Annotated in this window: 47 protein-coding genes, 2 tRNA genes and 1 pseudogene (2 of these 50 cut by a window edge); 14 read left to right on the forward strand and 36 right to left on the reverse strand. The window is 66.3% G+C overall.

Annotated elements, in window-relative coordinates; genetic code table 11:
• The 3 genes from CNE_RS25730 to ribA all read right to left on the reverse strand — a co-directional run.
• Positions 1-1,034: the 5' portion of a serine hydrolase domain-containing protein gene (locus CNE_RS25730; protein ID WP_013953222.1), read on the reverse strand. The gene continues 337 nt to the left of window position 1, outside the view; the window shows 1,034 of its 1,371 coding nt (coding positions 1-1,034); its start codon is at positions 1,032-1,034; its stop codon lies off the left edge, out of view.
• Between the two features lie 46 nt (positions 1,035-1,080).
• Positions 1,081-1,560, reverse strand: a complete 480-nt coding sequence (locus tag CNE_RS25735) for a MarR family winged helix-turn-helix transcriptional regulator (protein WP_013953223.1) — start codon at positions 1,558-1,560, stop codon at positions 1,081-1,083.
• Between the two features lie 178 nt (positions 1,561-1,738).
• Positions 1,739-2,335 carry a GTP cyclohydrolase II gene (gene ribA, locus CNE_RS25740; RefSeq protein WP_013953224.1) on the reverse strand — a complete coding sequence of 199 codons (597 nt, stop codon included), beginning with the start codon at positions 2,333-2,335 and terminating at the stop codon, positions 1,739-1,741.
• A gap of 267 nt (positions 2,336-2,602) precedes the next feature.
• On the opposite strand from ribA, the gene CNE_RS25745 reads away from it, so the two are divergent.
• On the forward strand, positions 2,603-3,133 hold the full coding sequence (locus CNE_RS25745; protein ID WP_013953225.1) for a hypothetical protein: 531 nt from the start codon (positions 2,603-2,605) through the stop codon (positions 3,131-3,133).
• Here the strand turns inward: CNE_RS25745 and CNE_RS25750 are convergent, their stop codons facing one another.
• Positions 3,134-3,604, reverse strand: a complete 471-nt coding sequence (locus CNE_RS25750; protein WP_010814564.1) for an Lrp/AsnC family transcriptional regulator — start codon at positions 3,602-3,604, stop codon at positions 3,134-3,136.
• A 152-nt stretch (positions 3,605-3,756) separates the two neighbouring features.
• Between CNE_RS25750 and CNE_RS25755 the strand changes: the two genes are divergently transcribed.
• Positions 3,757-4,098: a hypothetical protein gene (locus CNE_RS25755; RefSeq protein ID WP_041228660.1), complete on the forward strand. Its 342-nt coding sequence runs from the start codon at positions 3,757-3,759 to the stop codon at positions 4,096-4,098.
• A 7-nt stretch (positions 4,099-4,105) separates the two neighbouring features.
• Here CNE_RS25755 and CNE_RS25760 read toward each other — a convergent pair whose 3' ends face one another.
• A complete protein-coding gene (locus tag CNE_RS25760; RefSeq protein WP_013953227.1) occupies positions 4,106-5,029 on the reverse strand; it encodes a LysR family transcriptional regulator in 924 nt (307 codons plus the stop codon).
• Positions 5,030-5,159: 130 nt separating this feature from the next.
• On the opposite strand from CNE_RS25760, the gene metE reads away from it, so the two are divergent.
• A complete protein-coding gene (gene metE / locus CNE_RS25765; RefSeq protein ID WP_013953228.1) occupies positions 5,160-7,538 on the forward strand; it encodes a 5-methyltetrahydropteroyltriglutamate--homocysteine S-methyltransferase in 2,379 nt (792 codons plus the stop codon).
• Between the two features lie 157 nt (positions 7,539-7,695).
• On the opposite strand, the gene CNE_RS25770 is transcribed toward metE, so the two are convergent.
• The 6 genes from CNE_RS25770 to CNE_RS25795 form a co-directional block, all read right to left on the reverse strand.
• Entirely contained in the window at positions 7,696-9,111 is a 1,416-nt protein-coding gene (locus CNE_RS25770; RefSeq protein ID WP_041228661.1) for a DUF1254 domain-containing protein, read from the reverse strand.
• A 258-nt stretch (positions 9,112-9,369) separates the two neighbouring features.
• Positions 9,370-10,149 (reverse strand): 3-oxoadipate enol-lactonase, encoded by a 780-nt coding sequence (gene pcaD, locus CNE_RS25775; RefSeq protein WP_013953230.1) that lies wholly within the window; start codon positions 10,147-10,149, stop codon positions 9,370-9,372.
• Positions 10,150-10,188: 39 nt separating this feature from the next.
• Positions 10,189-10,473, reverse strand: coding sequence for a muconolactone Delta-isomerase (gene catC, locus CNE_RS25780; RefSeq protein WP_013953231.1), 285 nt, complete (start codon positions 10,471-10,473; stop codon positions 10,189-10,191).
• Positions 10,474-10,526: 53 nt separating this feature from the next.
• Complete coding sequence (locus CNE_RS25785; protein ID WP_013953232.1) at positions 10,527-10,823, reverse strand: YciI family protein; 297 nt, start codon at positions 10,821-10,823, stop codon at positions 10,527-10,529.
• Positions 10,824-10,864: 41 nt separating this feature from the next.
• On the reverse strand, positions 10,865-12,205 hold the full coding sequence (locus CNE_RS25790; RefSeq protein ID WP_013953233.1) for a short-chain fatty acid transporter: 1,341 nt from the start codon (positions 12,203-12,205) through the stop codon (positions 10,865-10,867).
• 215 nt (positions 12,206-12,420) lie between these two features.
• Positions 12,421-12,798: a hypothetical protein gene (locus CNE_RS25795; RefSeq protein ID WP_013953234.1), complete on the reverse strand. Its 378-nt coding sequence runs from the start codon at positions 12,796-12,798 to the stop codon at positions 12,421-12,423.
• A 225-nt stretch (positions 12,799-13,023) separates the two neighbouring features.
• Between CNE_RS25795 and CNE_RS25800 the strand changes: the two genes are divergently transcribed.
• The gene (locus CNE_RS25800; RefSeq protein ID WP_041228662.1) at positions 13,024-14,721 is read left to right on the forward strand and encodes an MBL fold metallo-hydrolase; all 1,698 of its coding nucleotides are present in this window, start codon (positions 13,024-13,026) and stop codon (positions 14,719-14,721) included.
• Positions 14,722-14,809: 88 nt separating this feature from the next.
• Positions 14,810-14,886: transfer RNA gene (locus CNE_RS25805), tRNA-Arg, on the forward strand.
• A gap of 90 nt (positions 14,887-14,976) precedes the next feature.
• On the opposite strand, the gene CNE_RS25810 is transcribed toward CNE_RS25805, so the two are convergent.
• Positions 14,977-15,870 (reverse strand): hydrolase, encoded by an 894-nt coding sequence (locus CNE_RS25810; RefSeq protein WP_013953236.1) that lies wholly within the window; start codon positions 15,868-15,870, stop codon positions 14,977-14,979.
• A gap of 217 nt (positions 15,871-16,087) precedes the next feature.
• On the opposite strand from CNE_RS25810, the gene CNE_RS25815 reads away from it, so the two are divergent.
• Entirely contained in the window at positions 16,088-17,893 is a 1,806-nt protein-coding gene (locus CNE_RS25815) for a GGDEF domain-containing protein (RefSeq protein ID WP_013953237.1), read from the forward strand.
• A gap of 160 nt (positions 17,894-18,053) precedes the next feature.
• On the opposite strand, the gene CNE_RS25820 is transcribed toward CNE_RS25815, so the two are convergent.
• From CNE_RS25820 to CNE_RS25855, 8 genes are all read right to left on the reverse strand, one after another.
• Positions 18,054-18,140, reverse strand: a tRNA-Leu gene (locus CNE_RS25820).
• A gap of 95 nt (positions 18,141-18,235) precedes the next feature.
• Positions 18,236-19,522 carry an amidohydrolase family protein gene (locus CNE_RS25825; protein ID WP_013953238.1) on the reverse strand — a complete coding sequence of 429 codons (1,287 nt, stop codon included), beginning with the start codon at positions 19,520-19,522 and terminating at the stop codon, positions 18,236-18,238.
• Between the two features lie 76 nt (positions 19,523-19,598).
• Complete coding sequence (locus CNE_RS25830) at positions 19,599-20,291, reverse strand: TetR/AcrR family transcriptional regulator (protein ID WP_013953239.1); 693 nt, start codon at positions 20,289-20,291, stop codon at positions 19,599-19,601.
• Positions 20,291-20,977, reverse strand: a complete 687-nt coding sequence (upp, locus tag CNE_RS25835) for a uracil phosphoribosyltransferase (protein ID WP_013953240.1) — start codon at positions 20,975-20,977, stop codon at positions 20,291-20,293. The genes CNE_RS25830 and upp overlap by 1 nt, the downstream gene beginning before the upstream one ends.
• Positions 20,978-21,049: 72 nt before the next feature.
• Complete coding sequence (locus CNE_RS25840; RefSeq protein ID WP_013953241.1) at positions 21,050-22,372, reverse strand: URC4/urg3 family protein; 1,323 nt, start codon at positions 22,370-22,372, stop codon at positions 21,050-21,052.
• Positions 22,369-23,607, reverse strand: a complete 1,239-nt coding sequence (locus tag CNE_RS25845; RefSeq protein WP_013953242.1) for a GTP cyclohydrolase II — start codon at positions 23,605-23,607, stop codon at positions 22,369-22,371. Before CNE_RS25845 ends, CNE_RS25840 begins: the two co-directional genes overlap by 4 nt.
• A 277-nt stretch (positions 23,608-23,884) precedes the next feature.
• Positions 23,885-24,985 carry an acyltransferase family protein gene (locus CNE_RS25850; protein WP_013953243.1) on the reverse strand — a complete coding sequence of 367 codons (1,101 nt, stop codon included), beginning with the start codon at positions 24,983-24,985 and terminating at the stop codon, positions 23,885-23,887.
• Positions 24,986-25,505: 520 nt separating this feature from the next.
• Positions 25,506-26,240 carry a GntR family transcriptional regulator gene (locus tag CNE_RS25855; protein ID WP_041228907.1) on the reverse strand — a complete coding sequence of 245 codons (735 nt, stop codon included), beginning with the start codon at positions 26,238-26,240 and terminating at the stop codon, positions 25,506-25,508.
• Positions 26,241-26,367: 127 nt separating this feature from the next.
• Between CNE_RS25855 and CNE_RS25860 the strand changes: the two genes are divergently transcribed.
• The 3 genes from CNE_RS25860 (at position 26,368) to CNE_RS25870 (ending at position 30,232) form a co-directional block, all read left to right on the forward strand.
• Positions 26,368-27,756: a class-II fumarase/aspartase family protein gene (locus CNE_RS25860; protein WP_013953245.1), complete on the forward strand. Its 1,389-nt coding sequence runs from the start codon at positions 26,368-26,370 to the stop codon at positions 27,754-27,756.
• 86 nt (positions 27,757-27,842) lie between these two features.
• Entirely contained in the window at positions 27,843-28,832 is a 990-nt protein-coding gene (locus tag CNE_RS25865; protein ID WP_013953246.1) for a tripartite tricarboxylate transporter substrate binding protein BugD, read from the forward strand.
• 5 nt (positions 28,833-28,837) lie between these two features.
• Positions 28,838-30,232, forward strand: coding sequence for a class II fumarate hydratase (locus tag CNE_RS25870; RefSeq protein ID WP_013953247.1), 1,395 nt, complete (start codon positions 28,838-28,840; stop codon positions 30,230-30,232).
• Positions 30,233-30,587: 355 nt separating this feature from the next.
• On the opposite strand, the gene CNE_RS25875 is transcribed toward CNE_RS25870, so the two are convergent.
• The 10 genes and pseudogenes from CNE_RS25875 to CNE_RS25920 all read right to left on the reverse strand — a co-directional run bounded on the left by CNE_RS25875 (position 30,588) and on the right by CNE_RS25920 (position 44,713).
• Positions 30,588-31,055: a hypothetical protein gene (locus tag CNE_RS25875; RefSeq protein ID WP_013953248.1), complete on the reverse strand. Its 468-nt coding sequence runs from the start codon at positions 31,053-31,055 to the stop codon at positions 30,588-30,590.
• 383 nt (positions 31,056-31,438) lie between these two features.
• A complete protein-coding gene (locus CNE_RS25880) occupies positions 31,439-31,792 on the reverse strand; it encodes a hypothetical protein (protein WP_013953249.1) in 354 nt (117 codons plus the stop codon).
• A gap of 210 nt (positions 31,793-32,002) precedes the next feature.
• The gene (locus CNE_RS25885; protein WP_013953250.1) at positions 32,003-33,388 is read right to left on the reverse strand and encodes an FAD-binding oxidoreductase; all 1,386 of its coding nucleotides are present in this window, start codon (positions 33,386-33,388) and stop codon (positions 32,003-32,005) included.
• 121 nt (positions 33,389-33,509) lie between these two features.
• Positions 33,510-36,770, reverse strand: coding sequence for an ATP-binding protein (locus tag CNE_RS25890; protein ID WP_013953251.1), 3,261 nt, complete (start codon positions 36,768-36,770; stop codon positions 33,510-33,512).
• A 142-nt stretch (positions 36,771-36,912) separates the two neighbouring features.
• Positions 36,913-37,055, reverse strand: a pseudogene (locus CNE_RS43315) (IS110 family transposase); the annotation flags it as partial.
• 95 nt (positions 37,056-37,150) lie between these two features.
• Positions 37,151-37,912, reverse strand: a complete 762-nt coding sequence (locus tag CNE_RS25895; RefSeq protein ID WP_013953252.1) for a bestrophin-like domain — start codon at positions 37,910-37,912, stop codon at positions 37,151-37,153.
• 1,303 nt (positions 37,913-39,215) lie between these two features.
• Positions 39,216-40,292: a lipocalin-like domain-containing protein gene (locus CNE_RS25905; RefSeq protein WP_013953253.1), complete on the reverse strand. Its 1,077-nt coding sequence runs from the start codon at positions 40,290-40,292 to the stop codon at positions 39,216-39,218.
• Positions 40,289-42,814 (reverse strand): FtsX-like permease family protein, encoded by a 2,526-nt coding sequence (locus CNE_RS25910; RefSeq protein WP_013953254.1) that lies wholly within the window; start codon positions 42,812-42,814, stop codon positions 40,289-40,291. The genes CNE_RS25905 and CNE_RS25910 overlap by 4 nt, the downstream gene beginning before the upstream one ends.
• 3 nt (positions 42,815-42,817) lie before the next feature.
• On the reverse strand, positions 42,818-43,513 hold the full coding sequence (locus CNE_RS25915) for an ABC transporter ATP-binding protein (RefSeq protein ID WP_013953255.1): 696 nt from the start codon (positions 43,511-43,513) through the stop codon (positions 42,818-42,820).
• A 135-nt stretch (positions 43,514-43,648) separates the two neighbouring features.
• Positions 43,649-44,713 (reverse strand): VWA domain-containing protein, encoded by a 1,065-nt coding sequence (locus CNE_RS25920; RefSeq protein ID WP_013953256.1) that lies wholly within the window; start codon positions 44,711-44,713, stop codon positions 43,649-43,651.
• 75 nt (positions 44,714-44,788) lie between these two features.
• On the opposite strand from CNE_RS25920, the gene CNE_RS25925 reads away from it, so the two are divergent.
• Genes CNE_RS25925 through CNE_RS25940 form a run of 4 tightly spaced genes read left to right on the forward strand, consistent with a single transcriptional unit; the run spans position 44,789 to position 48,826 of the window.
• Entirely contained in the window at positions 44,789-45,730 is a 942-nt protein-coding gene (locus tag CNE_RS25925) for a S1C family serine protease (RefSeq protein WP_041228665.1), read from the forward strand.
• Positions 45,731-45,745: 15 nt separating this feature from the next.
• The gene (locus tag CNE_RS25930; protein WP_013953258.1) at positions 45,746-46,759 is read left to right on the forward strand and encodes an AAA family ATPase; all 1,014 of its coding nucleotides are present in this window, start codon (positions 45,746-45,748) and stop codon (positions 46,757-46,759) included.
• On the forward strand, positions 46,737-47,771 hold the full coding sequence (locus CNE_RS25935; RefSeq protein WP_013953259.1) for a DUF58 domain-containing protein: 1,035 nt from the start codon (positions 46,737-46,739) through the stop codon (positions 47,769-47,771). Before CNE_RS25930 ends, CNE_RS25935 begins: the two co-directional genes overlap by 23 nt.
• Positions 47,768-48,826, forward strand: coding sequence for a VWA domain-containing protein (locus tag CNE_RS25940; protein ID WP_013953260.1), 1,059 nt, complete (start codon positions 47,768-47,770; stop codon positions 48,824-48,826). The genes CNE_RS25935 and CNE_RS25940 overlap by 4 nt, the downstream gene beginning before the upstream one ends.
• A 90-nt stretch (positions 48,827-48,916) precedes the next feature.
• Here the strand turns inward: CNE_RS25940 and CNE_RS25945 are convergent, their stop codons facing one another.
• Positions 48,917-49,966, reverse strand: coding sequence for a porin (locus tag CNE_RS25945; RefSeq protein ID WP_085959706.1), 1,050 nt, complete (start codon positions 49,964-49,966; stop codon positions 48,917-48,919).
• 313 nt (positions 49,967-50,279) lie between these two features.
• On the opposite strand from CNE_RS25945, the gene CNE_RS25950 reads away from it, so the two are divergent.
• On the forward strand, positions 50,280-51,620 hold the full coding sequence (locus tag CNE_RS25950; RefSeq protein WP_013953262.1) for a sigma 54-interacting transcriptional regulator: 1,341 nt from the start codon (positions 50,280-50,282) through the stop codon (positions 51,618-51,620).
• 9 nt (positions 51,621-51,629) lie between these two features.
• Here CNE_RS25950 and CNE_RS25955 read toward each other — a convergent pair whose 3' ends face one another.
• The 5 genes in view from CNE_RS25955 to CNE_RS25975 are tightly spaced (at most 25 nt apart) and all read right to left on the reverse strand, a layout consistent with a single transcriptional unit that may run on beyond the window.
• Positions 51,630-52,367, reverse strand: coding sequence for an amidohydrolase family protein (locus CNE_RS25955; protein WP_013953263.1), 738 nt, complete (start codon positions 52,365-52,367; stop codon positions 51,630-51,632).
• On the reverse strand, positions 52,364-53,215 hold the full coding sequence (locus CNE_RS25960; RefSeq protein ID WP_013953264.1) for a hypothetical protein: 852 nt from the start codon (positions 53,213-53,215) through the stop codon (positions 52,364-52,366). Before CNE_RS25960 ends, CNE_RS25955 begins: the two co-directional genes overlap by 4 nt.
• Complete coding sequence (locus CNE_RS25965) at positions 53,208-54,329, reverse strand: hypothetical protein (RefSeq protein ID WP_013953265.1); 1,122 nt, start codon at positions 54,327-54,329, stop codon at positions 53,208-53,210. Before CNE_RS25965 ends, CNE_RS25960 begins: the two co-directional genes overlap by 8 nt.
• Positions 54,326-56,488 (reverse strand): hypothetical protein, encoded by a 2,163-nt coding sequence (locus tag CNE_RS25970; RefSeq protein WP_013953266.1) that lies wholly within the window; start codon positions 56,486-56,488, stop codon positions 54,326-54,328. Before CNE_RS25970 ends, CNE_RS25965 begins: the two co-directional genes overlap by 4 nt.
• Before the next feature lie 25 nt (positions 56,489-56,513).
• On the reverse strand, positions 56,514-57,671 hold the 3' portion of the coding sequence (locus CNE_RS25975) for a hypothetical protein (protein ID WP_013953267.1). The gene runs 201 nt beyond the window's last position; only the last 1,158 of its 1,359 coding nucleotides appear in the window; the start codon falls outside the window, past its right edge; it ends in the stop codon at positions 56,514-56,516.

Genomic DNA, 57,671 nt, shown 5'->3' on the forward strand with positions numbered 1-57,671 from the left:
CCAAAGCGCGCGAGGTCGCGCAGCGTGGTGTTCAGCCCGCCGCCGCCCGACTCCGTGCCGATGCTGTCCACGGTGAAGTACGCATCCTGCTCCGCACCCATCGGTTGCCAGATCCGCTCCGAGAGCAGCTTGGCCAGCGATTGGCCCGAGGCCCTGCGCACGATCCACGCGAGCACCTCGGCATTGACCGTCTTGTACGCAAACACAGCATTGTGGTCGCCTTCCTTCTGCAGGGTCTTCAGGAAGTCATAGAAACTCCCCGGGCCGCTGTAGCCCGCCGGGCGGCCCAGCATGCCGCCCGCACGCGCGTAGTCCCACACCTCTGCCTTTGGATTGGCATAGTCCTCGGAGTAGCGCACGCCGATGGTCATGTCCATGACCTGCCGCACCGTGGCGTCACCATAGGCCGTGCCAGCCAGCTCGGGCAGGTAGCGCGTCACCGGTGCTGCTGGGTCGAGCTTGCCGTCCGCTGCAAGCATCGCGGCCAGCGTGCCGACGAATGACTTCGTGACCGACATGGCGATATGGGGCGTGTGCCCGTCAAGCGCGCCGAAATAGCGCTCATAGATGACCTTGCCCTTGTGCATCACCAGGATGCCGTCGGTGTAGGTCAGCGCCAGCATCTCGTCGAAGGTGCGGCGGGTGCCATCGACATCGGTGAATGCCACCGCGCCGATGTCGCGTTCCGCACGCGGCAGCGCGCTGGCCGGGCCGGCGCCGCGCCAGACGGACGCGGTCGGCACCAGTTCACGGATATGCGAGAACAGCCAGCGATTGCGCGGGAACCTGTCGGCGCCCGGCGTATGCGTGATCAGCTTGTCCGGCGGCGGGGGGAAGCCCTGCATCCAGCCCAGGCGGTTCGGGTCGCTGTCCAGCGCGGCGACCAGCGTCGGCGCCGCGGCTGCCGGGGCGGCCGCACTCCCGGCGGTGCTGCCGGCGCTCTGGCTCCAGGCCGGCAGGCTGGCCGCGCACAGCGCCATGCATGCTAGGCGGCGCCAGGGGCGCGAGGATTCCGGAAGGGTCTTCAACGACATGCTGTCTCCTTGCTTTGTTTTGATTGAGGGATTGCCGCCCGCAGGGCTAGCCCGCCTGCGCATCCGCGCCCTGCTGATGCTCGATCAAAGCCGCGGTCAGCTTGTCAATGCAGCGATCCAGCGTCTGCACTTCCGCTTCCGTCAGCACGGAGAGAAACATCTTCTCCAGCACGTCGCCGCGCTGGTACGTCTGCGCGACCAGTGCTTCGCCCGCCGCTGTCAGGTAGAGGTTCAGCTGCCTGGCATCGGCCTCGCCGACTTCACGGCGCAGCAGGCCCCGCTTTGCCAGCGCGGTGACCAGCTTGGAAGTCACCGTTTTCTCCAGCAGCACCAGTTCGATCAGGCGCGTCAGCGTCAGGCCCGGCTCCAGCCCGGCAAAACGCAGCACACGCAACTCCCGCAGGCCGATGCCGAACTCGCGCTCGTAAAAGCCGGAGGCAGAGCTCTTGGTCATTTCACAGAGGCGGTTCAAGCGGAACGACATGAATTCCAGGATGGAATCGGTGGTGCTGGCAGTGTTGGACATGGGAACAGGTGATCAGGCGGCCAATAGATTCTATGGGCAATAGTTTCCATCAGCAACTAACCAAGGGTAAATACGGTTCGACGGGCTATCGCCTGGCAAAAGAAAAGGCCCGCCCCAGGATTCCTGGCAGCGGGCCTGTGCAGGCAGCGCGGCGGCTGCCTTCAGTACTCAACCGCGATCAGTCAAGCAGGTGCCCCATGCGCGTGCGCTTGGTGGCCAGGTACTTCTCGTTCTCGGCGTTGGACGGCACGATGTGGCGTAACTGCTCCGAGACCGTGATGCCGGCTTTCTCGAGCGCGGCGGCCTTGAGCGGATTGTTGCTCATCAGGCGCACGGACTTGACGCCCCACTGGTGCAGCAGATCGGCGGCAAAGGCGTAGTTGCGCGCGTCGATTTCCTGGCCCAGGGCCAGGTTGGCGTCGACGGTGTCGAGCCCGCCGTCCTGCAGGCGGTAGGCGCGGATCTTCTCGGCCAGGCCAATGCCGCGGCCTTCATGCCCGCGCAGGTACAGCAGGATGCCGCGGCCTTCGGCGGCGATCTTTTCCATCGCGAGCTCGAGCTGCGGGCCGCAGTCGCACCGGCAGGAACCGAAGACGTCGCCGGTCAGGCATTCGGAATGCATGCGGATCAGGACGTCATCGCCCGTCACATCGCCCACGCTGAGGGCCAGGTGTTCGATGCCTGAATCGGCGCCCTTGAAGGCGTGCGCCGTAAAGTCGCCGAATCGCGTCGGCAGGCGCGCCGAGTCGATCAGCTCAATTTCTGTGTCATTCATACCGGAATTCGTGGTCAAAAGGCGGGGGCGCGGCCCGGCACCGCCGACATTATGAGCGGAATTGCGCCTTCGCGCTCGGATTCCCCGCCGTGGCGGGACGGGGCGGCCGTCGGCGAAGTCCTACAGCAGTACGCGCGATCCACTTATGCAGCCGCTTCAGCCGGGTCGGTAGACTCGGTTTACAGGACATTCGCCAGAGCCGTCCCAGGCATCCGAAGCGCATTGTGCATCACCTGACGGCGGCCCTCGGCCCCAGCAGGAGCAGGCATGACCGGTAATCCCTTGAACGCTGAGCAAGCCAGTACCAAGATCGCAGCACTGTTCGATACCAGGTCGGCAGCCAGCGACGCCGCCGAACGGGTCTCCCATGAGGCCCACCTCAAGCGCGGGCAGGTGCGGCTAGTGCACCCATACGAAGCGCACTTCGGCCGCAAGCTGGAGCCCGAGGACGACGCCATCGCGCGCACCGCGGTGCGCTCGCACCTGATGATGGGTGCGCTGGGCGTGGTGATCGGGCTAGCCATTGTCGGCATCCTGCACCGGCAGGAGGTCGAGGCCGTCATGGACAGCCCGGGCCTCGCCGCCGGGGCGGCCATCTTCCTGGGCTTGGTGTTCGGCTTGCTGCTGGCGGGGCTGATGACCGCGCGGCCGGACCATCAACTGGTGATTACGCCGGTGCGTGAGGCCGTGCAGCATGGCCGCTGGGCGCTGCTGGTACACCCGACCACGCCGCAGCAATGCCACGAAGCCTTGCGCGCACTGCGCAATACCACGGCCGAGGTGCTCCGGACAGCCTGATCAGGGCTCGACCGAAGGCTCGCGCTTGAGGGTGCGCAGCACAAAGGTCGAGCGGCTGTGGCGCAGGCCAGGCAGCTTGTAGAGCTTGTGCCGCAGGAACTCCTCATAGCCCAGGGTCCCCGCCACGGCGACCTTGATCAGGTAGTCATATTCGCCCGTCAGCAAGTGGGCCTCCATCACCTCAGGCAATTCCGCCAGCGCCTTGCCGAAGCGGTACAGCATGTCGTCGTCGTGCCGCTCGAGCGTGACCTCGATCAGCACGGTATCGGGCAAGCCCAGCGCCTTCTGGTTCAGCAGCGCGGCGTAGCCTTCGATCACCCCGCTTTCTTCCAGCGCGCGCACGCGGTTCCAGCAAGGCGTGGCCGACAGGCCGACTTGCTCGGCCAGCCGCGCATTGGACAGGCGGCCATCACGCCGCAGTTCACGCAGGATGCGCCGGTCGGTGTCGTCGAGTTTGGGAGGCTGTGCCATCGCAATCGCTCACAAGAAAAGAAACATCCTCAAATTCTGCCATACATGGATACCTATTCTTCAATATGATCCATGTCGGAGAAAATAGAGAAGCCAATTTCGGGCAACGGCTGGTAAATTTACCCTATCGAACGACCTGCCGGAAACGACACATGCCAGCCACCACCCTCCCCACCCTACGCCTCTCGCTGCGACTCGATACCGCCGACCTGTTCGGCGCCATGGAATGGGTGCTGGCCAATGCGCGCCGTACCGGCCTGGCGCCGGCGCAACTCAGCTTCGACGCCGCCACGCAGGCCGTGCTGCATGCCACCCTGACGGCGGAGGATTCCGGCCTGCTGTGGCTGTTCCTGCGCCGCCTCGACAATGGTTTCGACGTGGAACTGCTGATTGCCGACGTGGATGACCCGGACAGCGACGCCATGGCAGAGGCTGCGCCGCGCGCCGCCACGCGCCGCACCGACCGCGAGCCGGCCCTGGCCCTGTCCGCGTGACCCGGGCCTAAGCAGCCTGCGGCAGCAGCTCGATCCCATCGAGCTGCGCCGCGCACGTATCGCGCACGATCGAGACAAAGTCCGCCACATAGGGCCGGCGCGCCATCGCCGCCGGCACCGTGGCGTAGAGCTCGCTCCACAACCCTCTGGCGCCGATGCGCTTGGCCAGCACGTAGTCGTGGTCAACGTAGTTCTTCACGCCCCAGTTGGGCAGCGCCGCCACGCCGCGGCGGCTGGCTACCAGCTGCAGCACCGCCACCGTCAGTTCCGCCGTGCGCCGTTCCAGGTGGATACCGGCAGGCTCCAGCACCTCGCGGATCAGGTCGATGCGCTGCTCCGGCACTGGATAAGTAATCAGCGTTTCGCCGGCCAGGTCCCCGGCTTCGATGCGGCGCTTGTTGCGCAGCCGGTGTTCATTGGCGATGACCGCCAGGATCTCGAAGCGGAACAGCGGCGCCACCTCCAGCCCGCGCCGGGCCGCCGGCAGCGAGCCGATCACCATGTCGGCGCGGCCGTCGCTGAGCAGCGCGATCGGGTCGGCGTGGAAGCCCGCCACCAAGTCCACCTCCACTTCCGGCCAGCGGCGGCGGAACTCATCCATCACCGGCATCAGCCAGTCAAAGCAGGTATGGCATTCCAGCACCACGCGCAGCTCGCCGCGGGTGTCGCCCTTGAGCCGTTCGATATCGCGGTCGGCCGCGCTGACCGCGGCCATCACCTCGCGCGCCAGCGCGAGCAGGCGTTCGCCCGCCGGCGTGAAGCGCAGCCCCTGGCGCGTGCGGTCGAACAGCGGCAGCCCGTAGTGCGATTCGATCGCCTTGATCTGGTGCGATAGCGCTGACTGGCTGACATGCACGCGCTCGGCCGCGGTGGCCAGCTTGCCGGACTCGGCAATCGCCACCAGCGAACGCAAATGGCGGACTTCGATCATGTCGTGCCCCCAACCTGCCGCCCGCCCATCTTGATATGAAACTGATTCATACGTTGTTTAAAACTTGTCGCTTGATTCATTTTACGGGCAAACCGACACTGTGCGCCAGACATCTTCCGGAGCAACATCCATGGCACGCACCCATATCCTCGGCTTTCCCCGCATCGGCGAACGCCGCGAACTGAAATTTGCACAAGAAGCGTTCTGGCGCGGCGACCGCACCGAAGCCGAGCTGCGCGACGTAGCCGCGCAACTGCGCCGCCGCCACTGGCAACTGCAGGCCGACCGCGGCCTGGACACCGTCGCCACCGGCGACTTTGCCTATTACGACCAGATGCTGAGCCTGACCGCGCTGCTGGGCGCGCTGCCGCGCCGCTTCGGTTTCGATCCGGCCCAGCTCACGCTGACGCAGTACTTCGAGCTGGCGCGCGGCAACCGCGAGCAGCCGGCCATGGAAATGACCAAGTGGTTCGACACAAACTACCACTACCTGGTCCCGGAACTGGACGCCGAGACCACGTTCGACGGCGGCCCGGCATGGTTCTTCGAGGAAGCCGATGAGGCGCTTGCGCTTGGCCTGCGCGCCCGCCCGGTGCTGATCGGGCCGGTCACCTACCTGTGGCTGTCCAAGAGCCATGTGGCGGGCTTTGACCGCCTGACGCTGCTGCCGCAACTGCTGCAGCGCTATCGCCGCATCCTTGGCCAGCTCAAGGCGCGCGGCATCGAATGGGTGCAGATCGACGAGCCGGCGCTGTGCCTGGACCTGGAGCCGGCCTGGCTCGACGCGTTCGACACCGCCTACGCTGCCTTGCGCGAAGCCGGCCCCAAGCTGCTGCTGGCCACCTATTTCGACACCGCCGCCGACCATGCGCAGCGCGCCGCTGCGCTGCCGGTCGATGGCTTCCATATCGACCTGGTGCGGGCGCCGGAACAGCTGGCAACGTGGCAGGCCGCGCTGCCCGCGCACGCCGTGCTGTCGCTGGGCGTGATCGACGGCCGCAATATCTGGGGCACCGACTTGCGCCGGGTGCTGGACACCCTGCGCCCGGTGCAGGCCGCGCTGGGCGAGCGCCTGTGGCTGGCACCGTCGTGCTCGCTGCTGCATGTGCCGGTGTCGCTCGCGCATGAAGTGCGCCTCGATGCCGAGCTGAAGTCGTGGCTCGCCTTCGCCACCGAAAAGCTCGACGAACTGTCCGTGCTGGCCCGCGCGTTGAACGAGGGCGACGCCGCCGTCGCCGAAGCGCTGGCAGCATCCGACGCCGCGCAGGCCTCGCGCCGCGCCTCGCGCCGGGTGGTCAACCCGCGTGTGCAGCAGCGGCTGGCAGCCGTGAGCGCCGGCATGGCCAACCGCGCCAGCCCCTTTGCCGAGCGCATCGAGCGCCAGCGCCAGGCGCTGCAGCTGCCGCTGTTGCCGACCACCACGATCGGCTCGTTCCCGCAGACCGCCGCCATCCGCCAGACCCGCGCCGCCTTCAAGCGCGGCGAGATCGGCGCGCTCGAATACCTGGAGCGCATCCGCGCCGAGATCGCCGTTGCCGTACGCAAGCAGGAAGCACTGGGGCTGGACGTGCTGGTGCACGGCGAAGCCGAGCGCAACGACATGGTCGAGTACTTCGGCGAGCAGCTGTGCGGCTACGGCTTTACCGAGAACGGCTGGGTGCAGAGCTATGGCTCGCGCTGCGTCAAGCCGCCGGTGATCTACGGCGATGTGTACAGGCCCGAGCCGATGACGGTCGATACCGCCCGCTATGCGCAATCGCTGACCGAGCGGCCGATGAAGGGCATGCTCACCGGCCCCATCACCATGCTGCAGTGGTCCTTCGTGCGTGACGACCAGCCGCGTGCCACCACCGCGCGCCAGCTGGCCCTGGCCATCCGCGATGAAGTGTGCGACCTGGAGCAGGCCGGCATTCGCGTGATCCAGATCGACGAACCCGCGCTGCGCGAAGGCCTGCCGCTGCGCCGCGCCGACTGGGATGCCTACCTGGACTGGGCCGTCACCGCCTTCCGGCTGTCGGCCAGCGGCGTGCAGGACCAGACCCAGATCCACACCCATATGTGCTATGCCGAGTTCAACGACATCCTGCCCGCCATCGCCGCCATGGACGCGGACGTGATCACCATCGAGACCTCGCGCTCGGCAATGGAACTGCTGGAAGGCTTCGGCGACTTCGACTACCCGAACGAGATCGGGCCGGGCGTCTACGACATCCACTCGCCACGGGTGCCGTCGGTGCAGGCCATGGAGCGGCTGCTGGACCGCGCCTGCGAGGTGGTGCCGCCGCAGCGGCTGTGGGTCAACCCGGACTGCGGCCTGAAGACGCGCGGCTGGGAAGAGACCGAAGCAGCGCTGGCCAATATGGTCAGCGCGGCCCGCGCGCTGCGCGCGCAGCTGTCGGCGCGGGGCGCAACGACATGGAAGCGCGTCAGCAAGCCTGCAGCCGCCACCGCCGCGGCAGCGCCCCACGCCAGCGGCGCGTGCACGGCCTGCGCTACGCACGCGCACTGAGCCGGCGCGGCGCCAATACCGCGGTGTTCTGTCCAGGCAGCGGGCGGGCCATCTACGCCGGGGTGCGCTACAACTTCTGAGCCTTGCGCCGGCAGGAAAAGGACAAAGGCCGCATGCCTGCGAGGGCATGCGGCCTTTGTCCTTGATGGCGGGATCGTCAGTTCACGCGCATCACCGCCGGCGGCATCCAGTTGCCGTCCAGCAGCACCTGCTCCGGCCAGTACGCGCGCAGCATCATGTTCAGGCCATCGGGCGGCGCCGGCAGCCAGTTCGCTGCCTTGGCGCCGGCCGGGCGCTCGTGCTGGATATAGATATCGAGCGAGCCGTCGCGGTTGTAGCGCAGGCGGTCGCGGCTGCCCACGGCGTAGCGCTGGATCGGGTTGGGAATGAAAGCCTGCCGGTCGTTGTACAGCGTCAGCGACCAGAACGCGCGTGCCGGCGGCAACTGGTCCTTGTCGAAATGCAGCACATAGCTTGCCCCGCCCTGCAGCGGCCTGCCGTTGGCATCCGTGCGGGTGGAGGCGTAGATCGCGTCTTCGGGCAGATTGGCACCCAGGCCCACCCAGGCAGTCACCGCGCGGCGGCCGTAGCTGGTGCCATAGGTGCCCAGGTCGCGATGCATGACCCAGCCGTTGCCGGCATCGGCATTGCCCTTGCGCGCGCCCTGCACGATGGCCGCCAGCGCCGCGGTGGCGCCCTCCTGCACCGCGCGCGCGGTGGAGGGCTCCATCACCGTGGTCTTGAACGGCACCCCGGGGGTGATGCCCATGCGGCGGAGCTTGTCGACCATGGCGGCATCGGCGGGCGCCGGCGGATTGGCCGGCAGCAAGGCGGCAAAGCGCGTGAAGAAGGCCTGTGCATCCATTGCCGCCACCTGCTCCACGGGCGAGCTTTCGGTGTCGATGGCCGTGGGCCGCGGCGCAGCCTTCTCGGCCACGCGCCTCCCGCCACCCCAGGCCGACAGCGGCGTCAGCCGGTACTGGTCCTGCAGCCGGTGCACCGCCGGGAAGTCCTGCTTGCCATTGGTCTGCGTGCGGCCGATCAGCCAGACCATCGACGTGGGCGAGCGGATCTCCTGCATGCCCTTGGGCAGCGTGCCGCGCCAGTCAGGCCCGGTGATGACGAAATTGCCGCGGCGGGTGCCGGTCGTGCGCTTGCCGGGCGACGCGAACACATTGGTCCACGCATCCATCAGCGGCATCAGGTAGTAGCGCCCTTGCGTATCGGGCACCGACAGGATAACCGGCTCCCTGGACAGGTCGAGCCAGGCCGACGAATACAGCGTGTCGGCGTTGGGGCTGACCACATCGGTGAAGCTTGCGTCCGGGAAGGTGCGCTTGTGGCTGAAGGTATTGACCGGCGTGCGCAGCGTCATCAGCTCGCGCGTCACGTCCATCAGCACCATCGGATAGGCGAAGGTGAAGACCTCGGCAGACAAGGCCTTCATGGCCTGGTCGGACGGCGGTTGCTCGGCGACTACCGGGCTGGCCCCGTGATCCGGCGCTGACACACAACCGGACAGCATGACGGCGAGCGTGACCGCGCTCGCCAGTTGACGAAAGGAAGGCTTCATGACCCCGTTTTCCCAATGTTTTTGCGGCTTTTCGGGCGTTGCGGCTATGACTGCCGGCATGTCTTCCCGAAGGCGCATCTATTCCGTGCGCATCTTGTCCCGCACGCCGGTGACCTGTCAATTCCCATGAAGTCGGGAAGCGAGGGCAAGCGCACCGAACGCCGGCGGCATCGGTCAGGGGTGAATCATAAGGCACTATAAGGGATGATGAAAGCCGCACGGATGGCCGCAGCCAGGAGCTTTTCCCTCTATCAGGCCTCAGCGCGTCAGGAAATCCAGCACCACCTTGCTGAATGCCTCGGCCTGCTCCAGGTTGGAGATATGTGCGGCCTCCAGCTCGACATAGTGGGCGCCCGGGATCGTCTGCGCCAGGAACACGCCATCGCGCGGCGGCGTGGGCAGGTCGCCCGAGCCGGCGATAACCAGCGTCGGCGTGGTGATCTTTACGATTTCCGCGCGCAGGTCGGCATCGCGCACGGCCAGGCAGTTGGCCGCATAGCCCGCGGCCGGGCTGGCGCCGAGCATGGCGCGCAGCGATGCCACCAGCCCCGGATGCGCGGCCGCGTACGGCGGGGTGAGCCATTTGTCGACCACCGCGGCCGCGATCGATGCCACGCCGTCGCGCTCCACCGCCGCGGCGCGGTTGGTCCAGTTCTCCGGCGGGCCGATATAGGCAGCGGTATTGCACAGCACCAGCTTTTGCAAGCGCGGGCCATGGTTCAGGGCCAGCCACATGCCAGTGATGCCACCCATCGACAAGCCGCAGAAACTGGCCTCGCCGATGCCAAGGTGATCGAGCAGCGCGATCACGTCCCCACCGAGTTGCGCGATGCTGTACGGACCCGCCGGCACCGACGACTCGCCATGGCCGCGCGTGTCATAGCGCAGCACGCGGAAGTGCTGGCTGAAGGCCGCCACCTGCGGCTCCCACATGCTGAAGCTGGTGCCCAGCGAATTGGACAGCACCAGCACCGGCAGGTGCTCGGCGCCATCGAGGCGGTAATGCAGTCGGACGTTGGCGAGGTCGGCGTATGGCATGGCGTTTGGCTCAGGATCAGTGGGCTGGGTGGCAGGCGCTCAGTTCGGTGCGATGGCCGAACCGTGTTGCGCCAGCGGCGTGACCTTGATCTCCATGTACGGGTACAGCGGCAGCGTGGTCAGCAGCGTGTGCAGTTCGTCGTTGTCGCCGACATCGAAGATGCTGACGTTAGCGTACTGGCCGACCACGCGCCACAGGTGGCGCCACTTGCCTTCGCGCTGCAGGCGCTGCGACATGGCCTTCTCGTCGGCCTTGAGCTGCTCGACCAGCTGCGGATCGAGCGATGCGGGAATCTTGACGGTCATTTCGGCCATGAACAACATGGGGTCTCCTTGTCTGGGGGTACGGTGGGATGGAGGCAGCGCGGGCCGCCTCGTCAAAGATGGCGCACGCCGTCGAGATAGGCCTTGCGCCAGCGCACGATGCGCACCTCGGCAAACAGGCCCGCCTCGGTGAACGGATCGGCGTCGATGAATTGCTTTGCCGCGTCGCGGGTGTCGACATCGACGATATAGATGCCGCCGCCGGCGTCCGAGCCATCGTCATTGAGCTTGGCGCCGCAGGCCAGCAGCAGCGCCTTGTTGGCTTCCAGGTAATCCAGGTGGCTGGCGCGGGTGGCCTGGCGCACATGCTGGTGATTGGGCTTGTCGACGGTCTCGATCAGGTACGGCATGGCGGTCCTCCTGTCAGCGGCACGCTGGCCGCGGGTCAAAGTCAGGCAATCTGCGCGCCCCACAGCAGCAGCGCGGCAATGTAGATCAGGCCCACCCAGAACATCATGATCACGGTGTAGCCCATCACGTCCTTCAGGTTCAGCTTGGACAGCGCCAGCGCCGGCAATATCCAGAACGGCTGCACCAGGTCGTTCCAGGCATTGCCGAGCATCACCGACATCGAGGTCTGGCTGACCGAGCTGTTGATGGCCTTGGCCGCATCGACCATGAACGGGCCCTGGATCATCCAGTGGCCACCGCCCGAGGGCGCGAAGAAGTTGATCACGAACGAGCTGAGCAGCCCCCAGAACGGCAGCGTCTGCGGCGTGGCGATCTCCACGAACACGCGCGAGATCGTATCCACCAGCCCCGAGCCGGCCATGATCGCCATGATGCCTGCATAGAACGGATACTGCAGGATGATGCCGGAAATGGTCTTGATGCCTTCGTTCAGCTTGGCCACGTAATTGACCGGCGTGCCCAGCAGCAGCACGCCCGCGAACAAGATCAGGAAGTTGATCAGGTTCAGGTCGAGCGAGCCGCCCTGCGTGAAGTAGATGACCGCGTAGGCCATGCCGCACAGGCCGATGGCCAGGCTCAGGATGCGGCTGTTGTTCAGGCGCGCGGCCAGCGTGTTCTCGCCGCCCATGCTGTGGGCCGAGCCGGTCTCGGCCTTGGCGGGTTCCTGGTCGCGGCGGATCTCCACCACATCGGCCGGGTTGCGCGGATGCAGCCAGGCATTGAGCAGCGGCAGCGTGACGATCACCGCCAGGCTGGTCAACAGCATCGGCGTGGAGAAGATGGTTTCAGACAGCGGGATCACGCCCATCAGCTTTTCCATCGGGTGGCCCGGGGTGGAGATCAGCACCGGGATGCTGGCCGACAGGCCCAGCCCGTATAGGGTGAAGCCGCTGTACGCGGCCGCGATGATCAGCGGGTAATGCACGCCACGGACCTTCATCGCCAGCTTCCTGGCGATGATGCCGCCGATCACCAGCCCGAAGCCCCAGTTCAGGTAGCTGCCGATGCCGCCCACCAGCGTGGCGACGATCACCGCGGTGCGCGGCGAGTGCACCGCGCTGACGATGCGGTCGAGCATGCGGTCAGTGAACGGCGCGGTGGCCAGCACATAGCCCATCGCCAGGATCACCGCCATCTGCGTGGTGAACGCCAGCAGGTTCCAGAACCCCTTGCCCCAGCTGACGATCACGGCCGGGGCTGCCTGCCCTTGCACCGTCACCGCCAGCGCCATCGTCAGCAAGGTCAGGCCGATGGCAAATACAAAGGGATCCGGCAAATACCGGCGCATGAGTTCGGTGAAGAACCCGGCGATCTTGCTCATAGTTTCCTTGTCTCCAGTGCCAGACAAAGTTACGCCATTAGAACTACAGTTCTATATGCGAACTTCGCAAATATGCGGGGCTATGCTAATGGCCGGTCGACCGGTAGGTCAAGGAAATGGGGAAGCGCGATTACATCCGTTTCGCGCAACAATTATGGGATTCGCCGCCCGGCATTTTCAGCGCAGGTGTCCCGCGATGCGGCCGATCGGCAGGATCAATACCGCATCTGCACATCGTCGACCTTGCCCGTGCGCGCGTTGTACAGGCAGGCATAGTGGAAGCTGATCGCCGACGAACTGTCGTCAGGCTCGAACACACCCTCCCCATTGACCGAGGTCTGCGCATTGGGACGCAGGTAGTACTGCTCGCGGTCGGCCATCAGCATCACGCTGCCGGGCTGCGGGTAGCGGCGCTTGAGGGCTTCCGCCACGGCCGGCTCGCAGGCCCTGGACGCGGCCCTGGATGCGGCTTGTGGATCGACGGTGATGCGGGTGGTGGCCGGGTGCACAGGGCGCGGTGCCATCTGCGGTGGCGTTTCGCAGGCGGCCAGCAGGCACACCAGCGGCAGGCACAGGCAAGAAGCTCGGATCACGCGGACCTCCTCCGAAGCAGGGCGCCGGCAACGGCATCCCAAAAAGTGAAGCGGAGCTATCAGGTTACTGCCTCCGGCCTGAAAAGCCAAAGCCGGCGCGCCCCGGCAGCCCGGGGCAACCCCCGGCGATAGCGAATCTTTGAACGCGGCTAAACTATGGCTCGCGGCAGCGCCCCCAGGTTCCGGCCAGGTGCGCGCCGCCAGCACAACCATGATGCCGACACAATGACAACCACAGAGACAAGCGGCAACCGCACTGCCAACCCTGCCCCCCTGCTGCGCACCGCCGCCAGCCTGCTCGTCGTGCGCGATGCGCCGGCCGGCATGGAAGTGCTGCTGGTACGCCGCGTCGAACGCGCCAACGACCGCAGCAGCGGCGCCTATGTTTTCCCCGGCGGCACGCTCGACGCGCAGGACAAGGCCCTGCACGCGCATGCCCACGGCCTGGACGACGCCGTTGCCAGCGAACGCCTGGGCCTGCCGGCCAGCGGCCTGGACTTCTACCTGGCCGCCTTGCGCGAATGCTATGAAGAGGCCGGCCTGCTGTTTGCCTGCGACCGCGACGGGCGCCTGCAGTCGCCGCACCAGCTCGACGCCGCCCGGCAGGCGCTGCTGCGCGAGGCGGTGCAGCGCGGCGGCCCCGGCCTGGCCCACGCTTGCGAGCAACTGGGCCTGCGCCTGGCGGCCGACCGGCTCGCCTATCACAGCTACTGGCTGACGCCGCCCGGCCTGCCCAAGCGTTTCGATACGCGCTTCTTTGTCGCCATCGCCCCCGAAGGCCAGGTGGCCGTGCCCGACGGCACCGAGATCGTGGAGCACCGCTGGATCCGCCCCGGCGAGGCCGCCGATCCGGCCAGCGGCCTGGCGCTGATGCACGTCACGCGCCGCACGCTGAGCTCGATCGCACAGTTTGAGAGCGCCGCGACCTGCTTCGCTTATTACTCGCAGTTGCGCGGCATTGCCTGCATCATGCCGAGGCTGGCCACCGGCGCGGCCGGCGTGCGCCCGGTGATGCCCAACGAGCCGTGCTACGCCGAGATCGGCCGCATCGATCCCGACGGCAACACGCACGGCCGTTATGAGCTGGCACCGGGCGTGCCGGTACGGCTGTCCGAGCGCGTCTGGCGCGTGACCGCCAACAACGGCAACGTGATGACGGGCCCGGGCACCAACACCTACCTGGTAGGCGGCGGCGCGCGCAATGAATGGGCCGTGATCGATCCGGGCCCGGACGATGCCGAGCACGTGCGCGCCATCCTTGCTGCCGCACCCGGTCCGATCCGCTGGATCCTCGCCACGCATACCCACCAGGACCACTCCCCCGCGGCCGCCGCGCTGCAGGCCGCCACCGGCGCCGCGGTGCTCGGGCGTGCTGCGCCAGCCGGCCAGTGGCAGGACGCCACCTTCGAACCACAGCGCGAACTCGACCACGGCGAGCGCCTTGCCATCACCGAGGACTGCACCCTGCGCGTGTGCCACACGCCGGGCCACGCCTCGAACCACCTCTGCTACCTGCTGGAAGAAGAAAAGACCCTCTTCACCGGCGACCACGTGATGCAGGGCTCGACCGTCGTCATCGGCCCGCCCGATGGCGACATGCGCGCCTACCTAGACTCGCTCGCCGCGCTGCAGGACGAAGACCTCGACTGGCTGGCGCCGGGGCATGGCTTCCTGATCGCGCGGCCGCAGGACGCCATCCGCGTCCTGGTCCGGCACCGGCTGCAGCGCGAGGCCAAGGTCGCTGCCGCGCTGCGCGAACTGGGTCCGGCACCGATCAGCGAGCTGGTCCTGCGCGTCTACGACGATGTGCCGCCGCGCATGCATCCGGTTGCGCAGCGCTCGCTGCTGGCGCACCTGCTCAAGCTGCGCGATGACGGCAAGGCGCAGGAAGCGGACGGCGTCTGGTCGGAAGCCACGGCGTAGCACTGGCGCGGGCATCGGGGCCAGTTGAAGTTTTTTGGCGGGGGGCTTGCGCAAACCAGAAATTGCGCTACAATGGCGCCTCTCGTGTGCGGCTGTAGCTCAGTTGGATAGAGTACTTGGCTACGAACCAAGGGGTCGTGGGTTCGAATCCTGCCAGCCGCGCCACCTATGCAGAAAGAAAAAGGGCTTCCGTTTCCGGAAGCCCTTTTTTCATTGCGGCGCTCGCATTTGGCGCCGCCCTCCCTGTTACCACCCCTACCACCGATAGCGCGCCCCGACCGTTCCGCCCGGGTTGCGCCCTGCCCTCACCTTGAACCATAGCTTCATGCCGGTCGACGTGTTGCCATGCGCGCCGATGTTGAAGGAGAACAGCCCGCGCAGCAGGTCGGCATCGATCTTGGTGCCGTTGATGTTGATGACCTGCTTGCGGCTGTCCTGCCACCAGTCTGCCTCGACGAAGGGATAGATGCCGGCCAGCCGCGTCGGCTGCGCGCCGTACAGGCGCACGCCGATACCGGCGGCGCTGGCATCGCCGGGCATGGCTTCCATCGGCATGCCGGAGACGGGAGACGTGCCAGGCTGGTAGGCCAGCTGCAAGCGCGGCTGGATGGTCAGCCCGCCTGCGCGCGGCACCACGGCATCGACCGCCAGCGCCATGGTGCGCATGCGGCTGTCGGTAAAACCGCCTGCGGTGGTGATGTCGTCCAGGTGCAGCGACACCCGGCGCGGGCGCTCCATGGCGGCGGTTTCACGGTCCACCGCGGCAAGACCGGGAGCATCGTCATCGGGCCCGGCGCCGGTGGCAAGCGTTAACGCGGATGGGGACGACGGCGACAGCGCGGCATACTCGACGGTGACGGGCTCGGCGGGCGTGGCGGACCAGGCAGGAGAAGCGGTGTCGGCAACCAGCAGATCAGGCACGTCGGCCATGACGGCCTGCCCGGGTTGCGTCTGCAGCGGCTGGTCCCAGCCGGAGACGCCATGGTTTTCCGGAACGGCGTCCTCTGCATGGGCCAGTGCACACATCAGCATGGCCAGGATGACGCTGTACTGCAGGTGATGCAGGACCATGCCGGGGTGCGCAGCACGTGCGTGCCACCCGGGGCAAGTCCCCGCCTCCCTTTCTCTCGATGACAAGACCGTAGTCATGGCAACCACCTTCGGACGTTATATGTGCCTGCCCGATGAGTTTGAGCATAGGTCAAATGCCCTGCCAGCGTTAGCCGGGAGTGTTCGGCCGCGCGCGCCCCGCGCGACGCTGTCGGCCAGCAAATTTGGCCTGGCCGCTGCGCCTTTTCGTCAATAATGGCGGTCATGACAAATCTTGCAGACATAGCCCGGCATGCTGCCGCCGGGAGCAAACCTTATGGCCTTGTGGCGACGTGCGCGCCGGCGTGAGTCCGAGCCCGGGGGCATGGCGCCGCCAGCCGGGCGCAGCCGCAGCCTGAAGCGCAAGCTGGCGATCGCCACGGCGGTCGGCGGGCTCTGCACCCTGGTGCTCGCCGCGCTGGTGATGGCCCGCTCGTATGGCGACTTCACCTCGGCCCGGCAGAACCTGTACGACATCTCGGCGTACCGCGAGTTGCTGGACGCCGCCAACGTGCTGTCCGCTGAACGCGGACCGGCCAACAGCGTGCTGGGAGAGCCACCCTCGCCCCACACCGCCGCGCGCGAACGCCTGCAAACCTTCCGCGCCCGCAGCGACGCCGCGCTGGCGCGCTTGGCCGCGCCGCCGCCGGCACCCTTCGGCCTGCACCACCACCACCTGCCGCCGCTGATGGTCGAGCGCGTGCGCGAACGCCTGGCGCGGGCGCGGGCCGAGATCGACGATCTCGCCGGGCGCCCGCGCCAGGACCGTGACATGGACGAGATCCGACACGCCATCGAAAGCATGTTCGAGGTCGTGGACGCGCTGCAGCCGGCCCTCGCCTGGCAGGTGCGCGAGCTCTCCGCCTGCGACGACGGCCTGGCGGCGCCGGCCCTGACAGGCAGGATGCTGGGCGACCTGCGCGAGTATGGCGGGCGCATCGCCTCGCAAATCATGGCGCCCGTGGCGGCGCGCCAGCCGATGCCGGTGCAGAGCCTGGTGGATGCCACGCGCTCGCGCGGCCGGCTGCTTGAGCTATGGCAGCTGGCAGGGCCGGCGTACAACATGTTCGGCGCCGTGCCCGCGCTGGAGCAGGCATACGCCGACGCCAGCCACCAGTTCTTCGGCCAGGGCCTGGCCATGATCGACAGCCTGGTTGCGCAGGGCCGCGTGTCGGGCCATTACTCGATGACGCCGACGGAGCTGACCAACCGCTATGTGCGCACGCTGGAGCCGCTGGAGCGGCTGCGCAGCGTATTCCTGGATGAGGTGGTCGCGCATTTCACCGCAACGCGCGCACAGGCGCTGCGCGAGCTGACGGCCGCGTGCGGCACGTCGGCGCTGATCCTTGCCGTGCTGGGATACGTGCTGGTGTTCACGCAGCGCTCGGTGTTCCTGCCGCTGCTGCAAGCCGGCGACGAAGTGATCGGCCTGGCCGAGGCGCGCGGCCACCCGCACTACGCTGCGCCAGCGGCGTCCACCAGGCCCGCGGCGGAGATGCGGCGCCTGTTCGATGCCATCGAGATCCTGCGCCGCAAGCTGCGCGAGCGCGCCTCGCTGACCGCGCAACTGGAACACCAGGCGCGCACCGACAGCCTGACCGGGCTGCTGAACCGGCGCGCGCTGGAGCTGGTGGCCGCGCAGTACGCGGCACACGACAGCGCCAGCCTGGTGCTGATCGACGTGGACCGCTTCAAGCAGATCAACGACCGCCACGGCCATGCCGCCGGCGACCAAGTGCTGCGCGACCTCGCTGCGATGATGCGCGCGCTGGTGCCGCCCGAAGGCGTGCTGGCACGCTTCGGCGGTGAGGAGTTCGCGCTGCTGCTGCCGCACGGCAGGCCGGGCGAGGCCGCCGCGCTGGCCGAGACCCTGCGCGCGGAAGTCGCATCCCGCCCGGTCTACCTGTCCAGCACCACCCAGCTGCGCGTCACCGCCAGCTTCGGCGTGGCCATCGGACGCGGCGGCGAGCGCCACTGGCAGCGGCTATTCGGCGCGGCCGACGCTGCCATGTACCGCGCCAAGGCCGAAGGGCGCAACTGCGTTCGCGAGGCACAGCGCGAGGAAGGGGTAGCAACCGGCTGAACCAGGCCGACCCCGGAACCAGCACGGAAACGATGGACGAAAAAAACCCGCATCGCTGCGGGTTTCTTCCAGATATCCGAGGCCGGTGCCCGGCAAGGACTCGGTCACCTACGCCGGCTGAAACGAAGAAAGGCTCGCTTGCGCGAGCCTTTCTAAATATTGGTGCCCAGAAGAGGACTCGAACCTCCACAGTGTTGCCACCGCTAGGACCTGAACCTAGTGCGTCTACCAATTCCGCCATCTGGGCTTCGTTTCGCTGCATTGCTGCCGCGATGCGAAGAAAGAAATTATGCCGAGCCCGACAGGGACTGTCAACACCTTGGCGCAAAAAATTTGTGCTCCCTATTGCCCGCCGCCGTGCCGCAGGAAGTCCACCTGCGCCGGCCGGCCAGGCAGGTCCAGCGCGGCCATCGCCGGGGGCGTGCTGGCGATGGACTTGCCGGCACGCAGTACCCGCAGGCGCGTGGCGCGCAGGCGGATCGCCTCCACCGGGTCGCGCGCCTGCAGCAGCACCAGGTCGGCGCGGCAGCCAGGCGCCACGCCGTAGGCGTCCAGCCCCAGGATCTGCGCGGGCGTGGCGGTCACCGCGGCAAAGCAGGCGCGCATGGCCTCCTGCCCGGTCATCTGCGCAACGTGCAGCCCCATGTGCGCCACTTCCAGCATGTCGCCGGAGCCGAGGCTGTACCACGGATCCATCACGCAATCGTGGCCGAACGCCACCCGCACGCCGGCCTCCAGCAACTCCGGCACGCGCGTCATGCCGCGGCGCCGCGGATAGGTATCGTGCCGCCCCTGCAGCGTGATGTTGATCAGCGGATTGGCGATCGCCGCCACGCCGGCCTCGCGCATCAGCGGGATCAGCTTGGACACGTAGTAGTTGTCCATGGAATGCATCGAAGTCAGGTGCGAGCCCGCCACCCTGCCCTGCAGGCCGAGCCGGACGGACTCGCTGGCCAGCGTCTCGATATGGCGCGACAGCGGGTCGTCGCTCTCGTCGCAATGCATGTCGACGCGCAGGCCGCGGTCCGCCGCCAGTTCGCACAGCAGCCGGACCGATTCGGCGCCCTGCGCCATGGTGCGCTCGAAATGCGGGATGCCGCCGACCACGTCGACGCCCATGTCCAGCGCGCGCTTCAGGTTGTCCAGCGCGCCGGGCGCGCGCAGCACCCCGTCCTGCGGGAACGCCACCAGCTGCAGGTCCAGGTAAGGACGCACGCGCTCGCGCACGTGCAGCAGCGCCTCCACCGCCAGCAGCCGCGGATCACACACGTCCACATGCGAGCGGATCGCCAGCAGCCCGCGCGCCACCGCCCAGTCGCAATAGGCCAGTGCGCGCTCGACCAGCGCTTCCTGCGTCAGCATCGGCTTGAGCTCGCCCCACAGCGCAATGCCTTCGAGCAGCGTGCCCGACTGGTTCACGCGCGGCAGACCGTACGACAGCGTGGCGTCCATATGGAAGTGCGCATCGACGAACGGCGGCGTCACCAACTGGCCGGCCGCATCGATCTCCTCGGCGGCGCGTGCAGCCAGTGCCGGCTCAACCGCGGCGATGCGGCCTGCGGCAATGCCGATATCGATGTCGGTGCGCCCGTCGGGCAGGTTGCAATGCCGCAGGATCAGGTCGAGCATGGGGGTCTCTCAGGCAGCAGGCACGGCGATGTTCTCACGGCGCCGGCTCGGGCGCCACGGTGGGCGGGTCCAGGCGTCATACGCGCCGGTCGGGCGCCGCAGGCTCGGGCTCGAGTCCGCAGCCGCGCAGCAGCAGCGCCACCAGGTGCTCGGTGGCCTGCGCATAGTCCTGCTGCTTCAGCTGGCTGACGCCGAGCACCGCGCATACCTGCGACTCGAAATCCGCATAGGTCTGCGTGGCCGCCCAGATCGTGAAGAACAGGTGCTGCGGGTCGACCGGCGCCATCTGGCCGCGGTCGATCCACTGCTGCACCACCGCCGCCTTGCGCGACACCAGCTCGCGCAGCACCTGCCGCAGGACCTCGCCGATCTCATGCGCGCCGTGCAGCAGTTCATTGGCAAATACGCGCGATGCATCCGGATGACTGGCCGACAGCCGCATCTTGGCGCGGATGTATTGTTCCAGCGCCACCTGAGGCGGCAGCTCGGCGCGGATGATATCGGTCTCCGACAGCCACAGCTGCAGCGTATGCGCCAGCACGGCGCGGTACAGCGCCTGCTTAGTGCGGAAGTAGTAATGCAGGTTGGACTTTGGCACGCCGGCGCGCATTGCGATCTCGGCCATGGTGGCGCCGGCAAAGCCCGCGCGCGCGAAGACATGCTCGGCCGCGTGCAGGATCATGGCCTGGTTCTCCTGCCGGATGCGCCCGCCCGGGGCATCGCACGCGGGTAGCGGGCGCCGCGCCGTGGCGCTGGCGGGCGCGTCCATCAGCGCGTGCCGTAGAGGCGGTCGCCGGCGTCGCCCAGCCCGGGCACGATATACCCGTGCTCGTTGAGCGTGTCGTCGATGGCCGCGGTGACGATGCCGACCTCAGGGTGCGCTGCACGCAGCGCGCGCAGCCCGGGGCGCGAGGCGATCAGGCACACGTACTTCATGGTGGTGACGCCGGCCTCTTTCAGGCGGTTCAGCGCGGCGATGGCCGAGTTGCCGGTGGCTAGCATCGGGTCCACCACGATCACCATGCGCTCCTGGATGTCTTCCGGCATCTTGAAGTAGTACTCGATCGGCTCCAGCGTCTCGGGGTCGCGGTACAGGCCGATATGCCCGACGCGCGCCGCCGGCAGCAGTTCCAGCATGCCGTCGATAAAGCCGTTGCCCGCGCGCAGGATCGACACCAGGCACAGCTTCTTGCCGGACAGCACCCGCGACTGCATCGGCGCGATCGGCGTGCGGATGGCGACGGTCTCCATGGCCAGGTCGCGCGTGGCTTCGTAGGTCAGCAACTGGCTGATTTCGCGCACCAGCCGGCGGAAGTTGTCGGTGGTGGTCTCCTCGCTGCGCACCAGGGTGACCTTGTGCTGCACCAGCGGGTGGTCGACGACCAGCACGCCGGGCAGGCCGGCAGCATCGGCATCGAGTGGGTCAACAGCGGGAACAGCGGACATGTCGTTCATGGTGACGCTCCTGATGCCACGTTTCACATGCAATGCCTGCCAGCAACGTCGGCCGCCTGGCGGCCGACGTGCTCAGAACACGGTGCCGTCGCTGATGATGGCGAACGGCGGCGCGCCACCCGGGCGCCGCTTGGCGGCAATGCGGCGCCCCGCCGCCCAGGTGCCGCCTTCCAGCACGCGCGCCAGCGGGAAATTTTCTTCCTGCAAGCCAAGCGCCTGGCGCACGCCGTCGGCCACCAGGTCCAGGCCGGTCACTGTCAGCGCGCGCCATTCGACGATCACGGGCTCATCCACCGCATGCGGCACGGCGGCAAAACCGGGGTCGCGCGGCACCATCAGCTCGAAGTCGTAGAGCAGGCCGCCGTTGCGGTATTCGGGCAGGCCCGTCAGCGCGTCCAGCCCGGTCACGGTCAGGCCGGCGTCTTCCAGCGGCTCCAGCAGTGAATAGGTCAGCCATTGCGTGAGCTTGTGGAACGGTACCAGCCCGCCCGGCGCGGCCGGATGCCGCCAGCAGTCGCCCAGCGAAACGCCTTCGACAATGATCCGCCCCGGCCATACCGGCCCCAGGCCGACCAGCAGCGTGCGCAGCAGGAAGCCGGCGTCGAGCTGCCCGTTGACCGCATGCGCCTTCAGGTAGTCGTAGAGGTTGCCCAGCCGCGCCGGCCGGCCGAACAGCGCCGGAGTCGCCTCCATCACCTCGCCCAGGCGGCGCAGCAGGCCGGCGCGGCCTTCCAGCCCCACCAGCGGGTTGTGCTGCGCGACCTGGAAGGCGTGGGCGATGCTGTCGGCATCGATGCGCTGCAGCCGCTCGGCGTCCGCGCGCAGCGGATCGCCCGGCGCGGCCGAGAAGCCGCCGCGCGCGAACAGGACGAAGCTGGCCACGCCCAGCCCTTCCGAGCGCGTCAGCACCAGGTCGCTGGCCGGATCGCGGTAACGCCAGTCCGGGCCGGCGCCGGCATCCAGCAGTACGCTTGGAATGACCAGGTCGATGCCGATGCGGGCGCGCTCCTCGCGGTGCTCTGGCCCGCTCAGCGCGGCACGCTCGCACAACACCTGCCAGCGGTCCGCGCGCTGGTCGACGGCGCCACTTTCAAAATGGCGCCAGCGGCTGTGGTACGGCACCTGCAGGTCCGGATAGCGCTGGCGGATGGTGCTGGCGACATAGTCGGCAATTGCATGCACGCGGTCCGGATGCCAGGTGAAAAGCTCGGACGCGCCGCTGGCCACGTGTTCGGTGACCGCCGCGCAATGCGTGCGCACCGCCTCGGCACACAGCAGCGCCGAGGCGGGATGCCCTTCCGGCACCGGGCTCAGCCAGCCGGCACCCGGCCGCATCTCGTTACCTGTGCCCTGGCGGTCCATGCCGGGCTTGCCATCCTCGGGAAACATCGTCATTCGTTCAACCCCCTGCCCTTTGCCAGGGCCAGTTCGTTCGCATCCGGCGGCGTGTAGTGCGTAAAGTAGCCGGCGGCCACCTTGGCATCGATCTCGACACGGGCATCGGCGGGGATCAGGGCCTCGGGGATGGCCACCTGCTCGACCACCTCGATGCCCTGCGCCACCAGCGCGCCATGCTTCATGTTGCTCATCGACGCCCAGCGGTCGATGCGGCGGATGCCCAGCCAATGGAACACATCCGGCATCAACTCCTGGAAACGCATGTCCTGCACGCCTGCCACGCATTCGGTGCGGGCAAAGTAAGTCTCGGCACGGTCGCCGCCCACCTGCCGCTTGCGGGCGTTGTAGACCAGGAACTTGGTCACCTCGCCCAGCGCGCGGCCCTCCTTGCGGTTGTAGACCACCAGCCCGACACCGCCCTGCTGCGCCATCTCGATGCACACCTCGATGCCATGTGCCAGATACGGCCGGCAGGTACAGATGTCTGACCCGAACACATCCGATCCGTTGCATTCATCGTGCACGCGGCACGCCACGCGGGTCTCGGGCTTGCCCAGCTGGCTGACGTCGCCGAAGAAGTACAGCGTCATGCCGCCGATGGGCGGAAGGAACACCTTCAGGTCCGGCCGCGTCACCAGTTCCGGGAACATGCCGCCGGTCTGCTCGAACAGGCTGCGGCGCAGCACGCTTTCCTTGATGCCGAAACGGGCCGCCAGCCCGGGTAGGTACCACACCGGGTCGACCGCCGCCTTGGTCACCCGCACGTCGCCATTGGCATGGAGGATGTCGCCGTCGGGCTTGAGCCGGCCGGCCGCAATGGCCGACACCAGCTCCGGCATGTTGATATGCGCACGGGTGACGGCGATGGTCGGGCGAATATCCACGCCGGCCGCGATGCGGTCGGCAAAGACGGTGGAAACCAGGTGGCCCCAGGGATCCAGCGAGACAATTTTCTCCGGGTCGCCCCATTGCGGATGCGGCCCAATGGCTTCCGCCGGCGCGGTATCGGTCAGGTCGGTGCGATGGTCGCGCTGCAAAGCGCCCGCGGCAACCGCCAGGGCCCGGTAGATGGCGTAGGCGCCAGCATGAGTGCCGATCACATTGCGCTGTGCCGGATTCGCCAGGCTGGCGATGACCGGCCCGCGCTCGGCCGCCGTGGGGGCGCCCCAGTGGATGGGCTCGGCCGGCTTGTCGCGGCGTGCGTGTGAGGTGAGGACGATATGGTCGGACATGGCACCCTCGGTTCCCGATGGAATCCTGACCAAATGGTCAGGTTTACGATTCCATACTAGGCAACCTTTGTGCCATCGCCCAATGCCCGTTTACGCGAGTGTTGCGGCAATGTGTGTGGCGCCGAACGCAAGTCCGCGCTGGCGGCATGCACGCATCGCGTGCCGGCGGCGAGACATCGCGGGTGCATACGCACCAACAAAAGGCGCGCACGGCCATGCGGGCACGGCGCCGTCCGGGGCAAACCGTGCCGCCGCTGCGCGGCAGTGCCTGCAAGCATTACACGCTTTGCCGGCCGGCGGGGTCGCGGCCGTTGCCCAGCAGCGCACGCAGCGCCGCCAGCGGCTGGGCGCTTTCGATGTAGCGATAAAACAGCACGCCGGCCACATTGCTGAGCCCCCACGCGGCAACCATGCCGAGCGCGTTCAGCACCGGCTGGCCCGGCGCCAGGTTCGACACCAGCGCGTTGACCAGCAGGCAAACCGGAAAGTGAACCAGGAACACCGAATAGGAAATGCGCCCGAAGAAGCCGACCACGCGCGCCCGCGGCCAGCGCTCCAGCCAGCCGCCGCGGCGCGCCACCGCCAGCAGCAGCGCAGTGGCAAGCGCCACCGCGATGCGCAGCCGGAAATCCACCGCCAGCGCCGCCAGCGCGACCGCGCCGATAAGCAGCAGCGGCAACACCGGGCGGCCGGGGTTGGACGCCCAGTAGGCCAGCGCCCCCATGCCATAGGCGCCGAAGAAGTACACGGCCCAGATATCCCACGCGGCATCGCGGTTGAACCAGAACAGCGACGCCACCGCCACCAGCGCCACGATGCCGATGCTGGCCCCGGCACCCGCCGGCGCTTTCCCGCCCGCCACGGCGCGCGCGGCCCACAGCGCGCCCAGCAGCAGCGCAAACAGCTGCAGGTCGATAGCCACGTACCAGACCCCGGCCGAGAGCGCATCGACATCGAGCACGTTATGCAGCAGCGTCACGTGCGCCAGGAACTGCAGCAGGCCGGGCGGCGCGGGGATCGAGTCGTGCACCATCCAATGGCGCGCCAGGGCGGCACCGGCAATGCTGAGCAGCAGCGCCGCGGCAAAGGGCACCACCAGCTTCTGGTAGCGCCGCCACAGCACCAGCAGCGGATGCTGGCGGATCTCCAGCCGGCCATGCGGCGCCAGGCTGCGCGCGGCGAGAAAGCCGCTGATCACTAGGAAGACCTGCACAGCGATGCGGGCGTAGTCGTACAGCCAGTCCACCAGCCCCGGGGCCAGCCGATACGCGGTATCGGACATCGGGCCATAGAAGGCCAGGTGATGGAGCACGATCAACTGGGAGCTGACCGCTTTCAGGGCGTCGATGCAAGGCAGGCGCGACGGACGAGGGCTCATTGTTATAGGAATGCTGCAATTGCCACGGAAGGCGCGATTCTACCTGCTTGCACCGGCTCTAATATGGCGCATACGCCACTACCTATAGATTCGTTACACACTGCCCCGGCTTGTTGCGAGTTTGCCGTCGCGGCCCAAAATTCAACTGTCGGGTGGATAGGGGGGACGTCAGGCTTGAACCACGTATTCAAGGGACGTTTCTTTGTGCGCCAGTAGGCTAAGCTACAATCACCATTGCCACTGGGGCCCGCTTATGCAGCACCGCACGCTCTTCTCCCGCGCCGGTCACGCCTTCCGTTGCGGCTTGGCTGTGTGCTCCCTCATCGCCCTTCTGGCCGCGGCCCTGGCGGGATGCGAGGGAGTCCCGCGGGATACCGCGGCGACACCGCCACCGCCCCGTCAACCGATTGCGCCCAGCGACGACGTGTACCCCGCCCCGACCACGGTGCGCGACACGAGACCTGCGGCGCGCACTCCGTAGGCGGCATTTGCCGGCCGCGCCCCAGCAACCGCGGCCTGATTAGCCGGCCGAGCGCTGCAAGCGCATCGATACCGAAAAGCTGTCCGCGGGATGCACCGTCACCGAGACTTCGAACGTCTCGCCGGCCGCATCCATATAGCGCCGCACGATCTTCAGCGCCGCGGCGCCAGGGTCCAGCCTGAGCGCGTCAGCAACGCGCCGGTCGCTGACCGCAACCGCGCGCACATCCTGGTAGATCTCTGCAATCTGCCGGTCATAGCGTGACTCGATCAGCGTGCTGACCAGCGTGTCGGGCGACTCCCGCACCATCTCGCCGATCTCCGCATAGGCAGGATCCACGTAGACATCGGTCCACGCCATCGGCGTGCCGTCCTTGCCGCCATCCATGCGCAGGCTAGAGATGCGCAGCCAACGCGCACCGGGCGCGCAGCCGATTTCCGCCGCGACGTCGGCCGGCACGGCAACCTCCTCGACCGACTGCACCACGCGCAGGTGCTCCGCGCCGAACTGCACCAGGTCATCCACCGACGCCAGCGACGGCCGGAACACCGGCCGCGGCCTGGCCGATTCCACCCGCGTGCCCACATTCTTGCGCCGCGACACCAGTCCCAGCTGCTGCAACTCCTGCAGCACCGCACGGATGGTGTAGCGGCTGGCCTGGTACTGCTCGCACAGCTCGAATTCGGTGGGCAGCAGCGACCCGACCGCGTAGCGGCCGGTGGTGATCCCCTCGATAAGTTGCCTGCTGATCTCTGCTGGATTGGATTTATTCATGACCGCCTGCCGCGTCACAACCATTGAACGCGGGTTAACCCTCATTTTCTAAATATGTTCGAACATATTTAATGTGGATATGTTCGAACATATTACCGGACTGCCCCTTTCCCCTCAAGGTAGCACCATGACCCTGTTCTCTGCCCCCACCGCCAGCACCGTCGTTGATTCCATCCTGTTCCGCGATGCCTTTGGCACCGCCAAGATGCGCCAGATCTTCTCCGATGTGGCGCTGATCCAGCGCTATATCGACGTCGAGGTCGGGCTCGCCAGGGCCGAGGCCAGGGTCGGCGTGATCCCGGCGGAAGCAGCCGAGGTCATCGCCCGCGAATCGCGCCTGGAGCGCATCGACTTCGACCACATGCGCGAGGAGACCGACATTGTCGGCTATCCGATCCTGCCGCTGGTGCACCAGCTGGTAGCGATGTGCGGCGAGGCCGGGCGCTACGTGCACTGGGGCGCCACCACGCAAGACATCATGGACACCGCGGTCGCGCTGCAGGTGCGCGACGCGCTCGACAGCATCGACGCCGATATCCGCGAACTGCGCGGCATCCTGGCCGACCTGGCGGTGAAGCACCGCGACACCCCGATGGCGGGCCGAACCCACCTGCAGCAGGCGCTACCGGTGACCTTCGGCTACAAGGTGGCGATCTGGCTGGCCATGTTCGACCGCCACCAGCAGCGCCTGGCAGAACTGCGCCCCCGCGTGGCCGTGGTCGAATTCGCCGGCGCCGCGGGCACGCTGGCGTCGCTGGGCGGACAAGGCGACAACAAAGGCTTCGCCGTGCAGGAAGCCCTGGCTGAAGAACTGGGCCTGGGCGTTCCCGCAACCACCTGGCACGTGGCGCGCGACGGCTTTGCCGAGGCAGTGAACCTGCTCGCACTGATCACCGGCTCGCTCGGCAAGATCGCGCTCGACATCATGATCATGGCGTCGACCGAGTTCGCCGAGGTTTACGAGCCCTTCGTCAAGGGCCGTGGCGCCAGCAGCACCATGCCGCAGAAGCGCAACCCGATCTCCAGCGAGCTGATGCTGGCGGCCTCCAAGGCGGTGCGCCAGCACGCCGGCCTGATGGTCGACGCGATGGTGCAGGACTTCGAACGCGCCACCGGCCCCTGGCATGCGGAATGGATCGCCATCCCCGAGAGCTTCATCCTGAGCGCCGGCGCGCTGCACCAGGCCAGGTTCGCGCTGGGCGGCCTGATCGTCGATGAAGCCCGCATGAAGCACAACCTGGGCATCTCCAAGGGCCTGATCGTGGCCGAGGCCGTGATGATGGGCATGGCCCCCCATATCGGCCGCCAGCAGGCGCACGACGTAGTCTACGACGCCTGCCGCACCGTCAACGAACACGGCGGAACGCTGGCCGACGCGCTCGCCGCGCTGCCCGAGGTCACCCAACACTTCGACCGCGCCACCATCGACCGCATGACCGATCCGGCCAACTACCTGGGCCTCGCGCCGCAGATGGTCGACCGCGCCATTGCCCTTTCCAAGCAATCCGCAGCCTGAAACCGCAGACCAGTCGCCCGGCATGCCGCTGAACAAGGCACAGGCGATCTGCCATCACAAGAACACCGACACAGGAGACAAACCCCATGAACCCCATCAGCAAGCTGGCCGCGTGCGCGGCACTGGCCATCGCCACGGCGGCGGCCGCTACCCCGGCGTTGGCCCAGGCCTGGCCGACCAAGCCGATCACCTGGATCGTCCCGTTCGCAGCGGGCGGACCGACCGACGCGCTGGCGCGCACCATTGCCGAGCGCGTCTCGCGCGAGGTCGGCCAGTCGATCATCATCGAAAACTCGCCGGGCGCCGGCGGCACTGTCGGCGCGGCCAAGGCGGCGCGCGCGCCGGCTGACGGCTACACCATGCTGGTGGGGCACATGGGCTACATGGGCGCGGCCCCCGCGCTGTACAAGAAGCTGCCCTACGACCCGGTCAAGGATTTTGCGCCGGTGTTCCGCTTCCCGGATACGCCGATGGTGCTGATGGTGCGCAAGGACCATCCCGCCAAGGACGTGCGCGCGCTGGTCGAGTACGGCAAGAAGAACCCGGGCAAGCTCAATATCAGCAACGCCGGCATGGGCTCCACCTCGCACCTGGTGGCGACGCTGTTCGCCGCGTCGGCGGGTATGCAGGTGTCGCTGGTGCCGTACAAGGGCGCCGGCCCCGCGCTGATCGACGTGATCGGCGGGCAGGTGGATGGCATGTTCGACCAGACCAATACCGCGCTGCCGCAGATCACCGAGTCCAAGGTGCGGCCACTGGCGGTGACCTCGGCCACCCGCGTGGCGCAGCTCAAGGATGTGCCGACGCTGGCGGAGTCGGGGCTGCCCGGCTTTGAAGCCAGCACGTGGTACGGCATCTACGCGCCCAGGGGCACGCCGCAGGCCGTGGTCGACAAGATGCAGCAGGCCTACCTGAAGGTGATGAGCGACAAGGCCTTCACCGGCAAGATGACCGCACAGGCAATCCAGATGCTGCCGCCTGAGCAATACACCGCCGCGGCGCTGGGCAAGCACACCCAGTCCGAGATCACCCGCTGGAAGACCGTGGCGGCCAAGGCCAACATCTCGCTGGACTGAGCACCATGTCCGGATTGCGCATAGAACACGACGCCTTCGGGCCGGTCGACATCCCCGCCGACCGCTACTGGGGCGCCCAGACGCAGCGGGCGCTGGCGATCTTCGAGGTCGGAGAAGAACGCTTCCCCGCCTGCCTGGTCCACGCCTTCGGCGCGCACAAGATGGCGGCGGCCCAGGCCAACCTGCGCTGCGGCGTGCTGGATGCCGCCATCGCCGAGGCCATCATCGCCTCCGCGGCCGAGTTGCGCAGCGGCCAGTTCGACAGCCATTTTCCGCTGACCATCTGGCAGACCGGCTCGGGCACGCAGACCAATATGAACGCCAACGAGGTCATCGCCAACCGCGCCAACGAGCGGCTAGGCCAGTCCCTGGGCACGCGCGCGCCGGTGCACCCGAACGACCACGTCAACGCGTCGCAGTCTTCCAACGACAGTTTCCCGACCGTCATGCACATGACCGCCGCGCTGGAACTGGAAGACCGCCTGCTGCCCGCGCTGGCGCTGCTGCGCGACACCCTGCTCGAGCGCGCCCACGCCTTTGCGGATGTGCTCAAGATCGCGCGCACGCACCTGATGGATGCCGTACCCATGACCATGGGCCAGGCTTTCGAAGGCTTCACCGCGCAGGTCGATCACGCCATCGAGCGCGTGCGCGACGCCCTGCCCCGCATGCTGTTGCTGCCGCAGGGCGGCACTGCGGCCGGCACCGGCCTGAACGCGCCGGCGGGCTTCGCCCAGGCGTTTTGTGCGGAAGCCAGCCAGCTGACGGGCCTCGCCTTCCGCCCCAACCCGTGCAAAGTCGAGGGCATGGCCGCGCACGATGCACTGGTCGAACTGTCCGGCGTGCTCAACGTGATCGCCGTCTCCTTCACCAAGATCGCCAACGACCTGCGCTGGCTCGGCTCGGGCCCGCGCTGCGGGCTCGGCGAGCTGCTGATTCCGGAGGACGGCCTGACCTCGTCGATCATGCCCGGCAAGCGCAACCCGACCATCGCCGAGGTGATGGTGCAGGCCGCCATGCAGGTAGCCGGGAATCATGTCACGGTGACCATGGCTGGCGCCTCCGGCAGCTTTGAACTGAACGTGGCCAAGCCGGTGCTGATCTACAACGTGCTGCAGTCGGTGCGCGTGCTGGCCGACAGTGCGCGGGTGTTCGCGCAACGGCTGGTGCAGGGGCTGGTCCCCAACCAAGATCAGCTGGCACGCAACCTGGACAGTCCGCTGCTTGCGGTGACCGCGCTCAACCCGGTGCTGGGCTACGACCGTGCAGCGCAGATCACGACGCTTGCCGTTGCGAAGGGAATTTCGCCGCGGGAAGCCGCGATTGCGCTAGGATTTCTGAGCGGTGAGGAATTTGACCGGCTGGTGAACCCGATGCGTCTGGCGAAGGGGAACCCATAGGCATCGACCGCTGCGGCGATACTCACGGTCGCGAAATTGCTGATCACTTAGTCGTCTGCTTTCGGCCAGGACGAGACTTGCTACGACCCACGCGGCGGTGACCGCGTTATGGCAAGCTACAGTCACGCCTCGATCAAATGTCCGATACCTATGACCAAGCGCAAACCATGGATCTATGGAAGTGCCATCATCGGCCGTGATTGCTTGCAGCAAGACAGCTCATTCGATGCTCTAGTGAAAGAAGGGGGGTAAAGCCGTCAGCACAAAGTTCGTCGGCTTCAGCATTTCTCAGCAGTGCCCCCATCTTGCATCAATCGGCTGGTTGGCGACATCGCGTTACCAGCCGAGGCAAGGATCACGCCGACGCTTCAGGCGACGCTACAGCCGGAACCACTTTCTTTGCCGAAGCCCGCTTCTTCGTCACAAATTTCACTGCGACCGCCTTCGGGCCTGCTTTCGCGGCAACCTTGCCCTTAGTACCGGGTGCGGCCTTTTTCGCGACTGCTTTCGTTACGGCAGCTTTACTGCTCGTCGCCTTCTTGGCGCCTGCAGCCTTGGCCTTCTTCGCCAAGAGCTTGTCCTTTGCCGCTTGCTTTTCAAAACGGGCCGCGGCCTTTGCGGCTTCCACTGCCTGGGCAACCTCGCGCTTAGCCGCTTCAATTGCCTTCTTCGTGTCGGCGCGCAGCTTCAGCAAGCGCTTCTTCGCTGCCTGTGCCTCGCGGGCAAGCACGCTGGCCTTTTTCGTTGGCACGACCACCTTCTTTGCGGCAGGCTTGCCCTTGGCAGTTGCACTTACCCGTGTCGTTTTAGTTGTTGCGACCATGTTTTGTTATTCATAGTTGTGAGTGAAGCGCGGAGTATAACCGCACGAGTGGCGTTACATAATAGAGGTCAGTTTCTTCTTTATGTTGCGTCCAAGCGCGATCAGTCGGCGACTGAGATGCTGCCCCCTCTTCCGCAGCGCTTTCTTATTGGTATGTGGTACGTTCGCCAACTCAATCAGAGAAGCTCAGAGTGCAGCGATTCCTCGCCGCTTCCCTCCACATTGCAGGTGCCGCCGAAGGTGGACTACCGGCTGGCCGATTGGGACTTGGTTGCCTGACAGCAGGGTTGCGGCATATCGGGGCATGCCCGAATCATGGCGCATACTCCCGCGCCTGGACAACGGAGCGGGCTCAGACCAACCGCCCCGTTGCCCTGCCATGCTCAGGACAGGCACTCCCCGCTGTCGCGCGCGTCGCTGCGCGCGCCGTCGGTGAAGCCATCGCGCGAGCTGATGCGGGCGCCATCGGTGTAGGGGTCAGGCTTGCGCATGCCGTCTAGGTACGGATCAAAGCCACGGACCGCACACACGGACCTGCCCTGATGCGCGACCACGGGCAGCATGGCGGCCTCGGTGGCCGGACTGTGCGCGCCATCGGTAAAGGCGTCGCGCTGGCCGTTGTGTTCCGGCGCGGCAACGATCAGCGCATCAGCATATGCACCGGCGTGGGCGGTCTGGCTGAGCCCGGCGGCAAGTGCGGCAGCGGCAAGCAGGGTCTTGGCAAGGGTCTTATGCATTGCAATCTCCAACAGGGGTGTCGGCGGCGTTGCCGCGACGGCACTCCTCGTGCAGGCGATCAGCTACGGAACGGTATCGCCCGCACGGGATCGCCTCTGCCGTGCAAGCCGTTTCCTGGCGTGGGCCGGCTGCCATCCCATCGTGGCAGCGGCGTCGCGCCGGACTCCTGGATAAGGGGTACTTGCGCCCGATGTCGCAAGCGTGTTGCGTCAGGCGGGCCTGATGTTCTGATTCACGCGGAACAGGTTGGCCGGGTCGTATTTGCGCTTGATCTCGGCCAGTCGCGCATAGTTGTCGCGATAGGACGCCTTCACGTTGTCATTGCCCTCGTCCATCATCATGTTGATGTAGCCGCCGCCAGCAGAGTGCGGATGCAGGGCCAGCCAGTAGTCCTTTGCCCACTGCACGATGCGATCGTTGTTGGCCGGGTCGGGATCCACGCCGACAATCACGCTGGCAAAACTGGCATCGCGGTAGCTGAAGGCCGTGTCGTCGCAACTGGCGCGATGCGCTGCACCATTGATCGGATACAGGTGCATGGTCGAGTGCATCGACGGCAACTGCTGCGCGTACTTGATGTGCAGATCGATGGCCTTGTCGCTCAGGTCGCTGACGAAGTCGGCTTTCCAGTACCACTGCAAGCCCGCCGGATACAGTCCGTCGAACAGGCTCTGCAGGACAGGCCAGGGGATTGGCCCGGCAAAGTCCACCGCCGGCGGCATGGCCTCGCGAATCGGACGGAAATGCGTTTCGGCCTGGTCGAGCGGTCCGGTGTAGCACCACACTACGGCGCACATCTTCCGCAGGTGGACTTCCTCCGGGAAGGGCGCTGCGGGCGGCACCGTGACGAAACCGAACCAGCCATTGATGTCCTGCGGCGCGCTCAGGATGAAGTCGCGCCACCATGTCATCAGCTCGCGTGCCTGCTCCATCGGCCACAGCATCGGGCCGCCATAGACCGTGGCTACGGGATGAGCCTTGAACTCGAACGACGTCACCACGCCGAAGTTGCCACCGCCGCCGCGCAACGCCCAGAACAGGTCGGCATTTTCGTCGTCGCTTGCGGTGACGACTCGCCCGTCGGCCAGCACGACCTCGGCGCTGAGCAGGTTGTCGATCGTCAGGCCATAGGCGCGGCTGAGGTAGCCGATGCCGCCGCCGAGCGTCAGTCCGCCCACGCCAGTGGTCGAGATGAAGCCACTCGGCGTCGCCAGCCCGTAGGCACTGGCGGCGTGATCCACATCGCCCCAGGTGCAGCCACCGCCAACCCGCAGCGTCCTGCGTCCGGCATCGACAAACACGCCCTTCATGGGCGACAGGTCGATCACCAGTCCACCATCGCATGTGCCGAGCCCGGCGCCATTGTGCGCGCCGCCACGCACCGCCAGCAGCATCCCGCTGTCGCGCGCGGCGTTCACCGCCGCGATGACGTCCGCAACATCAACGCAGCGCGCGATGATCGCAGGACGCTTGTCGATCATTCCGTTGTACACGGCACGCGCCTGGTCGTAAGCCGCGTCGCCCGGCTGAATCAGTTGTCCCCGAAAATGCGCATTGAGCGCGGTTGCAACGGGTTCGCTCAACGAAGCTTCCATGGTTGTCTCCTGTCCGGTTGGTATGCAGGAGTTTTAGCAACCTTGGCGTTTCGAAAGCGTTAGGCGAGCCGTTACATGGGCGATTCCGCCTCCCGACCGGCGCACGGTGGTCGAGCCGAAACTAACGCGCGAGTAGCGCCCGCGCCTTGACGATGTCGGGCTGATCGAAGCCCTCGGTGAATCGCGCAAGCGGCGCCTCGACCACCTCATGCGGATTGGTGCGTCCCTGCGACGTTCGCAGCGTTGTCCATGACAAAGTGGCACGCAGTTCAAGCGGGAGCGCGCGTTGGGCCGTGGCGATCTCGATCGCCTTGATCAGCGATGACTCGGCTTCGGCAAGGTTTGCCCTGCTGCGCAGCAGCAATTCACCGCGCAGACGGTACAGCTCGGCGTCCACCCAGTGCTCGCCAGTGCGCCCGGCGCATTCGAACGCCTGGTCCAAAGCCGCCAACGCAGCCTCGGTCTCTCCTACGTCGCCCAGGCACTCAGCCAGCATGCCCAGATAGAGCGGCAGACGCAGGCGCGCCCCGGTCGCGTGAAAGCCCTCGATCGCCGCCTGCATCGCCACCACGGCGTCGGCGCCGGGCGACTGCTTGGCGTTCGCCCAGGCGAGCAGGATGCCTGCCCAGGCCAGGTAATAGCCTACGTGGTACTGCTCGGCGATCTCGTGTGCCTGGCGGGCATAGTGCAGCGTGTGACCGTACTCATGCTGCAGCGCATGCTGCGTCGCAAGATAGGACAGCGCGAGTGCCTGGGAGAACGGGTGTGCTACGCGGTTCGCCACCTCCAGCGCTTCGCGTCCACGCTGAAGGGCCTGATCGGCAAACCCCCTGAACCACAATCCATGCGCCGACCACGCGGCGGCCAGCACGCCGAAGTTACCGCCCATCAGGGACGCATGCTCGGCGTGCTGGGCCTCGTCATAAGCGCCGTGCGCGCGTTGATACGCGGGCTCGGCAGCCATCCAGTCGCCTTGCTGGACCAGACTACCCATGACGCTGGTCCATGCCATCACCGAGTAAGTATCGGAGCCCGACGGCCCCCAGCCCGCAATCAGTTCCTCGCTCAGGCTGCGTGCCTGTGCGAGTTCCGCCCTCACCACCAGGAAAAATGAAAGGCTGACCTGGGCGCGTGCTTGCTGACTGGTGTCACCCGCCAGCCGGCTCAGTTCCACCGCGCGCCGCAGCGGCGCCTCCAGTTCGGGGGCTGCCCAGCCTCGGGCGATGCGAATCGGTGGCGCAAGGTCGAGTTGCAGGGCCAGCGATTGACTGGCGCGCTCCTGCGGATCGGCAATCCGGTCCGCTTGCGCCAGCCCGCGCGTCAGCAAGGCAATGGCATCGTCATAGGCGTACACACTCTGCGCAACGCCGGCCGCGCGCCGATAGAATGCCGCCGCCTGGGCTGGCAGGCCCGCCCGCTCATAGTGCGAGGCGATCTGCGCGCTTGTCGCGTCGGGCGCATCGCCTGGCGCCTGCTCGAGCGCTCGCGCCACGCGCAAATGCAGGCGGCGGCGCTGCAGCGGACTCACGTCGGCGTATGCCACGTCGCGGATCTTGTCATGGCTGAAGTCAAAGGCCAGGCCACCACCGTCGGTCTGGCGCACGATGCGCCGCTGCCACAGCTCGTCCAATGCGCCTGCCAGGGCATCCTCGCCGAGGTCGCTTGCCTGGGCGAGGATGTCGGTCGTGAACGCCCGTCCAATGATTGCAGCAACCCCGACGATATCGCGGGCGCCCGGAGGAAGCTGTGCCAGCCGGTTCGAGATGACCGTGTAAACCTTGGGCGGCAACTTCGACGCCATGCCGCCCTGTGCGTCCCCGACCGGCATGGTGTCGGAGCGAGCCCGCATCATTTCGACCGCAAACAGCGGGTTACCCTCGCTCTCTTCGAACAGCCGGGTTGCCTCCGCGTCGGCCAGCGGACGGTCCAGGATCTGGGCCGCAATCTTTGCCGTTTCGGCAGCATCGAGTGTCCCCAATGAGATCTCGATGAACTGGTCGTCGCGGCGCAGTGCGTCCAGCAGCCGGTTCGCCGCGTGCAGCGGCATGATTTCCTCGGAGCGCGCCGTCGCGACCACCATCAGCCTTGCCGCCCCGTCGAAACGCATCAGGAAGCGCAGCCATTCGAGCGTCTCGCCGTCGCACCATTGCAGGTCGTCGAGCAGCAACAGCAGTGGCCCGCCTTGTGCAAGCACCGCTCGCGCAAGCGCCTCGAAGAACCGTTGGCGTTGCCAGTACTCGGTAAGGGGCGACGGCGGCGACAGTCCGGATTGCTGCGTGAGGAGTTCGGGCAACAGGCGCGTGACCTCGGTCAGCCACAGTCTGTCGAGATTGCCGATCGCGCCACTCAGGCCAGGGCTGCGCAGCCAGCCGGTCACCGGCGCAAACGCGAGCTGTCCCTCGGCCGCATAGGCGCGCGAATGCGCCACGGTGATGCCTTGCTCGGCCAGATGGACGAGCAGCTCCTCCGCCAGGCGTGATTTGCCGATGCCGGCTTCGCCCAGGATCAGGACAAACTGCTTGTCGGCCAGTTGGGTACGCTGCCAGACTTCAAGCAACCGGCGCCATTCGCCATGCCGGCCAATCATTGGCAGCATCGCATCCCGCGGGCGTTGGCGCTGCATTGACGCGGCCTGGCCGGCCAGCCGCGCATAGGCCTCGCGCATGGGTTCGCCGGGCAGGACGCCCAGTTCGCGCGCGAGCGTTTCCACACAGCTACGATAGGCGCGCATGGCCGATGCGTGGTCGTGGTTCAGCGCGTGCAGGCGCATCAGCGCCATGCAGGTAGGTTCGCGGCACGGGTCGAGCCGCTGCAACTGCTGTGTGTGCTTCAACGCCTTTGCATAGTCGCGCCGGTCCTCACTCAGTTGACCGAGGCGCGCAAGCGCCGCGATGCACTGTTCGCGCAACCTTTCGCGCTCGGGGCGGATCCACTCGTCATAGCAGTTGGCCAGCAGGTCACCGCGATAGAGATCCGCGGCATGCGTCAGCAGCTCTTCTTCAGCGCCGGCGTCGCCGTGCCTCGAGGCCCTGGCCGCAGCCGCAAGCGCGGACTGGAACTGCGCTACATCGAGGTCGGGCGCCGAATCGGGCAGCCATTGCACCGTTTGCGCATCGGCATGGACAAACTGATCTGCCTCCGGCCAGGTCTTGCGCAGCTGAAACAGCAGTTGACGCAGGGCATTGCGCGCCTGCGCCTGCGAGGAATCAGGCCAGAACAGCACGGCGAGCTGCTGCCGCGTCTGCGGTGCGTCGCGATGCAGGACAAGGCAGGCGAGCAGTGCCTGCAAGCGGGGGGAGTTTGCGTTGAACAGGGGCGCGTCAGCGCCGTCGAGCTGGAACTCGCCAAACAAGCGTACGGAGAAGCGGGCCTGGGAAGTCATGCTGGAGCGCAATGCGGCACAAAGCGATGGGGAGCTCCTGTAGGCAGCGTACGGTGCGCACTGCGGTAGCGCTCGTGCGGGAACTCTCCAACACCCAAGCCCGCGCGAGCGCCATTCGTGACTATACTCGCGTTGGCGCGTCCAATCCGGCCAACATCGACGAGCAGGCCTTCGGGGTATTCATGATCCCCCCACGTACCGGACTTCGCTGCCTGCCTGCGCCACCGCAACGGCGATCGTTTCCTGGTGTACGACCAAGCCTACGTACTTGCTAAACTTGTCCATGACCTGCCCCCTCAATTGTGGCTCTGGGTTGTTGGTTTAACCCACCTCAAGCCTAATCCACGTCGCTTGAGGTGCGACAGGTCAATACATTCTGTCTAGTTCCCCAGCCGCGCTAGCGCCTCACGCATTGGCCCCAGCGAGACCTTGATCACGCCATCGAGCGGTGTATCCATTTCCAGGATCAGGAGGATCGCCCCTGAAGCTGACAGCGCGCACAGGAGAAAGGCGACCACAATGGTCCCGTTTCGCGGCGCGAGCAATCCGAATGCGCCAAAGATAATGGCGAGCCACGACACCATCACAACCAGCAGCGGCAGGGCCACGGAGCCTTCTCTTTGCAGCAGCGCCAGCGAGCGGGACGCGAAGACTTCATCGGAGATCCGGAGGGCGCGCGCCTGGATCTCACGTTGCGCGGGGGTGGTGGGCGAGAGTTCCGCTACCTTCTGTTGGAACGCCTCCACGCGGGCGCTGATTTCCGGGTTAGTCAGCCGTGCCGTGCGGCCTGCGTCGTCGGATGCCAGCAGATCGACCCACAACGCATAGTCGCGCCGAAGAGTGGCACGGAGCTCCTGCGCTGGAGGCCCATACTGGACCAGCAGGCGATCAAGGCGAACAATGCTTGCGGCATTGTGCACAAGGTCACCCTTAACCGTGTCGAACGTGCTTTTGGCCGATGAGATCAGCAACCCAAGCACCAAGGCGGCAATGGTCGCGATCAGCCCGGTCGCTAGCTTGATGGCGTTGCTCGATTCCTCGCTGAGGTGATGCTCCGGCAACATGCGGCGCACGTAAAGGCCAAGCAGTGCGGCGCAGAAGATGCACAGGAACGTGATCAAGGCGATGACGAGTTGGCTCACGCTTCCGTCCTCCGCTTAAAAATCCATTGCACCCAATACAGCTTGTCGACTTGGCGGCCATTCCCGCGCTCGGCCGGATGCACGCTCCCCGTATCGGGGCCCACTAGGCTAGTGGCTAAACCGGGCGACAGCTGCAAAACGGGTAACGCAGGTCACGGTGACCGCAGTCGCAGCTGGTGATAGGCAACTCGCCCCTGTTCACTCGTCTCGTTGACGCTTCATGATGCCGGATACCCGCGGCATACCTTTCGCAATGGTGATTGCCTGACTGGAAGCTGTGGATTAAACGGGTCGATGCAACGGATTAATGAAATCGTTCAGCCAGTGTATTGAAGTTTAGTGTTTTTCGCAGTTTTGTCGCAACAAGAGAGATCAGTCGACAAGAAGCCAGCGGTGATGGTTGGCTTATGCGGCCAACGAATAGAATTTGAGAGCGCACGGGCCAGTGGTTACCGGCAGGCAGTGTTCTTGTGGAACCGCTGTGCGAGCTACTTTAGCCGCCATGGCTTTCTGTTGGCTCCGGGAAGCAATCTCCCGGATGAAGTGCGAGCTTCGCGGGCGTTTCAGCGGCACGAAGGCTTGACACTGTACTGCATGAGGTGTGACTGGCCACGACACTGTAGCCCGCCTCGCATTCACTATGGGTCCTAGCCGAAGACCTCGGATGCGTCCGTCATCAGTCTAAGCCCATGGGCTCGGATTCGTTCCTGGGCACGCCGGGCAAAGACTGATGCATCCAGGTGTGACCCGAGCATCCGTACGCCGTGGGAGACTCGTCGAAAAATGAAATCAACTTCGTTTTCGGTGAAGTCGCCGTAGGCAAGGTATGCCCTCAGCATCTCGTTAAGGTAGGCATCACACTCACCTCGCTGCAATACTAGTGCGCTTGCCAGCAGAGACCGCGAGTGCCACCGCAGCCACCGGCGTCTCCAGTGCTTGTAGTCGTCCTTTACCAATTGACCCCTCCATTGCCCGGCGGGGCCTTTCTTTACGCTGCCCGCAATTGCCAAGGAGTAGGGAGCACGCGGCGCGCTATTTGAAAATCATCATAGCGTGACGGAAATAGCAGGGCAATCGGCTTTCCCCTGGAGAAGGTCCCACCAAAGAGGGGGGTGGCGAGCCCGCGAGAACAAAGCCAATCATCTGGCTGCAACACCCAGAATCGGTATGTCAGTGCGCGTGCAACTGGCATACCGTGCCTTCATCGGCCATCGACCGGATATCAAGCCGCTTCTGACTCCAGCTGCAGCTACGCGCATGGCCACACGGGCCTCGCAGAGGTCACCATCCTGGACATCCCGCCTCAAAGATTGAGGCGCTGGAAATACCCAGTTAGTTCAAGGTAACCCCGTCCGACCGCGTTGCCTCCCCGCAATGCAGTCACCGCGCCCTCCCAATAGACCGCGCCGGTGCTCGCGCGGCTATCGAGTTCCTGATCATCCATCAGCGGTACCAGTTCGAGTGTGAGATCGCCTGCGTTCAACCGCATGGCAACCGGATAGCTCGTGCCGGTACGAGGCGAGCGCCAACGGCGCGCCGGCATGAAGTTGACCTCTTCGGGAGCCAGTACCTGGACGCGCCCGTCGCTGCCGCGCAGCGTGCCGCCTCCCCAGAACTTGCGCCCCGCCTTGTCCCGGATCTGGAAGGCCATCAACGCGCCGCCGTCATCCAGGTTGATGCCGATCCAGTCCCAGCCGACGGCCTCGTCGGCCAGCAAGGTCGACGACCATTCGTGATCCAGCCAGGCAGTGCCATGCACGGTTTCCTGCTGGGTGCCCCGCTTCAAGGTGCCGCTCACCTTGAGCCCCGGCTGGCTGTAGTAATAGCTCGCCTGGGCCGCCAGAGGGCCCTTGCGGCTGAAACCCCGTTCGCCCTGTAGCAACAACCGTTGGGTTGGCTCCATTGTCAGATCGAGGGTGAAATCCCGCGCGGGAAATCTGGCTCGGTAGCGCCCCGTCGCCTCTCGGCGCAGCGACCAGTTGTCGATGTAGACATCGGTATCGGCAGTGTCGGCAAGCGCCAAGCCGAAGCCGCTGCGCGCCGCGCGCTGGTCGTGCTGGAGCTTGCCGGCCACGGGATCGCTCAGGGCGACATTGGCGAACAGCAGTTGCTGCGGCGCGAAGCGGCTTGGGTTGGCCTGGTCGAACTGCGGGCGCGAGCGGAAGAACGTAACCTGGAAGCCGAGCGGCGCTCCTGCCGGCGTCTGCAGCCAGCCGGTGGCATACCACCATTCGGTGCGATAGTCGGGGTGTGCGCCGTGGTCGCGCGGGAAAGCCAGGGTTCGGCCTGCGTCGACTGGCGGATAAGCGGGCGCTGCGCCCAGCGCCGCGCCCGCCACGCCGCAACCCGGCAACAACCGCAGGAATGAGCGCCGCTTCACCAATCCTCCTGAACCGCGCGCACGGCGCTACGCGACATCGCGTGCCGCCCGCTCGCCAGCGCAGCCAGCGAGGCCGCCGCCACCACCGCGCTCGCCACCTGGGCCAGGAATGCCCAAGGCATATGCAAACTCATGGTCCAGTGGAACGACTGCGGGTTGACAACGTGAACCAGGATCAAGGCGATGACCCATCCCAGCGCAAGACCGGCTACCACGCCAAGCAGAGCGAGTAATGCGCCCTCCAGTGCCAGCATCGCGCCGATCTGCCAACGCATGAAGCCGAGATGCCGCAGCATGCCGAATTCGCGCGCACGCGCCAGGGCCTGCGCGCTGAAGCTGGCGCCGATGCCGAACAGGCCGATCATGACCGCTATGCCCTCCAGCAGGTAGGTCACTGCAAAGCTGCGGTCGAAGATTTTCAGGGTGATGGTGCGAATCTCGCCAGGCTCGGCGAAGGTAATGTGTTCACCGCCGGCGACGCGCTGGCGCAGCCTCTCCTTGACCTGCGCCGGGCCGGTGCCCTGCTCCAGCCACAGGGCGACGTCAGTGACACGCCGCTCGTCCGTGAGCCGTCGATAGTCGTCCTGGCTGATCACCACCGTACCATGCTGGCGCGCGTAATCGCGCCACACGCCGCCCACCAGGAAGGCGACGGGCCGGCCCTGCAGCGGCAACGTGATACGTTGCCCGGGGCGGAAGCCATAGAGGTCGACCATCGCCTCGCTGACCCATACCGCCGGCGGATCACCCGGCTGCGCCGCGACGGGCGCAGCCGTCAGCGGCAACCGTGCGCCCGGATTGCGCGGATCGATCGGCCTGGCAATGACCGTTACGGGGGGACGCTCGGGATCAAGCAGGATCTGGCTCGAACGTAGAAACTCCGCACGCGCAACGCCACGGACGCTGGCAATGGCCGCCTGGTCGTCAGGCGAGAAATACGGGCTATCGCCGCTTGACGAAGCACGCAAATAGAGGTCAGCCGGCAGGACATTGTGCAGCCAATCGTCCACCGAGATGCGGAAGCTTGACACCATGATCGCCATCGCGGCCATCAGGCTGAAGCTGGCGACAATGCCGGCCAGGGCGATGGCCGCGCGGCCCGGTGCGCCGGCGAGCTGGGTCAGGGCAAGCTGCGGCACAGCCTGTCGCCAAGAGGGCAGCAAGCCGAACACAAGATGCGCCAGCCGTGGCATCAGCAGGATAGCGCCCACCAACAGAAGCGCGATCGCCGCATAACCGAAGACCGGCAGATCCGCCACCGGCCGCAGTGGCGTCAGCCCAAGCCCGGCTGCCATCGCCGCAAGCCCGGTCCACGGCGAGCGCAGCCGCTTGAGCGGTGTCTCCTCATCGCCCGCCTTGAGCGCCTGCGCCGGCCGCGCACGGGCGGCCTCCCATGCCGGCGCGAGACTGCCGAGCACCGCCGCCGACAGCCCGAGCGCGAAGAAGATCAGCGCTGCCGGCGCGTCGAAGCGGACCTTGGGCTTTACACCTTCAAAGTAGCCACCGCCCAGATCGCCCCCCGCATACCCGAGCACCGCGGCAGCGAGGACGAAGCCAAGCGCCAGGCCGAGCATCGCGCCGAGCGCGCCTTGAGCCGCGCCTTCCGCCAGCAGCAGCCGCAGCAGGCCACCGCGTGTCACCCCCAGGGCGCGCAACAGTGCAAGCTGCGAGCGCCGCCGCAGCACCGAGACAGCCTGCATCGTGAACACCAGGAAGGCGCCTGTGAACAACGCCACCAGCGCAAGCACGTTCAGGTTCACCCGATAGGCGCGCGACAGGTTGGAAGTTCGCCGCGCGTTGTCCTGCGGCGATCCCGCCACCACCCCTGGCGGCAGCAGCGCGGCCACCGCTTGCGCAAAGCTGTCGGTGTCCACTCCCGGCCTGAGCTTGACGTCGATCCGCTGCAGCAGGCCAAGCCGGTCGAGGCGCCACTGCGCCGCACCGATATCCATCACGCCCAGGCGCATGCCCTCGCCCGCCGCCGGCAGCGTGCCGGCAATACGCAGCGTAAGCGCGGTGAGCCCGACTTGCACGGTGAGCGGATCCCCGGGCTTGAGGTCGAGCCAGCTCAGCGCCGCCGGCGAAAGGAACACGGCGTCGGGATCGAGAACCTCGAGCTTGCCCGCGCGCTCCTCGGCGGGCCGCCCGATCAGATTGGGGGTCACAGGCGCCGCCCGGAACACATCGATGCCAAACAGCGTCAGCGCACCGGTGCGCCCCGGCACCAGCGCATTGACTTCCACCACGGGGCTGGCCGCCGCCACCTCCGGCAGGCCCGCGATGCGCGGATAGAGCGATTCATCGAAGCCCATGCGCGGCCCGCGGATCTCCAGATCGGCATTCCCCATCAACGAGCGCACCGCCTGGGAAAACTCTGCCAGTGCAGCGTGGTTGACCAGATGCACGCCATAGCCCATTGCCACACCGATGGCCACGGCAAGGATGCCGATGATGGCGCGTCCGGGATGGGCGCCCAATTCGCCCAGAAGTAGCGCAAGGCCGAGCGAGCGCGGCGTTCGCATGGCTCAGGCTGCCGCGCTCATCGGCGGCTGGGGCCCCAGCGGCGTCAATCCGCCTGGCGTCAACTGCAAGACGCGATCCGCCGTCGCCGCAGCCAGTGCCGAGTGCGTGACGATAATCGCGGCCGTGCCGTTTGCGTTGACCAGTTCGCGCAGCAGGCTCAGCACCCGCGCAGCCGTCTCGTGATCAAGGTTGCCAGTGGGCTCATCTGCCAGCAGCAGCATCGGCCGGTGTACCAGGGCACGTGCAATCGCCACCCGCTGCAGTTCCCCGCCGGAAAGCTCGCGCGGCATACTGTCCTCGCGCCCCTCAAGCCCAACCGCGGCAAGCATCTCGGCAACGCGGGCCGACGCCTTTTCCCACTCGAGGCCGTTCAACAGCAGAGGCAGCGCCACGTTCTGCGCCGCGCTCAAATTCGGCAGAACATGGAAGGCCTGGAACACGAACCCCAGCTTTCGCCGCCTCAGCAAGGTTGCGGCATCGTCGTCCAGCTTGCCCAGGTCCTGTCCGTCGAACTGGATGCAGCCACTGTCGGGCCGATCCAGGCCGGCGATCAGGTGGAGCAGCGTCGACTTGCCCACGCCAGATTCACCCATGACGGCGACATATTCGCCGGCGTCCAGCGCAAGACTGACTCCGCGGAGAACGGTGCGCGGTCGGGCGCCGTTGTATGTCTTGGAGACGTCTGTAAGGGTCAGCACAATGTTGTCAACCTCGCGTGGCGCGCCTCTCTGTCCGTCTCGGTTCCCGGGTGAAATCCAGGCTGGAAATACACCCGCTGCGCCTATGGATGGCTCGGGGAATGAACCCGGCCGCTACATCAAGCATGCTTCAGGTCACCGCCGGAACCACAACATCGAGAGCCCGCACGCCACCCCCAGCAGCAGGACCGCTGCTGCCGAGAACAATGCACTGATCTCGGTTTCCTTGCGCTCGAGCGCGAAGCGGGCGCTGAGCTGGCGATACACTCGGCTCAGGTCCGCAGCCGAGCCTGCCTGGAAGTACTCGCCGTCCGTTATCGCCGCTACCGCCCGCAAGGCGGGTTCATCGAGCTGCATGTAGTAAGACAGGCCCGACTCTATCGTGGCTGCGCCCTGCGGCGTACCGAAGCCCACCGTATAGACGCGCACGCCGCGCTGGGCGGCCATGCGCGCGGCGTCCAGCGGGTCGGGGCCGGTGGTGCGGCGGCCATCGCTGAGCAGGATCACCGCACCGTGCCGATACGAGCCGGGCTGCGCCGCCGGCCGTTCCTGTTCGCGCTTGCGGACGGCGTCCGCCGCGGCGGCCTCTGCCAGCGATCTGCCGCCGGGCCCGGGTGCGAGCGACTCGCCGCTGAAAAGGATTGCTTCCAGGTCGATGCCATCGTCGGGGAACAACACTGCCAGCGCCTGGATCAGCCCGCTGCCGGTCGCCGTGCCGTGCTGGAGCTGGAAGCGATCGATTGCATCGAGCATGTCCTGCCGGTTGTCGGTGGGGGGCAGTACCACGGTCGCCGTGGCGGCAAAAGAGACCATGCCCAGGCGCACGCTGGCCGGCAGCCCGACGATGAGATCCCGGGCAGCCTGCTTGGATGCGGCGATCCGGGTGGGTGCAACGTCGGTCGCCGCCATGCTGCGGGAGGTGTCCATGGCCAGTACCAGGGTGATGGCGTCGGACGGCAGCGTGATCGTCGCAGTAGGACGGGCGCAAGCCAGCAGGGCCACGCCCAGCGCGAGCAGGAAGAGCAGCGGCGGGATGTGACGCCGCAGTCGTTGGCCGGGACCCAGGGCGGCGCGCGGCAGCGCAAGGCTGGCATACAACAGGGCGATTTTCTTGCGCCGCGCAAGCAGGTACAGGTAAGCGGCTGCCAGCAGGGGCAGCACGAGCAGCAGCCAGAGCATTTGCGGCCAGAGAAACTGCATACCCGTGCTCCTTGGCGCGTGGGTAAGACGATGGTACTGTATTTTCCACGGCGGGACGGGACCTCGGGGGCGGCAATGAAACGGGTATCGATCTACGGATGGGTCTCGGCAGCGGTCGCGCTGGTTCTCGCCGCGGTCGTGGGCTCTGCCTGGCTGTTGCAACCGTCGCCGCGCGTCCTAAAGCAATCCGACATCGACGCGGCAGTGCTGCACACGTTGGAGACCAGGCGTCTGCCTTCGCGCACAGCCAGGGCCGCAGAGGCGGTTCGCGAGTCGGTGGTGGAAGTTCGCAGCTATGCGCCAGCGGAAAAGGCGGCGGACAAGCCGACGGAAGCGGCATCCGCCCGAAACGCCAAACGTGATCCCCCTGCCACACGCCCCAAAACCAAATCGCACCCGCCATCCCCGCCGCCCTCTCGCGATGAACTCGCAAAAGGCGACCCATCGGGCGGCAAGGACGAGTCCGGCGGCAAGCGCAAAGTCCGCAACATCGGTTCGGGTGTGGTCGTGACCGAAAGCGGCATCATTCTCACCAGCTACCACGTCGTCGCCGACGCCCTGCGCCTGGAGGTCATATTCCACGACGGCCACACGGCCGAGGCCTCGGTGGTGCAGGCGTTCCCGGAGAAAGACCTCGCCGTGATCCGGCCCAGTTCAATCCCCGACGACCTGCCGCCGGCGACGCTCGGTTCCAGCCGGAACCTCGCGCCCGGGACCGAAGTCGTCGCGGTCGGCTTTCCGTTCGGCATCGGTCCGTCGGTGTCTGCCGGCGTGGTGTCGGGGCTCGACCGCAGGTTCGTTTCGCCGGACGGCAAGCGGGACCTGGACAAGCTCATCCAGTTCGACGCCGCCGCCAATCCGGGCAACTCGGGCGGGCCGCTGGTGAATCTGGATGGCGAGGTGGTCGGGATCGTCACCGCCATCCTCAACCCCAACCAGAGCGGCACTTTCCTCGGCATCGGCTTTGCTGTCACGATCGAAAGCGCCGGCATTGCCATCGGATCCTCTCCTTTCTAGACGCGGGGGCCTTAAATGAACGACCAAGCCAGGGGCACTGTGGACAGCGCCGACTTGATGGAGCGCCTGCTGTATGAGGTGAAGCGCGTGGTGGTGGGGCAGGACCAGTTCCTGGAACGGGTACTGGTGGCGATCCTTGCGGGTGGCCACCTGCTGGTGGAAGGCGTGCCGGGCCTGGCCAAGACGCTGACCGTCAAGACGCTGGCCAGTACCATGAGCGGCTCCTTCAAGCGCATCCAGTTCACGCCTGACCTGCTGCCGGCCGACCTGATCGGCACGCGCATGTATAACCAGGGCACGGGCGAGTTCTCCACCGTGCGGGGCCCGGTCTTTGCCAACCTGCTGCTGGCCGACGAGATCAACCGCGCGCCGGCCAAGGTGCAGAGCGCCTTGCTGGAGGTCATGCAGGAAAAGCAGGTCACCATCGCCGGCGAGTCCCATCTGGTGCCCACGCCCTTCCTCGTCATGGCCACGCAGAACCCGATAGAAACGGAAGGCACCTACCCCTTGCCCGAAGCGCAGGTCGACCGCTTCATGATGAAGGTCCTGGTGGGCTATCCCAGCGAAGAGGAGGAGGCCGTCATCGTCAACCGTGTCACCGGCCCCCGCATCAGCGTGAGCCCCATCGCCACGCCCGAGCGCCTGGCAAGCCTGCAGGAGGAATGCGGCAGGATCTATGTAGATCCGAGCCTGGTCCAGTATGCAGTGCGCGTGGTGTCGGCCACCCGCAAGCCGGGAAGCTACGGGCTGGAAGACCTGGATCGATACATAGCGTTCGGTGCCAGCCCCCGCGCCACCATCGGCCTGATCGAAGGCGCGCGCGCCCTGGCGTTCCTGCGCCGCCGGCACTATGCGCTGCCCGAAGACGTGGTCGACCTCGTGCCGGATGTCTTGCGCCACCGCCTGGTGCTCTCATACGAGGCCATGTCCGACGGCGTGACTGCCGACCAGCTCGTCACCCGCATCCTGCAGGCGCTGCCGGTTCCGGAGCGCCCATTGGAATCCCATGTTCGGGCGCCTGCGCGCTAGGCGCCGGAGCGGCCCGGAAGCCGCACCCGATAGCGCACCCGGTAGCGCACCCGCCGGCACGGCGCTGGCCAGCGTCGACGCAAGGCAGGCCGAGGCCTTGCTGCGCCGCCTGGAATGGACCGTGGTGCGCCGCCTCGATGGCCTGTTGCAGGGCGACTACCGCACGCTGTTCCGCGGCTTTGGGCTGGATCTTGCCGACCTGCGCGAATACCGCCCCGGCGACGACGTACGGCACATCGACTGGAACGTGACGGCGCGGCTGCAGACACCGCATGTGCGTGAGTACCAGGAAGACCGGGAGGTCTCCGTCTGGTTCCTGCTGGACCTGAGCGGATCGGTCGGTTTCGGTTCTGGCAGCGTGAGCAAGCGCGACCTGCTGAGCGACTTCACCACCGTCATGGCGCTGCTGCTGACACGCTACGGCAACCGGGTCGGCGCCCTGCTCTACGGCGGGGCCACAGACGCGGGCGCGTCGGTGGTGCCGGCGCGCTCGGGGCGCCGGCATCTGCTGCACCTGCTCGACCGCATGCATGCCACACCCGCCGCGTTGCCGGGCGACACCCGCTTGCGCGACCTGCTGGAGCGCGCACGGGCGGTCGCGAAACACCGATCGGTGCTGTTCGTGGTCTCCGACTTCATCAGCGCCCCGGGCTGGCAGGCATCGCTCGGAATGCTGGCCCGGCGCCATGAGGTCGTCGCCGTGCGGCTGGTCGACCCGCTGGAGATGGCCTTGCCCGACCTGGGCCTGGTCGTGCTGCAGGATGCCGAAACCGCGGAGCAGATGTTCGTCGACACGCACGACCCGGCCTTCCGCAAACGCTTCGCCGCCGCCGCCCAGGCGCGCGAGGCCGAGTTGCGCCTGGCCTTCACCCAGGCTGGCGTGGCGTGCCTGACGCTGTCGACCTACGCCCGCCTGGACCTGGCCCTGCTGCACTTCACCCGCCGGCGCCGCCACCGTCAAGGGGCCGCTGCAGTAGCAAAGCAGGAAAACGGGCCAAAGGGGGCAGCATGACCGATGCCATAAGCCGGCTACCCGTCTTCAGCTTCCTGTGGCCAGGCATGCTGTGGTTGCTCGCGCTCGTCCTCGTGCTGTCCGCTGGCTACGTATGGCTCGATAGGCGCCAGCGCCACGCGACGGTGCACTATCCCACCCTGAAAACCGTCGGCGTTGCCATCAAGGGCGGCGCGACCTGGCGCCGCCACGTGTCGCCCATGCTGCTCCTGCTGGCCCTAGCCGCGCTGATCTTCGCCATCGCCCGACCCCAGGCGGTGATGCTGCTGCCCTCGCGCATCGAGACCGTCGTCGTGGTCATCGATCTGTCCGGCAGCATGCGCGCGCAGGATATCCAGCCCAGCCGCATCCGCGCCGCCCAGCAAGCGGCCAAGGTTCTGCTCGACGCACTGCCCGCGGGCGTCAGCGTGGGAGTCGTCGCGATGGCCGGCACCGCCGCCGTGGCACAGGCGCCCAGTCGCGGCAAGGATGCCGCGGCCACGGCAATCGACCGCCTCAAGCCGCAAGGCGGCACCGCGCTGGGCAATGGCCTGCTCATCGCGCTGACGACGCTGCTGCCGCAGACGGCTGATGACGCCGAGCGCCTCATGAACGGCGACACCACGCCGCTGCAAAAGCCGGACGCATCCCACAGTGGGGAGGCTGTGACGCCCGGCTCCTATCCCTCCGGGGCGATCGTCCTGTTTTCCGACGGTGAAAGCAACACTGGCCCGGCCGCGACGCAGGCGGCGCAGCTTGCCGCCGCGCACGGCGTGCGCGTTTATACCGTCGGGGTTGGCACGACCGAGGGTGTGGTGCTTTCGGTCAATGGCTGGTCGGCGCGCGTCAGGCTGGATGAGAAGGTGTTGAAGGAAGTCGCCGATGCGACAGGGGCGGAGTATTTCCCGCTTGCGGATGCCGCGCAACTGAAGAGGGTGTACCGGGCGCTCAATATGCGGCTGGCGTTTGGCAAGCGCGAACAGGTTGAAATTACTGCGTTCTTTGCCGCGCTGGGGGCGTTGCTGGCCACGTGTGCGGGGCTGCTGTCGTTGTGGTGGTTCGGGCGCGTGATGTAGGCAGGGACTGGCTCTGGCAGAGGAAACCCGGGTGTCCCTTTGCCAGAATATTGGGCCCCCGGTTTGGCGCGCGCTCCGTGGCAAGGCGCATCAGAACCGGTGACGAACGCCCATCACCGCACCCACCTGATCCTTGCCAGGCTGTACGTTGAAGACGGCCGACGTGCCGCTGCCACTGTTGAAGCCGTTGACGCCTAGTGCCGAGTTATCCTTGTTTAGCGCGTAGGAGACTGACGCGTAGAGGTCGGTGCGTTTGCTGAGCGAATAATCGCTAGTAAGCACGAACTGCCACGGGTCGGATCCGGTCTGCCGGAAGTCCTGGTAGTAAGCCGCGCCAGTCAGGGAGAAAGCCGGCGTCACTTTGTAAGCCAGGCCCAGCCAGTAGAGGTTCGAGCCGGCATCAGCCGCCTGCGCGCCCGGCACGATAGCACCATCATGGGCCTTCGCCAGACGGTAGCCCGCATAAACCTTGGCATCACCCACCGCATATGTGGCAGCCACCGAAACGCGCCTCAGGACCGGCGCCTGGTTTGACGGCGTGCCGACGTGCGCATCGTCATAGGCCGCGCCCAGCGCAAAGGGGCCGGAGGCATAGTTGACGAACGCGCCGAAATTACGTCCGAATACGTTGCTGCCAGCCACTTCGCTGCCATTAGCCTGGAATGAGTAGAAAGCCAGTCCAGTCAGCTTTCCGAACTTGCCGACATACTTGATGGCATTGTCCGCGCGCGCGCCAAACTCCGGCGCAATCGAGAGGATGCTGTAGCGGTCGGCAATCGCATTGGGATCATAGAGATTGCCGAATTCGCGCATGCCGGTCTGCTGCCGCCCCAACAGCAGTGAGCCGTGTAGGCTATCGAGCCCTACATAGGCATTGCGGCCGAACAGACGCCCGCTCTGGCCCGAATTGCCGGTATCGATGTCGAAGCCGCTTTCTAGCAGAAAGACTGCCTTCAGCCCGCTGCCCAACTCCTCCACGCCCCGCAGCCCCCAACGCGAGCCAGACTGGTTCCCGGAAACCAGCCGCACGAGACTGTTGCCGTTGCGCCCTGCATTATTGTTGAATTCGATACCGGCGTCGGCAATACCGAACAGCGTCACGCCTGACTGGGCGTGTGCGCTTGCACAACACCCAATCATGGCGAAGAACAAGGATATATCAACGAGACGTAGTCGTCGCATGGTGGTCCCCCCTCTTTCTTCTTGATTTTTGGCCAGCAATGCGCCCGCGGCAATCATCCAAACGGTGGGCCCCCAAAGGATGGTCCTGGTAAAACCCATTCGGGCTTGAAGTCACGCCAGAAACCAACTGCATATCAGCATAAAACACCCCTCAATTGCACTCCGACAGCGGCCACCTACGATAACTCCATTGTCAGGGCTCGCCCGCCATACCGCGCCTCGACTCCCCCGCAGTCCATCACCGAACTTCCATATTGCTCCGGGGTGCGGAATGCGTACTGTTCTCTATCAGGAAGATGCCGGGCAAGTCACGCACGCGCTGTGCAGGAAAGGGTTGCCTGACGGAGTGAGCCTATCCGCAAGCGGTGACGGGCTGCTCGTGGTCGTCGTGCGTGCTGCGCCCAGCCGCGTGGCGGAGGCCGCGGAGCAATGGCTGCGCGGGCGGCCGTTGCCGGATGCCTTTATCGTCGGCTGCACGGACGAGACCCGCTGTCATTGCCGCCCCGAATCCTGGTGGCCATCGTCGGTCTGCGATATCGTGACCGCTGTCGATGATGACTCACTGCTGAAAGAACTGGCGCTGCGGCTTGCCCGGCTGGCGGAGCTCGAGGAGATCGTCACGTCCGACTGGCTGCGCCGGCGCGCTGTCGGAGAATCGATTGCATGGCGCAGCACCTTGCGTGCGGTGGCGGAGGCCGGCCGGCTTGGGCGCGGCGCTTGTCTGCTGCTTGGGGAAAGTGGCGTCGGCAAGGAGTTGCTGGCCCGGCTGGTGCATGATCTCGATCCTTCGCGCAGGCGTGGTCCGTTTGTCGTGGTCGACTGCACGACGCTGAGTCCCGAATTGTCCGGCAGCGAACTGTTCGGCCATGCCAAGGGTGCATTCACGCATGCCGTCACGGCGCGCGACGGCGCCGTGGCATTGGCGGACTGCGGAACGCTGTTTCTTGACGAGATCGGCGAACTCGAGCTGCCGCTCCAGGCGCGGCTGTTGCGCGTGATTCAGGAGCGGATGTACAAGCGCGTGGGGGAAGACACCTGGCGGCGCTCTGACTTTCGCCTCACCTGTGCGACGAATCGCGATCTCGAAGCCGAGGTGGAGGCCGGGCGCTTTCGCCGCGACCTGTATTTCCGCATCTCGCAATGGACCGTACGTGCACCGTCATTGTCGGAACGACGCGAAGATATCCCGCTGCTGGTGCGGCACTTCCTGAGCGAGCATGACGACGCGCCGCGTATTATGCCGGAGGTCATGGAACAGCTGATGTGCCGCGACTACCCCGGCAATGTGCGCGAGTTGCGCAACGTGGTATTACGCATGGCCGAGCGTCAGCGTGGCTTCGGTGTATTGAGCACAGGATCGCTCGATCGTCCGTCCATCCCTGCCGCTGCCGATACGCTCGCGGCATGGACGCAGATGCTGGCGCTTGCGGTGGAAGGCGCGCTTGATGCAGGGCTGGGTCTAAAACATATCGGGCAAATTGCCGAGACCATCGCCGTGCAGGCTGCCGAACGACGCACGGGATCGACCAACCGCGCCGCCGAGCTATTGCAGGTCACGCCGCGCGCCTTGCAATTGCGACGGCAGGTGCGGCCCGACGGTGGCAGCGCGTAGGACCCGATCTCACGCAACCGATACACGTCGCAGCAATCGCAAGGCATTACCGCCCGCGATCCACGCGAACGCGTCGGCGGATGGACGCAAAGCGCGGATCTTGGCAAGTTCGAGGCCCGGGTGCAACCAGGGACCATCGGAGCCGAACAACAGCTTGTGCGGCCCCGCGCGATGCAGCGCCTCTTCAAGCAGATCGAAGCGGCGCACACCGGCGGTGTCGGCGAACAGGTTGGGATGCCGTTCGATCAGGTCAATCACGCGGCGCTGGGCCGCCCAGTCGTCGGCGAAACTACCAAGATGCGCGAACACGAACGCGACGCTGGGGTGCGTCTGCGCCAGCAGGCTTAGCGCACCGACATCGCCACCGGGGTCGTAGAGTACCGGCAGTTGCCAACGTTGCGCAGCATCGCAAACCTGTCGATGGATGGGTGCGTCGTGGTTATGCACCTTGATGCCGCGCAGTCCCAGCCGCAGGACCGCCTCCTCGATCATCGCGTGCACACGGTCACGGTCGCGCACGGCGTGGACCATCGCGAAGCCGGTCCAGCGACCCGGATCGGCACGCACCAGCGCAGCGACGTCGCGATTCCCTTGCGCATAGTCAGACTGGAATACCGGCAGCAGAATCGAATGGCTGATACCCGCTTCGCGCGCCCGGCGTGCGTAAGCGGCCAACGGTGCCGTGGTGTCCCAGGGACCGGTCATGCCATCGCCCTGCCCGGCGTGGACGTGGAAGTCGAGGATCATGGCGCGGCGTAGGCATCGAAAGGCACTTCGAACTGCGTTCCCGCCTTGATATGCATCGTATTGGCCGTCGGCCGAAAGTCCTTTGCCAGCTCCGGGGGCATGGCGTTGCGTATGACAAGGTCTTTCTCACCGACTGTCACCAGATTGGTCAGCACCCGGTTCGCCAGCGTCGATGGCATTCCCGATCTAAGCCTTCCGTTCAATCGCAGCTTCCGATCCACCCAGCTGAGCAATGTGTGCTCGATTGCCGCCGCTACCGGGTTCTTCCGCGTAGGAGCGGTCCAGATGAATTTCGGTCCCACGCATGTAAGCGCCCGCTGGTACTGAAACCATTGTCTAAGCCGGGCTTCGAGCGCATTGGAGTGACCGATGTAGGTGGGCACCGCGCCATCACTGAATATGTAGACCCCAGGTCCCGCAACGCCGCGAGAAGCGTCTTCCAGGGAGCTCCAGCGCCTCCACTTCAGTTCGATATCCAATGACACGGGCGGCGGTGCCAACTTCGGCCGCAGATGTGTCAATTCCTCATCGAAGGCTTCGGACAGGTGCCCCAGCGACGGCATCGGGGACAAGCTCAGTCCCACCAGCGACAGCACGCCCTGCTGCTGGCGCGCCAGTAGACACGCCTGGCAACATGCACCCTCGCCCCGGCTCTCGAATCGCGCGGTACCCAGCCGCGGCTGGGTGCTGACGCGCCGAGCACGCGCAACAATCTGGCGCAGGTCGTTGACGAGCATCTGCGGCGGCGTTCCGGGCGGATAGCGGCGCGCGTCGGCCACGAGCCGCATCAGCCGGCGCATGCGCCACGGTGCCAGGTCAAGGATTTCGCCGTCTGCGGTCTTAAACATGATGCCTCCCCATGGACTTGGATAGCGTTTCGTCGGACGCGGGCAGCGCAGGCGCCGTCGCTGCCATCGTCTGCACCAGTCCGTCGATATCGGACAGCCGATGATCGGCACGCACGATCGCGACCACCGCATGGCGGTTCTCGGCATCGTGCAATAACGCGGTACGAAACCCACACGCACGCAGCGAGGCATGCAGCGCCTGTGTTCGCCCCGGCGTACTCAGATGAATACGTTGCATCGGATGCAGTGGCAGCGTTGCGGACAGATCTGGCAGCACGGTACGAGCCAGCGACAGCAGGCCCGCACGCAGCCGCCGCACGAAGTAGAGCAGGCGCGTACGCAGCCAGTCTCCGGTGCGCCGATTGGCGTCTAGTGCATCGAGCGCCGCCAACAGCGCGGCCTGGTTAGCAGCGCTGCAATGCGACTGCGTGGGACCATTGCACGCAATGTCACTGACCAACGCGGCGGGCCCGCACAGCGTGGCCAGCGGCACGCCGAATGCCTTGGCCCATGACGCCAACAGCAGGACCGGGTCCGATGGCCCCAGGCCGCCGTGCACGGCGATGCCACCACCACCCAGCCCCCACGGCTGCTTTGGTATGGGATGCTCACCGAGGAGCCCAAGGACCTGACTATGGTCGATCACGAGCAAGCCATCGCGTGAAGCGACGGCTTCCAGATATCCCTGCGGCGCGATCGGCATGCCGTTCCGCAGTGTGGCGTCTGTGATGACTGCCGGCGGCTTGCCCGCCCTGCTACGGCGCAATACGCGTACCAGTGCGGCAGGATCGCCATGCGCGAACCACGACAGCGATGCGCCCAAGCCACTTACGCGCTCGAGGCTCCAGCGCATGACCGGATATAGCGCTTCGTCGGCAATCAACACGTGGCTGCGCGCGAGGCGGTCGAAGGTATCGATCGCCAGATGCAGCGTGGACGGCGCCACCGCACCGGCCTCGCAACCCTGCAACTCGGCTGCGCGCGCGGCAACGCCACGCGCCTGCGGCGATGCCGCGAGCGATGCGGGCACACCGCTCGTCAATGCGGCATAGTCGCCGAGGCGCGCGGCCGGATGCGTCATGCCAAGGTATAACGCCGAGGCAAAGTCGATCATGGCCGCGGCCCCTCACGCCACCCGCTTCCCTTGTACTCGTGCAACCGGCGCAGCAGATGCATGCCCGGGACCTGCACGTCCACCGGCTCAGCACCCACGTCGACGCCCGTTACCGCGCGATACGAGTGGATATACGCCTGGATCTCAGGCCGGAAGAATGCGGCCCAGTTGGCAGCATTCGCGGGATCGTGGATCGAGTTCCAGTCGCTCCAGCGGATCGACGCCACGATCTGCTCGCCCATGGTGGCGAGCTGCCAGAACTGGTAGGGATTGGTGTCGCCCCAGCCCTGCAGCTTGCGCATGCTTTCCACCGAATGCATCCACGGCTCAGGGTACGCGATCATCGAGCGCCGCGGCAGGAACTCGCGGAACTCGGGCCGCGCCAGCATCCATTGCTGCATCATCATTTCCACGCGTGATGTAGTGGGCAGATCGCGGAACTGGTTGTGCGCGCCTTCCGAAAGAATCAGGTGGACTTCGCGCAGCGCGTTGAGCAGCGGGAACCCGTCCGGCACCACCGTGGTGTCGTCGGCCTGGCGGAAGAACGGCACGCACAGATTGAGCAGCGTATGGAACGCGGCGAGGAACTTGCTGCGCGTGTCGGCCGCTTGCATGCGCGGCACCGCCTTGCCGATCAGCTGGAACCCGTATTCGTGCAGATACTCCGCGGCGCGGCGCTCGATCGGCAGCCGGTGCTGCTCGTCCTGGACCCAGCCCCAGATCATGTTGTTGAGCGGCCGCAGCGGATCCATCTCGAGTGCGCCAAGCGGATCGTTCGGGCCCGACGCTACGTTCTGGAAGCGGCGCGAGATGGCGTTCATCGTCTGCACGAGCTGGAGCTCTTCCATCCAGTAACTCCAGATCAGTTCGACGAGGGGCGGCTGCGCGAGCTTGGCCGAGACATTGCGGTTCCAGAATTGCAGCCAGAGACATCCCTCGCCACACATGTCCCGCTCCTCGCCGGCGAGCGTGATTTCATCGTCGACCATGTTCTCGATCATGCCCGCGGCATCGGTACCGCCCATGGCCAACGCCACACGCTGCAGGTAGGGAATGGCCGGCGGAATGTTGTTTTCCTCGCCGAAGTACTTGAGGGCCAGTGCCTTGATATCGGGCTCGGTGAGGTTCAGCCCCAACCGTTCATTCGCGAGGTCGCGAACAGCGGGATCGGCAATCAGCAGGTCTACCATCGTCTGCAGCTCCGAGGCCGGCGGTACCACAGCGCCCCAGGTCACGACGAATGCTTCGGTCGCGACCTTGAGGGCGCGATAGGCATCAGTGTCCGTGAATGGCAGAAAGCGGCGGTGACTGAGTTCGACGGCCTTTTTGTACAGCGGTGCGTTAGTGCCGACGTCCCTGCCGACATCCCCTGATTTAGCGAACGATTTCGGGAAGAACAGGCGGTCCATCTGTTCGATGTAGTTGTCCCACCCGAGCTTCACCGAATTGAGCTTGATCAGCATCCACAAGCCGACGTCACCGGTCAATGCGCGGGTGGTGCGCTGGAGCGTGACGGGCCTGGGATGACCGTCGTGTTCCCGCGACATCGGGCCGGAGCGCTCGGTGATGGGGTCGGGGAGCGGGAGATAGCGGTGCGTCTTAGGTGTTACCGCCGGCAGATTGGCTGAGGCGGCGGCTTCGGCAGGCATCGCGATCGGCGTAGCATGCAGAGCAGTGGCCGTAGCGATGATCGTCGGATCCGGTGTGGGCGCCGGCGCCACGACGGCGGGTGCCGCAACCGTCTCCGGTTGATCTGCGGCCAATGTCGCGTAGATCATCACTCCGTTGTCATGATCTAGCGTCGCGCTCAGAATCGTATACGGCATCGCGTGCGATTCAAAGTCCGATAAGGTGAACATGCTCTGGAGCTTGTGCCTGAATTCGACTATTTGCTTGTCGATGTCCGGCCCGTTTGGGCCCCTCTCAACCCCTTGCCCTTTAAGCCAAATCTTCAATTCGACACGGTACGTGGGATCGTAGTCCACGCTACTTTCCTTGGGGAAACTCAGGAAATCGGGCATGGAATCAGCGATGTACTGACAGTCTCGGACGACAACCCAGGCGTGCTTGAGCACGCTGCGGGGGTTCGGTAGCTCGTGCTTCCCTTTTCCAATCGCCGCACGCGGGCGAAGCTGGACCGGCAGATAGATCTCGCTCATCTTCGTTCTCCTTGATCATCGAGCTTCACGCATACGCCGCAAACGGCAACCCATGACTCTGGCGCGGCGCTGGCACCGGCCGCCGCTGGTTCAGCACTACGCTCAGTTGCGGGTCTCCCGCGCGCCACGGCAGATACCCCGCCAGTGCCCAGCGCTGCAGCAGTTCCGAAATCACGCCCAGTTCCTGACTGGCGGGCAGCAGCCCACTGAAGCGCGCCTGCCCGAGTACCGCGAACGCGAGCGTGGGGGTATCGGCCAGGTACTGCTGCGGCCTGGACCTGACCATGTGCCAGCGTTGCAGCAGCAGGCGCGGATGGCGGTCGGGCAAACGCAAGGCTTCGCCAAGCATGCGTCCCTGCAACGACGGCGGGCGGATTGACAGCAGCGCCGACACGAAAGCGGGGATGGCCGCGCCTAGCGTCTCGAACGACTTTCGCTGGCTGGCCGACATTTGCGAGGGCGGATACAGTCGCTCCCACAGCTGCGCCAGTTCGGCCCACTGCGGATGGGGATAGAGCGCGTTGCCCATGGCGATCGACAGCTTGACGCGGATCCACGGCGCCGGGTGGGGATCGTCGAGATTGATGCGCAGGACGAACGCGCGCGGCAGGCTCACCACGCTCATCAGCCCGCAGGTGGCCGCGATGCCAACGCGCGACACCGCCCACAGATCCGCGACAATCTCGCTGATCCAGCGCTCCCAGACCCGCCAGATCGAATGTGCCGGACCGCGCCCGAAGCTGGCCGCCGACGCGCGCCGGTAGCTGTTCACGAGATCGAGCAACGCCGCTGCCTGGTGCCCGACCTCATGAAACAGCGACGCGGCCACGCCGGTGCCGACCATGCGTTCGCGCGGCATGCGAATCACCGCGACCGGATTGGCGCCACCGCCCGGCAGGCGCGTGCGTGCGCGCCGGATGGCACCGCCATGCCCGCGCTCCACGTAGCAGATGACCGGTGGCGGCGCCATCGACAGGCCCGGCTGCCTGAGCCCGTCCTGCGCCGCCACGTCGAGCCCCGACAGCCAGATGCCCGTGCCATGCTGGCTGCGCTGCGTCAGCACTTCCGCAAAGATCTCGAAGTGCGTCAGTGCCGCATGGAAATAGAGCTTGAGCAAGGCGTAGCGTTGCTGCGCACGGGCCACGTCGACGGGCACCGGCAGCGCGTGCCGCAGATCGCGCAG

The organism is Cupriavidus necator N-1 (assembly GCF_000219215.1).
Taxonomy (GTDB): domain Bacteria; phylum Pseudomonadota; class Gammaproteobacteria; order Burkholderiales; family Burkholderiaceae; genus Cupriavidus; species Cupriavidus necator.

Excerpts from the sequence above, each read along its gene's own strand:
- CNE_RS25735 (WP_013953223.1), bottom strand. The coding sequence starts at position 1,560 with ATGTCCAACACTGCCAGCACCACCGATTCCATCCTGGAATTCATGTCG.
- ribA (WP_013953224.1), bottom strand. The coding sequence starts at position 2,335 with ATGAATGACACAGAAATTGAGCTGATCGACTCGGCGCGCCTGCCGACG.
- CNE_RS25745 (WP_013953225.1), top strand. The coding sequence starts at position 2,603 with ATGACCGGTAATCCCTTGAACGCTGAGCAAGCCAGTACCAAGATCGCA.
- CNE_RS25750 (WP_010814564.1), bottom strand. The coding sequence starts at position 3,604 with ATGGCACAGCCTCCCAAACTCGACGACACCGACCGGCGCATCCTGCGT.
- CNE_RS25755 (WP_041228660.1), top strand. The coding sequence starts at position 3,757 with ATGCCAGCCACCACCCTCCCCACCCTACGCCTCTCGCTGCGACTCGAT.
- CNE_RS25760 (WP_013953227.1), bottom strand. The coding sequence starts at position 5,029 with ATGATCGAAGTCCGCCATTTGCGTTCGCTGGTGGCGATTGCCGAGTCC.
- metE (WP_013953228.1), top strand. The coding sequence starts at position 5,160 with ATGGCACGCACCCATATCCTCGGCTTTCCCCGCATCGGCGAACGCCGC.
- CNE_RS25770 (WP_041228661.1), bottom strand. The coding sequence starts at position 9,111 with ATGAAGCCTTCCTTTCGTCAACTGGCGAGCGCGGTCACGCTCGCCGTC.
- pcaD (WP_013953230.1), bottom strand. The coding sequence starts at position 10,149 with ATGCCATACGCCGACCTCGCCAACGTCCGACTGCATTACCGCCTCGAT.
- catC (WP_013953231.1), bottom strand. The coding sequence starts at position 10,473 with ATGTTGTTCATGGCCGAAATGACCGTCAAGATTCCCGCATCGCTCGAT.
- CNE_RS25785 (WP_013953232.1), bottom strand. The coding sequence starts at position 10,823 with ATGCCGTACCTGATCGAGACCGTCGACAAGCCCAATCACCAGCATGTG.
- CNE_RS25790 (WP_013953233.1), bottom strand. The coding sequence starts at position 12,205 with ATGAGCAAGATCGCCGGGTTCTTCACCGAACTCATGCGCCGGTATTTG.
- CNE_RS25800 (WP_041228662.1), top strand. The coding sequence starts at position 13,024 with ATGACAACCACAGAGACAAGCGGCAACCGCACTGCCAACCCTGCCCCC.
- CNE_RS25810 (WP_013953236.1), bottom strand. The coding sequence starts at position 15,870 with ATGACTACGGTCTTGTCATCGAGAGAAAGGGAGGCGGGGACTTGCCCC.
- CNE_RS25815 (WP_013953237.1), top strand. The coding sequence starts at position 16,088 with ATGGCCTTGTGGCGACGTGCGCGCCGGCGTGAGTCCGAGCCCGGGGGC.
- CNE_RS25825 (WP_013953238.1), bottom strand. The coding sequence starts at position 19,522 with ATGCTCGACCTGATCCTGCGGCATTGCAACCTGCCCGACGGGCGCACC.
- CNE_RS25830 (WP_013953239.1), bottom strand. The coding sequence starts at position 20,291 with ATGGACGCGCCCGCCAGCGCCACGGCGCGGCGCCCGCTACCCGCGTGC.
- upp (WP_013953240.1), bottom strand. The coding sequence starts at position 20,977 with ATGAACGACATGTCCGCTGTTCCCGCTGTTGACCCACTCGATGCCGAT.
- CNE_RS25840 (WP_013953241.1), bottom strand. The coding sequence starts at position 22,372 with ATGACGATGTTTCCCGAGGATGGCAAGCCCGGCATGGACCGCCAGGGC.
- CNE_RS25845 (WP_013953242.1), bottom strand. The coding sequence starts at position 23,607 with ATGTCCGACCATATCGTCCTCACCTCACACGCACGCCGCGACAAGCCG.
- CNE_RS25850 (WP_013953243.1), bottom strand. The coding sequence starts at position 24,985 with ATGAGCCCTCGTCCGTCGCGCCTGCCTTGCATCGACGCCCTGAAAGCG.
- CNE_RS25855 (WP_041228907.1), bottom strand. The coding sequence starts at position 26,240 with ATGAATAAATCCAATCCAGCAGAGATCAGCAGGCAACTTATCGAGGGG.
- CNE_RS25860 (WP_013953245.1), top strand. The coding sequence starts at position 26,368 with ATGACCCTGTTCTCTGCCCCCACCGCCAGCACCGTCGTTGATTCCATC.
- CNE_RS25865 (WP_013953246.1), top strand. The coding sequence starts at position 27,843 with ATGAACCCCATCAGCAAGCTGGCCGCGTGCGCGGCACTGGCCATCGCC.
- CNE_RS25870 (WP_013953247.1), top strand. The coding sequence starts at position 28,838 with ATGTCCGGATTGCGCATAGAACACGACGCCTTCGGGCCGGTCGACATC.
- CNE_RS25875 (WP_013953248.1), bottom strand. The coding sequence starts at position 31,055 with ATGGTCGCAACAACTAAAACGACACGGGTAAGTGCAACTGCCAAGGGC.
- CNE_RS25880 (WP_013953249.1), bottom strand. The coding sequence starts at position 31,792 with ATGCATAAGACCCTTGCCAAGACCCTGCTTGCCGCTGCCGCACTTGCC.
- CNE_RS25885 (WP_013953250.1), bottom strand. The coding sequence starts at position 33,388 with ATGGAAGCTTCGTTGAGCGAACCCGTTGCAACCGCGCTCAATGCGCAT.
- CNE_RS25890 (WP_013953251.1), bottom strand. The coding sequence starts at position 36,770 with ATGACTTCCCAGGCCCGCTTCTCCGTACGCTTGTTTGGCGAGTTCCAG.
- CNE_RS25910 (WP_013953254.1), bottom strand. The coding sequence starts at position 42,814 with ATGCGAACGCCGCGCTCGCTCGGCCTTGCGCTACTTCTGGGCGAATTG.
- CNE_RS25920 (WP_013953256.1), bottom strand. The coding sequence starts at position 44,713 with ATGCAGTTTCTCTGGCCGCAAATGCTCTGGCTGCTGCTCGTGCTGCCC.
- CNE_RS25925 (WP_041228665.1), top strand. The coding sequence starts at position 44,789 with ATGAAACGGGTATCGATCTACGGATGGGTCTCGGCAGCGGTCGCGCTG.
- CNE_RS25930 (WP_013953258.1), top strand. The coding sequence starts at position 45,746 with ATGAACGACCAAGCCAGGGGCACTGTGGACAGCGCCGACTTGATGGAG.
- CNE_RS25935 (WP_013953259.1), top strand. The coding sequence starts at position 46,737 with ATGTTCGGGCGCCTGCGCGCTAGGCGCCGGAGCGGCCCGGAAGCCGCA.
- CNE_RS25940 (WP_013953260.1), top strand. The coding sequence starts at position 47,768 with ATGACCGATGCCATAAGCCGGCTACCCGTCTTCAGCTTCCTGTGGCCA.
- CNE_RS25945 (WP_085959706.1), bottom strand. The coding sequence starts at position 49,966 with ATGATTGGGTGTTGTGCAAGCGCACACGCCCAGTCAGGCGTGACGCTG.
- CNE_RS25950 (WP_013953262.1), top strand. The coding sequence starts at position 50,280 with ATGCGTACTGTTCTCTATCAGGAAGATGCCGGGCAAGTCACGCACGCG.
- CNE_RS25955 (WP_013953263.1), bottom strand. The coding sequence starts at position 52,367 with ATGATCCTCGACTTCCACGTCCACGCCGGGCAGGGCGATGGCATGACC.
- CNE_RS25960 (WP_013953264.1), bottom strand. The coding sequence starts at position 53,215 with ATGTTTAAGACCGCAGACGGCGAAATCCTTGACCTGGCACCGTGGCGC.
- CNE_RS25965 (WP_013953265.1), bottom strand. The coding sequence starts at position 54,329 with ATGATCGACTTTGCCTCGGCGTTATACCTTGGCATGACGCATCCGGCC.
- CNE_RS25970 (WP_013953266.1), bottom strand. The coding sequence starts at position 56,488 with ATGAGCGAGATCTATCTGCCGGTCCAGCTTCGCCCGCGTGCGGCGATT.